Here is a 42,248-nt window from a genome sequence, read left to right as displayed (position 1 = left end):
CAACGTTGATAGGCTACAGATGTAAAGGCAGTAATGTCATAGTCAAGTAGTACTAATAGCCCGTAAGCTTATGTGCTCTAGGAATTGCTTTATAAAGTATAGTATTAAGATTTTAGACTTAAGTATTAAGACTAAAATATCTACAAAAAAAGTATCGAAAATATGTTAACAATATCAGCCCGCCCTTGGCGTGGCGTTTAAAGTTCCAAGTTTAAAGTTTAAGGTTAAAACCTTAAACAAAAAGAACATGAAACCTTAAACAAAAACTTAAGGTGGTTATAGCATCGGGGCTCACCTCTTCCCATTCCGAACAGAGAAGTTAAGCCCGATTGCGCAGATGGTACTGCATCTTAATGTGGGAGAGTATGTCGCCGCCTTTTTTTTGAAACCCTTCATTTTTTAATGAAGGGTTTTTTATTTTACCACAGATGGCACAGATTAGCACAGATTTTAGGCTTACATAGAAACTTTGAACGTTAAACTTTGAACGTTTTTACCACAGATTGTAGCGCTTTTCTTTTGGTATACAATTTTACAATATACATTATACGGTAAAATTTGGCTAAAGCCCACTCTATATTATTCGTTACATCGGGCTAAAGCCCGACGCAATTGATCTTTTGTGTTGTTTCACACTGATTTCTAAACATCCAAAATCAAACATCCAAAATCAAACATCCGGCACCAAACATCTAACATCGAACTTTAAACTTTTTTACCACAGATTGCACAGATTTGCAGGGATTTTAAATCATCCAACATCCATCATCTAACACCCAACATCAAACATTCATCATCAATTATCCACCTTAAGAATTTCAACTTTTATCCGTACCTTTCCTTTTAAAATAAACGGTTTATGAAAGGTTTTTTATTTACAGTCTTTATATTATTACAATCAACTATTCTTTTTGCTAATGATGGCGCTTATTTTATGAGCGGAAATCAATTGGTTCCTATCAAAGAAACAAGTGTTCAGGTTAGAAAGGAGATTTTATCTTTAAAGCGTATACATGATGATTTTTTAGAGGTAACTGTTGATTATACGTTCTTTAATCCTGAAAAGTCAGCGAAAACTATTTTGGTAGGATTTGAAGCTTTTTCTCCGTCAGGTGATGCAGATTTCTTCCCTAAAAACGGTCAACATCCTTACATGAACGATTTCACTGTGAACTTAAATCAAAAGATACTTCCTTACGATATTTCGTATGTATCAACCGAAGATGCAAAAAAAGAACTTTCCTTAAATGATATCGAAAACACTATTAAAGAGTTCGATTATGCTGAATTTTATTATGTGTATCATTTCAATGGAACGTTTCAACCTGGAGAAAATCGTTTGGTGCATACTTACAAGTTCCGCTTGTCTGGTTCGGTAGATTATCTGTACAATTTTGAATACATTTTAACGGCTGCAAACCGTTGGGCGAACAATAAGATTGACGATTTTACGCTTACTATAGATATGGGCGATTATCAGGATTTTTACATAAATCCTACTTTTTTTAAGTTGGTTGATGAATGGACTGTAAATGGTATCGGAGAAAAAGTTGATAGTTTCATGAAAGAATACCGTCATTCTAACGGAGAAAATGCTGCTGCGTTTTTCGTTCAAAATGGAACTGTTCAGTTTAAAAAGAAAAATTTTCATCCAAAAGGAGAACTATTTTTGTTCAATTCGCGTTATCTAACATATCAAGAACCTTTTAGCTTTGATATGTATTTGCCTTTAAGTACAGATTCGGACCCGTATTTTGAAGAAGTAACAGATGAAAATGCTTTAAAAGTGCTTCAGAATTTGCCGTATGCCCGCAGAGGTTATATATTTAGCAATTCGATTTTAAAAAGCTATTATGAAAAAATGCCTTGGTATATACCGAATAAAGATTATGTGCCGAAGCCAGAGGAATTGGAAGAAAATGAAATAAAATGGCTGACAGATCTTAAAAAGATCAAAATAAAAAATAAAAAGTAAAAAGTAAAAAGTAAAAAGTAAAAAGTAAAAAGTAAAAAGTAAAAAGTAAAAAGTAAAAAGTAAAAATGAATTTTATTAAACAAATAATTTTGGTTGTTGCAGTTGCGATGTCGTTCGTTATGAATGGTCAAAATGCGTACAATCAAAAAAAGGAATACGGTTATAATGGTCCGCTTAAAAAGGTAACAACGTATATGGTGAATGTGTCGGCATATCGAATACCTACTGATACACTTGACTATTTCGGGAAAAGCACCATGAATTTTACCAAAAACGGCGATATAACCACCTACCACAGATTTTACGATATGCCGAATTATCTGTATAAAAGCAAGGCGGTTTTTTCAGGATCGGGCAAAAATATTTCATACAAAGAGGCAAGTAAGGTAAACGATGCAGCAGAAGTCAATATGAATTATAAATTTGTTTGGGTGGAGCCGTTAAAATATGAAATTAAGCCTTTAAGCCAGAACGATTCAACTAGCAGATTTATCACTCTTAATCCCGATTTCTCGATTGATAAAGTGGTTTTTAAATCATCTAATTTTGAAAGTGAGGAGAAAGCATCGTATCATTACAACAACGAAAATCAGTTAGAAAAAATCGTTTACAAAGTCACTTCAACAGAGAACAATGTTACAACAGTTAAAGACGATGTGCGTGTAATTAAATCGGTTGATGTTTTTAACAACGCCACCGTTATCTATTTTTATGAAAAAGAACACAGTCGATTTCCAAAATCGGTGGTGTTTAGATATTACGAATATTATTAAATATGAAGAAAGAAGAAAATTATATTGAGATAAATAAAGAATCATGGAACAACAGAACCGATGTTCATGTGAATTCTGAATTTTATGATTTGGATGGATTTATGAAGGGAAAATCATCATTAAATACTATTGAATTAGAATTATTGGGCGATGTTTCCGGAAAGTCGATCTTGCATTTACAATGCCATTTTGGTCAGGATAGTTTGTCGTTAAGCAGAATGGGAGCAAAAGTTACTGGGATTGATTTATCTGACAAAGCCATAAAAGTAGCAAAGGAATTGACCGAAAAGTTAAACGCCGATGCCGAATTTATTTGCTGCGATTTATACGATTTGCCTAACCATTTAAACAAAACCTTCGATATTGTTTTTACAAGTTATGGAACCATTGGCTGGTTACCCGATCTAGACAAATGGGCAGCTGTGGTTTCGCAATTTTTGAAACCTGAAGGAACGTTTGTTTTTGCAGAATTTCATCCGGTAGTTTGGATGTTCGACGACGCTTTTGAAAAGATCGAATACAATTATTTTAAAGAGGAAGCTATTGAAACTTTGGAAGGATCTTACACCGAATCAACAACCGATGCAAAGCAACAATTTATAACGTGGAATCACAGTTTAAGCGAAGTGTTGAGCAGTTTGTTAAAACAAGGATTACAGATTAATTCGTTCAACGAATACGATTATTCGCCTTACAACTGCTTTCAGAATACTATAGAATTTGAACCGAATAAGTTTAGAATTGAGTCTTTGGGAAACAATATTCCCATGGTTTATTCACTAACGGCAACCAAATAAAAAGAGGATCATTTTGATCCTCTTATATTTTTAATGACTTACTTTTTTACCAAACATCTTCTTATAAGCTGTAACTAGTAAAACTACAATTAAGCCGGCAACAATACCGTACAAAAATTGTTTGGGCATTTCGGGTACATTCGGTAAAAAATGATGTAAATAATCTATATTATGATCAAAAATTCCACCAGAAACTAATAATAGAGCTAATGTTCCAACAACCGCTAAACCTTTAATTACCCAAGGCAGTGCTTTAATCAGCAAGTTTCCAACCTTAGCCAGAAACCCTGTTTCGCTTTTCGATTTTTTTATCAGTTTGTAACCCGCATCGTCCATACGAACAATTAACGCTACAATTCCATAAACACCAACTGTTGCAATAATTGCTACTATTGAAACTGTAAAAACTTCAACAAGAAAAGGGTTAAACTGCGATTTTAAAGCTTCATAACCATCTTTTGCGGCAGCAAGTGCAATAATTACAATTTCTAACGATAAGATAAAATCAGTAGTAATTGCCGATTTTACTTTGGCTTTTTCTACCGCTTCCCCATCTTCATTAACTTCTGTAGCTTCTTCAATAACTTCAGCCCCTTTTTTTTCTCTGTGAAATAAAAATTCAACAATTTTCTCTACACCTTCAAAAGCTAAATAAAATCCACCGATAATTAAAATAATTTTGATTGCAGGTGAATACAGCCATTCCAACAAGAAAACAAAAGGAACAATAATTAGTTTGTTAATGAATGATCCTTTCATGATTTTCATTAACACGGGAATTTCTCTCGATGAAAGAAAACCTGTTGCTTTTTCTGCGTTAACAGCTAAATCATCGCCTAAAATTCCTGCTGTTTTTTGTGTCGCAATTTTACTTGTAACCGCCACGTCGTCCATTAAAGCAGCGATATCGTCTAAAATTGCAAAAAAACCTGATGCCATATCTATTTAAAATTTTTCAAATGTAAAAATATAAATTTATCTTTAGGTTTATTTTTTTAATTCGTTATCAAAATAAAAAGGATTTCATACAATCAGCAAAAATAAAACTATGAAAAGTAAATTATCACCAGAAGAACAATCAAGTTTATTAGATACATTAAAGACTCGTTTTGCAAAGAACATGCATCGTCATAAAAATAGCGATTGGAAAGATGTTCTAGCAAAACTGGAAAAAGATCCTTCAAAAATTGATGTGTTGTTTAGGATGGAAGAAACCGGCGGAGAACCGGATGTTGTTGTTTTTGATGAAAAATCAAAAGAACTTATTTTTTGTGATTGCGCTACCGAAAGTCCGAAAGGTCGTCGCAGTTTTTGTTACGATCGCCCGGCTTTAGATGCGAGAAAAGAGCACAAACCTGCAAACAATGCTATTGATGCCGCTCATGAAATTGGAATTAAATTGTTGAACGAAGAGGAATATCGCGCTTTGCAAGCTTTAGAAGCTTTTGATAAGAAAACATCGAGCTGGATTGAAACTCCTAAGAAGATTCGAGATTTAGATGGTGCTTTATTTGGCGATTTTAGATACGATACCGTCTTTTTCTATCATAACGGTGCATCGTCTTACTATGCAGCACGCGGTTTTCGAGGTTTGTTAAAGATTTAATATTATGAAAAATATCACTTTTATTCTAATGCTGATTTTTGGTTTTAGTTTTTCAACATTGGCTCAAAATAAAGTTTCTGATTTCCGAAAAAAATACGGAAAAGAAATTTATTACAATTACAGCGGTGATTTTAATTATACTCAGAAATATTTAGATGAACTTTATATAATTGCCGAATATTATATAGCAAATTCTAAAAATGAATTGCTTAAAAAAATTATTGAGAATAAAGGCAGATTGGAATATTCGGTTGAACAACAACAACGAAACGACAAAGAATATACCGTTTTAGGAATTGGAACGGTAATCGAGGGCAGAATTACCAAAGCGCAATGGCTTTTTTACGATGCTGAAAATAACATTTTATACGAATACGATTTGCCTAATGATGAATTGGTTGTGTTTGAGTAAAGCTATCTTTTAGGTTGCCATAAATCAATAAACCAATTTATAAAGCTTAAACTAAAAACGTCCTGATTTTCTTTTTGATGTTGCATGTGAATTATTTTATCTCTGAACGATTGTTTGTAAATAATATCTGGATTCAATAGATATTTTTCAATAAGCTGAACAAAATCAATAATTCGTTGTTCGTTTACGTGGCTTAAGTATTTTTTGTATCTGTTTTTAAAACTCTGCAAACGGCTAATCGCATAATCAAAATTAGTAAACTGGGCGTGCATTAAAACTTCGATCAAATTTTTACGGATCGTCCACACAACGCCCATTTTCTTTTCGTACCACATATCAGTATGCAGCAGTTTTGCAAAGATTTTTAAAGCCGATCTATCGTTCTGTTTGGTTAAATAAAAAGCCTCGCAAAGTTGTAGATCAATTACATCTTCGGTAGCAAATTTTTTAGGCAAGTTGTTTAATTCGTGGGTTACTTTTTCAAGTGCTTCTTGTGTGTTTCCTGTAAAATGTAGGTTTAAACTTTGCAGTATTAAAAACTTGTGCCAAAACAAATGAAAATATACACCATTCTGTTGCTGCATTTGGGTGTTCATCTGCTTTAAATAGTTTTCAGAATCGGTAAAGTGTCTGTTTCTAAAGCAGAAATTTGCCAGGTAATACACTATGTGAATATGATAGTACAGTTGGTTGTTATTAGACGCTTGTTGACTAATGATTGCCGCTGCCTTATTTACATAAGCTTCAATTAAAGAGAAATTCTGCTGAATATTTGCATATTCATTGGCTAAATGTAAAATTTGATAAATTGATTTATAATTGAAAAAATCAGTTGGTTTTAAATGATATGTTTCAGCAATGTTTGTGATTAAATCGATGAGGTTAATTATATCTCCGTTTGTTTGCGTGTTTTTAAAAGCTTGTCTTAAAACCGCATAAGCCATGTTCAGTCGAGTTTCTTTATTGAAAAGCTCCTGATTTTTAATAATTTTATCGGTTAAATCTTCCAGCTTTTCTTTATCGTTCAAGAAAGTATATTGCAATTTGGTTTGTAAAATTTCATGCAACAAACTATATTGTTCCAATTTTTCTGCGATGTTTTCTGCTTTCTGCAAACATTTAAAAGCGGGTTTGTGTAAATTATTTTCCAATAAAAACTTGCTCACAACCAGTAAACGTAAAGCTTCGTGTGCTTCGGAATTATTTTTCTCAAAGGTTTTATTCGATAGAAAAAGAATCAAACTTTCATACAAACGTTTTCGTAAAGAATGATACGGATCTTTACTTTTATCTGAACCATATAATTTTTTTAATTTATTTATATCGTCAGTTTTTAGAATTGAAAATAGTTCAATGTTCTTTACATCATTTCGTTTGTTTTTCTGTTTTAAATAAATCTTAAATTCTTTTGAATCATTATCATTTAAGATCGATATTAATTCTGAAAGTGTATCCATTATATGTCTTTTTTCGAATCCATAATAAAGATATTAAAATATATTATATCGACGGTATTTTGAAATATTTAGTTTTTTATATCAACGGATATGTCAGAGATTTGCTGTATCAAAATCACTAAAAAAATTAATATTATGGAAACAGTGAAAATAAACAACGAGGAAAATAAAAAACAATTATCGGCAAGAAATCCTTTAAAACCAACACCTGCATTCATTGGCGCTTCGTGGATAGTACTTTTTACAGGAACAATTTCGTATTGTGTAGGTTTGTGGAATGCTGCCATGCAATTAAACGAAAAGGGCTATTATTTTACCATTTTGCTTTTTGGTTTGTTCGCAGTAATATCGGTACAAAAAACGGTGCGTGATAAAGCCGAAGGACTGGAAGTTACGGAACTTTACTACGGTTTGGCTTGGTTTGCAACAATAGCTTCTATCACTTTGCTGGTCATTGGTTTGTTGAACGCAGAGTTACTGTTAAGCGAAAAAGGTTTTTATGGAGTATCGTTTATATTGGCGGTTTATGGTGCAATTGCTGTACAGAAAAACACGCGCGATGCCAAGTTGATCGAAGATCAAAATAAATTATAACAATAAAAACTCGCTTTTATAGTGAGTTTTGTTTTTTAGGGATGCCAATAGTATAAATTACAAATCCCATTTTTGCTTTCTTTTTTTCGATCTGCCAAAGGAAATTCTCATTGTTTTCAACCGATTTTATAAGTTGCTGCATTTCTTCAACAGAATAAGTTCGAAGGCTTGATACAACTCCGTCCCATAAAACTATGATCGGAATAATCGGAATAATGTACGTAAAAAGCAATCGAAACAAACTAAACGGTTTTATAAAAGGCGTTGTAAACAAAACACTGATTGGCGACAGTAACATGGCAATAATGCTTGGAACAGATCGATCTTGAATTTCGAAAATACCAATTGGCTGATTGCTGTTTACCGCATTTTGCAATATTTGTACGCCTTGCTCTGGTTTAAAATGGTGGAACGATAAAAACATGGTTCTAAAACCTTTCAGTGTTTCGGGAACACTTGTTGCATTTACCGGTTGGTTGAGATACGTGAAATAAGGCAACAATTTTGCTGCATTATTAAAAGCGGTTTCGTTAGGATATAAGTCGGTTAAAACAATTTGCAAATCGGCGTTTTCTTTTTTAAGTTCGGTTGCTAACCATAATAATCCGCCACCGCTTCCCGAACCTAAATCAATAATTTTTGTAGAATTGGTCTGCTTTAAAGCCTGATTGATTTCCGGAACAACCGACTGATAAACTTTTGCTTTGTTTGATAAAAACTGAAGAAAATCGGTTACGTAATTTCTTAAAAAAGAAGGAAACCATGTTTGATCTTCAAACTCAAAAAGATGTATTCTTTTCATGATTATTTTTTTTAAAACGGATTAATTTCTAACTTTAGACCAAATGTACTAAAAAATTAGACCAGTTGTGCTAAAAAATAAAAATAGTAAAGAAAAAATTTTACAAAAAGCTTTAGAACTCTTTAATGCTAAAGGTTTCGCTAATGTATCTATCCGATTAATTGCCACAGAATTAAACATAAGTCACAGTAATTTAATTTATCATTATAAAACAAAAAACGATATTGCTACTGCTTTGCACAATGAATTATTGCAAAAGGCAATTGCACTAAATACGCAGGCTGTAACTTATTCCGATTTTATGGAGGGTTTGTTTGTAAGTACCAAGCAAGGATTTGAAATTTTGTACGATTATCGTTTTTTAATGATTGATCTAAATTTTATTTTGAAAGAAAATCAAGCGTTGAAAACGGCATTTTTAGAGGTTGAGAAAGTTCGAGCAAAAATGTATCAAAATGTAATTACAATTGCTGTAGAAAATAAAGATTTACGTAAGGAATTATATCCGAACGAATACGATTTTTTTATCGATCAGATCAAGATTTTCAGCGATTCATGGATTGTTTCATCACAAATCTATCATACAGATCTTACCAAAAAAGAAATTATCGATCTGTATGCCGATTTGTTTATAAAAATGTGGTTTCCTTATTTGACAGATAGCGGAAAAGAGAAATTTTTCAGAATAATTTCCTGATTTATTCTCCTTCCAACAACGCTCTTAAACTTTCTAAAGTCGCTTCAAAACCTTCTTGAAACCCCATGTTAATCAGTGTTTGCAAATCTTCTAACGATATCTGCTTAACAACAATTTTAAGCTGGGTTGAATTTTCGTGTTCAGAAAAATTCAATACCCATTCCGATGTTGGTAAATCACTATTAATCACTCCGTTTTCATCACAAAAAGCATCTGTAAGTCCAAAACTACTGTTCGCTACAATATTTTTATAAGTAGTTATTGTGTAATGTTCTTCGTTTTCCGGCCCAACCATTGCGTACAGCCACTCGCCGCCGTTCGTGAAATTTTGACGTTTGGTTCTGCATTTCCACGGTTTTGGTGCCCACCATTTGTCCAACGTTTCGTGGTTTGTAAAAGCATCCCAAACTTTTTCAAGCGGTGCCTTAAATGTCCTGTTAATTGTGACAGACAAATTTTCTTCGTTAATAATAAATGTGTTCGTTTCCATAGCTCATTCATTTAAAAGTATCTATAAATTTAATAAATTTTTATAATCGATTGGTTTTAAGTATTTTTAATTCTCAAAATTAACGCATGAAAGTTACCGACCTTTATAGTTTATTCGAAGCAAATAATTTGTTTACTAAAGAGCTGCATTTAGATCGAAACGAATATTTATCGACAAGTGGAACAATTGATACCGATATTTATTTTATAAAGGAAGGAAGCCTGAAAATTTATGTAATTAACGATGCCGAAGAGCAGATTATACGGTTTGGATACCACAACAACATCATTGCTTCATTAGATTCATTTTTGTCATCAAAACCTTCTGATTTCTACATTCAGGCAATAAAAAAATCGACAGTGAAAGTGATTTCTAAAGCAGATTTTATAACGTTTTTAAATTCGGAACCTAGTTATTTAAAGTTATGGATCGCTATTTTGGAAGATATGGTTTTACAGCAGATGGAACGTGAAAAGGATTTGTTGATAACATCGCCAAAAGAACGTTACGAACGCGTTTTAAAGAGAAGTCCGCAGCTTTTTCAGGAAATTCCAAACAAACACATTGCGAATTATTTAAGAATGAAACCTGAAACCTTGTCGCGTTTGAAAAAAACTTGATTTCGATCAATTTTTAATGATTTACAAAGTTTGATATTTGCTTAAAATTAGAACAATGACCATTTCTACTGAAAACTTAATAAAAGAATTAATTGAACTTACGCACGAACATTTAACGTTTGCGGAAGCTTTGCTTTTAAAAATCGATGCTGAATTAAACAAAAGATTCACCAATGAAAGCTGGAGCGTTTTAGAATGTTTGGAACATTTGAATTTGTACGGAAATTTTTATCTGCCCGAAATAAAAAATCGTATTGAAACATCAACTACAAAAGCTACAACAGAATTTAAAAGTGGTTGGCTGGGGAATTATTTTGCGCAAAGTATGCTGCCTAAAGAAAAGCTAAACAAAATGAAGGCGTTTAAATCTATGAATCCAATTCACAGCAGTTTGTCTAAAACTACGGTTACCGTTTTTATTGATCAGCAAAATCAATTGTTAGATTTGTTAAATGCTGCAAAAGATGTTGATCTTAATAAAGTTAAAACAAACATCAGTATAACTACACTTATAAAATTGAAGTTGGGCGATACGTTTAGGTTTTTAATTTATCATAACAAAAGACATATTGTTCAGGCGGAAAAAGTGCTTACGAATTAAAACTGCACTACCGGATTTTTTAAATCGTGATAAAATAAAACCTGCCAGTTTTCTGTTTCAGCCTGTTCTTTCCAAATTTTGCGAAATTCCATAGCTTTATGTCCATCATAGTCTGTTTTGTAGGCAATAGAACGTTTTAGATATCCAGTTGTAGGCAAATCATCAGCTCCGTAAAAAATCGTGGACTCATTTTCTTTTATCCAGAAAACCTGATGAAATTTTGAATGTCCAGCCGTTACCTTAAAAGTGATTTCGGCTGAAATTTCTCCTTCATCATCGTGCAACCAGACAATGTTTGATAGATTTTGTAATTCATTTAACAACGGAATATTGTACGACGGATTTTCGGTTTGTTGCAAAGCAAAATCGTATTCGCGTTTTTGAATGTAGATTGTTGCATCTGGGAAATTTGGAACAAATTTGTTATCATTAAAATATCCCAAACCATCGGCATGATCTTTATGCAAATGTGAAAGCAGAATTTTGGTAATGCTACTTGGATTTATATTTTGATCTTTCAATCTTTTTAAAATAACAGATTCGTTATTTTCTAAAAATCCCAAGCCAAGATCAAGCAGAATTAATTCGGAACCAATAGTAATTAAAAAAGGCTGAATGGCAAGTTTAATGTTTGCGCTTTCGTCATTCGGTTTTAGATATTCAAAATTTTTACGTTTATCTACTTTAAAGTCGCCTTGTTTAATTACTGTGAGTTCCATTTGTTTTTTATTGTTTTGAAAGTGCTGTTTTCGTCACTTCGAGTGATTTTCCGTAGAGAAGCGAAGGAAAATTCTATCGAGAAGCAAAATCAAAAAGTTCTCGATACATTTTTTGCTTCATTTCATTACACAAAAAACACTCGAACTGACGAAACTATATTGTTACACTTATTAAGTAAATAATTCGTAAATACTATCGGGTGTATAATTCTTTTCTGGTCCGTAAATTAGCCAGTCTGTTAAATGTTCAATTGGTAAAACCAACGCATCGTTCTGGTTGTATTTTTCGATCTGATATGGCTGATTCAGTAAAATTACATTCATTGTATCATCGTCATTAATATCGGTTACATCAAACCACAAATGTTCATTTCCTTCGCCTTCATCAATAGGTAATCCCAATTTTATAAGAAAACGCCAATTTTCATCACCATTATGCTGCTGAAATACCTTTTTGTAATAGTGATACTGTTCGTAAGCCAATGCAGACATACGTTCGGTTTCTTCGTTCTTAATAAAATATACCGGATTTTCCTTTAAATCTTCAGCCAACACATCGGGCGGATAAAGTTCGTCATTTTCTAATAAATACACGATTCCGCACGGACCATAATTTTCTTGTTCGGGAGAACGTTCCTGCAAACCGCCTGGAATTTCGGCAGGATATTGCCCCACCATTTCTTCCCAGCGAACCCACGAAAAATTTAAATCGTAGCCAATGTATCCAATGTTAAAAGGTTCGTTTTCGTTAGCCGGTTCGTAGATAAATTTAGAAACCATGGCGTCTAACAGTCCATTTAGTTCGTTTACGCCGTTTTTAATATCGATCATTTCCAATTCCACTGACCCGCAACGATGCAATCCATGTGTGTGCAACCAATACACTTTTTCGCCATCAACTTCATCGAAAACGCCGTGAATGGTGTAAATGTAATGTGGCGATGGCGGTGTGATCAATTTTGACGAAAACACAGCCCACTGACCCGATAGTAAACGCGCCGGCATAAAATCGACCAAAACGGTTGGGTTAGGAATTAACGCGGTTAGCACTTTTAGCTGTAAATGAAAACTTTCTAAAATATTTGTGGAAAAATACATAGACGATTCCAAATAAAACGATTCTAATTTTGCCAGCTGCACATCGTTTTCATCGATATAATTAATGCGGGCGTAATTGTCCAAATCTAAAACATTGCTTTCAACCACAAACAAATTAATATCGTACGGCAACTGTTTGTAGATAATGTTTAAAAGGAATTGTTTTTTTAAGGAAGGATTTTCCGTATCAACTCCAACTTCTTCAAAACTCATAACTTCAAAGTCTTTCACTTGTTTTAGCTGGTTCTGAAAATAATTATATGTGAAATCTGTTGAATTATTTCTCCCAAAAACACCCATTTCTGATGCTAAACGCAGTCCTTCTTCTGCAATTTGCTCATATAAACCCATATCAATTTTAATTAGTTATTTTAAAGATACAGATTTTTGTAAAGAAATAAGAAGTTAATTTAAGATGAATTTATTTTACTTATGGATCTAAATCATCATAAGCTTTTTTAAGCATTTCAATGGTATGATTGATTTCATCAATATTCAAATGACCAAATCCCAACCGAATTCCACACATATTTTTGGTTTGATATAACAGGTGTTTTGGCAACGTAACATTGTATTTTGAAATTTGTTCTGATAATTTTACGAGCGAAATAGGTTTATTAAATTGAATAAACAAAGCCAGACCACCATTGGGTTTATTAAAACTGATTAAATCGCCGAAAGTGTTTTTTAAAGCAGAACACATAGCATCGCGCCGAGCTTTGTACAGTAAGATTTTCTTTTTAACCTGGCGGTGCATTTCGCCTTCGTGAATTACTTCTGCCAAAATTTGTTCTTTAATTAAATCGCCCTGCGGATCAATCATTCGGTAATAATTTTTAACTTCGGTAATTAAGTTTACGGGCGCCACAATAAAACCTGTTTCAAAAGCCGGAAACAACGCCTGACCAACTTTCCCAAGATAAATAATCAGTCCGTTGGTATCGGCACTTGCCATGGGCGGCATGGGCGTGGCATCAAACTGAAAATCGAAATCAAAATCGTCTTCAATAATTGCAAAACCATATTCTTTAGCCAACTGCACCAACTGTAATCTGCGTTGGGCACTTAAACTGCTGGTGGTAGGGTAGTGGCGTTGCGGCGTGCAATACACACAGCGAACACTGTTTTTTGTGAAGTTTTTTTTAATGAACGAAACATCCAGTCCGTTTTCATCAACAGGAATGGTTTTTATATTGGCTTTTGCCTGATGAAAAATCATGTTGACGGCAAAATTACTTAAAGTTCCTACCAAAACCACATCGTTGGGTTTTAACAAAAGTTGCGCTACCAAATACAGATTCATTTCGGTACTGCGGGTGGTTAGTAAATTTTTAGGTGCAATATGTAAGTTGCGGGTGGCGTTTAAATAATTGCACAATTGCGTGTTTAAAAACGATGATTGATCAAACAAAAAAGTATTCCATTTTTTAATGATCGATGTACGTTTTAAAGCCGCATTGTACCAGCGATTGTATTGTTTGTCGGTATGCAGGCGAATGTCGGTTTGTCCGTCGTTAAAGGTATAAGTGGTTTCAACTTTTTCATAAGGCGATGCCAAATGCACACTTTCGTAAAAATTAAAACCTGTTTTGGTTGGATATTCTTCGTTTTTCAGTTCATTAAAATTGCCAACAATCGGTTTTTGTCTGATCGGATTTAAAACAAAAGTTCCTTTATTCGGAACAATCTCTACCCAACCTTGCGATGCCAATTCATCGTAAACAGCAACCGCAGTATTTCTGTGGATCTTAAGTAAATTGCTTAAACTTCTAGTTCCGGGTAATAAAGTTCCCACCGAAAAATATCCGCGCTGAACCGCATTAATAATATGTTGCGCAATTTGTACATAAACTGCGGTGGTGTTGTTTTTATCAATCGAGATAATATTCTGCAAAATATCTTCAGCCGGACTATTCATTGTTTTAAAAGTGGACTATTTAAATCGTCCGGCAAGTTACGACTTTTGCACTGTTTTATTAAAAAATCAATTTTAAAATGAAAAACAAATACGTTTTGTTGGCTTTGCTTGTTGTTCCTTTTGTTGGAAAAGCGCAGGTTGTAAATGATTCAATAGCCGAATTAGATGAGCTGATTATTTATGAAAACCGTATGCAGATACCTTTTCAGCAATCAACACGAAATATTCAGGTTATAACAAAAGAAGATATCAAAAAACTACCGGTTTCGTCGATAAACGAAGTGTTGGCTTATGTTAGCGGAGTTGATATTCGTCAGCGAGGTCCGTTTGGTTCGCAGGCAGATATCAGTATCGACGGTGGATCGTTCGAACAAACAATGGTATTGTGGAACGGCGTTAAAATGGGCGATGCACAAACGGCACATCACTCTATGAACCTGCCAATTCCTTTGGAAGCTATTGAACGAATCGAAGTTTTAAAAGGTCCGGCTGCGCGTATTTATGGAATCAATGCTTTAACCGGTGCTATAAATATCGTTACAAAAACGCAGACTAACAACTTTTTACAACTGCATGCGTATGGCGGAAGCTCGTTTAAAAATAAAGACGCGGGTGATGGTAGCGGAATGTATGCAGGCGGCGGTTTACAAGCAACGGCAGGTATCAACACAGGAAAAGTGAATCATTTGGTTAGTATTAGCAAAGAGGAAACCAACGGGCAACGTTATAACACGGCGGCAAAAAACTTGAAAACCATGTATCAGGGAAATGTTCTCTTGAACGATAATAATTCGGTAAATTGGATGGGTGGTTACTTGGATAACGAATTTGGAGCTAACGGATATTATGCAGCTCCGCATGATAAGGAATCGTACGAAATTGTACAGACTTTAATGTTGAGTGTTGGCAGCAATCACCGAATTACTGATAATTTGATCATTAAACCACGTATTAGCAACCGCTACAACGAAGACGATTACCGTTTTTACCGTAACGATTTAAGCAGAGCGCGTTCGTTACATTATTCTAATGCATTTATGTTTGAATTGAACGGTGTTTATACATCAACTATCGGAGATTTCGGTGTAGGATACGAAATGCGTTTGGAAGATATTAACAGCTCTAATCTTGGTGAGCACGACCGTAAAAATCATGGTTGGTTTGCAGAATATAAAAATACTTTTTTCGAAAAATTGCTTGTGAATGTTGGAGCTTACTGGAATTATAATACGGATTACGGTTTTCAGTGGTATCCGGGTGTCGATGTGGCTTATCTTTTGAATAACGATTGGAAAGTTCAGGCAAGTATTGGTAGTAGTCAGCGTATTCCATCGTTTACCGATTTATATGTAAATCAAAGACCCGGGAATATTGGTAACCCCGATTTAAAACCCGAAGCCGCTTGGCAGTACGAAGTTGGAGTGAATTATACCAAACAAAACAAACGATTTGCTGCGAGTGTTTTTGAGCGGAATATTTCTGATTTTATTGATTGGACAAGGGTTTCTACCGATGTTCCATACCAACCGCAAAATTTAGGTAACCAAGTAATGCGAGGGTTGAATGTTCGATACAATCAGGATATTCAAATTGCAGTGAATCAAAAATTAGGCTATTCGTTAAGCTATCAATATTTAAGTCCGAAAAAACAAGATGCTGCAAGCGAAATCATTTCAAAATATACTATTGAAAGTTTGAAACATCAGGCAATTGCAGGAATTAACTACACGATAAATGATTTTGGAATTCAGTTTCAAAACCGATATTTAAAACGTGAATTAAACGATGGTTATTTTGTATCAGATTTACGATTGATGTATCAGTTTCCATCGTTCCAAATTTATACACAAGCAACCAATATATTCAACAGTACGTATAAAGAAGTTGCCGCTGTACCTATGCCAAGTCGCTGGATACAGCTGGGTGTAAACTACCGTTTAAATTTAAAAAAGACTTCCGAATAGGAAGTCTTTTTTGTTATATAGAAGTAATTTTCTTTAAATTCTCTATCGTTGCTATCGGATCTTGTGCAGTAAACACAAAACTGCCGGCAACTAAAACATCGGCACCTGCTTTTACTAAATTGGCAGCGTTTTTATCGGTAACACCACCATCAATTTCAATTAAAGTTGTAGCATTGTTTCTAACAATAATTTCTTTAAGCTGTTGTACTTTTTTATACGTGTTTTCAATGAATGATTGTCCGCCAAAACCAGGATTCACACTCATAATACAAACCAAATCAATATCGTTGATTACATCCTCTAACAAAGCAACATTTGTGTGCGGATTAATGGCAACACCTGCTTTCATTCCCGCAGCTTTAATGGCTTGTAACGAGCGGTGTAAATGTGTGCAAGCTTCGTAATGAACCGTTAAAATATCGGCACCCAAATTCTTAAAAGTTTCAATGTATCGATCAGGATCAACAATCATTAAATGTACATCGATCGTTTTTTTTGCGTGTTTGTTAATGGCAGCCAAAACCGGCATTCCAAAAGAGATGTTTGGGACAAAAACGCCGTCCATAATATCAATATGAAACCAGTCGGCAGCGCTGTTGTTAATCATTTCAACATCGCGTTGTAAGTTTGCAAAATCGGCTGCAAGAACCGAAGGCGCAATTAATGTATTTTTCATTGTTGTGTGTTGTTTGTGCAAAGATACAAAGTTATTTTTACCCGAAAATTGAAGTATTTTATAAAAAAAACTAAAAATAATTACTGATAAACAGCAAATATTAAAATCAATAGTATTAAAAGAAGTCCTAAACTAACGTAATGTAATATAGGAGTTCTTTGTTTTAAACGTAAAATCAATGCAATTATTAAAACAGGCAACACATATAAACTAATCATAAGCAAGAAAGAAGTCATATCGAAAATGGCTCCTGTAAATGCATAACGGTAAACGTTTGTGTTAAACGCAACCAGCCAGTAAATAGTTGTAAATACGCTTATAATGAAAACAATCTGCGAAAGTTTCATTTTAAAAGGCGGATTCTTCATAATTGCTTTATGGATCTTACTTTTTGTGAAGTTCTAATTTTTCGGCAAAATAAGCACAAAAATCGCGCATAGTATCGCTCATTTTTTTATCATCGGTAGCACGTTCAAAGGTATCAGCCATTGCCACTAAAGTCTGGTGAAAAAACACCTTCATTTCGTCAACCGGCATTTCTTTCGTCCATAAATCAATTCGTAGTGTTTCCTGCACTTTACTGTCCCAAATTGATAGCAACATTGCCTTTGCTTGTTCGTTTTCTATACCGCCGTCGGTTGCTGTCCATCTAATATCATCAGGAACTTTATTTTCGTCAACCGATACGTTTATTTTAATTGTAGATGTGTTGTTAGCCATTACTTTTTAGGTTTGTATTTAGATTGCTCAAAAATAGTTTTAGCATCTTTTAATGTTAGTTCCTGCAAAGTTACGTTATTATTTTTCATGTACGAACGCACAATTTGCCAACCTATGTAAACACCAACGCTTCCTGGCGACTCTTGATCCAGTTCCAAATAAAATTTAGAAAACGGCGCACGTTGAATAAAACGCGCAACTAATTTAGGATCATTATCATACAGATATTTGTTTTCAACAAAATTTTTCCAAACCTGTGTTTCGTTAGCTTCAATCCATTTTAACTGGTCTTCGGTATAATTTATTTTTAACGCATCGCTAACTTCCGGCAACAATAGTTCTTTCATATACATAATTTTTCCCCAGTAAATCATTTGGCTTAAAAACTGACGATCTTGCGGTTGCGGAACTTTCTGTAAAGCAAAATTCCCTGCCAAATCAACAACAATTCTGTTTGGTTCAAAATCGCCTAAAGTGTACGAGTCAAAATCTACATAAAATTTATGGTTTTTGCCCAAGTACGTATCCAACGAAATAATCGAAACAGAATCGGTGTAAATAGCACGGCTGGTAATGTCAACTTCAGACAAAACAGTGATTACCTTGCCCGGATTTTCGTTAGGATAGTAATATTTTATATGTTTGAAAAGTAATGTTAGCTCTTCTTTTAAGGCAGATATATCTTTGAACTGCTTTTGCGTTTCGCTGTACAATTCGTTAAATAAGGTATCATTTTTTTTGTTGAACCAAACCGAATCAGGTACATTTTCGCTTAACAACAAAGGATATTTTTGTTTCAACGCACTGAAATTTTCCGGAGATGTTTGCATGAATTCCTGATCAAAACGATCGATTTGTGCTTCAACAGGAATATTTAAAACCTCTTTGTTTACAGCATTTTCTTTTTGGCATGCTACAAAAAATATCGAACAAAGCAGTAAATAAAACGTGTTTTTCATCGTAAAAAGCGATAGATTTTATAATTTTAAATCACAAATATAGTTAATCAAAAATTTGCAATGGAAGATAAAAAGATAAATTCTGAAAAAATAGTAAACCACATTGTTAACTGGCTAAAAACCTATGCCGAAAACGCTAAAGTAAAAGGTTTTGTGGTGGGAATTTCGGGTGGAATTGATTCTGCTTTGGTTTCTGACTTATGTGCAAAAACCGGTTTGCCTACGTTGTGTATTGAAATGCCGATACATCAGGCACCAAGTCAGGTTTCACGTGGTCAGGAACACATTCAGTTTTTAAAAGATACTTACAAAAACGTAACAAATACCGTTGCCGATTTAACCGCTACGTTTGATTTAATGGCAAATGCGTTGCCAAAAGTTGATAATTTACCGGTTTTAAACTTAACATTGGCAAATACGCGCGCACGCTTACGCATGACAACTTTGTATTATTTTGCAGGAATCAACGGTTTTTTGGTAGCAGGAACAGGTAATAAAGTGGAAGATTTCGGGGTTGGATTTTTTACGAAATACGGCGATGGCGGTGTTGATTTAAGTCCGATTGCAGATTTAATGAAGTCTGAAGTTCGAACGTTAGCAGCTTATTTAGGAATTACCCAGAATATTATCAAGGCAAAACCTACCGATGGTTTGTTTGGTGATGACAGATCAGACGAAGATCAATTAGGAGCAAATTATGATGAGTTAGAGTTTGCCATGAAAGCTTTTGATGCAGGCAAAACCGAAGCTGATTTTATGGGGCGAGAATTAGAAGTTTTTAAGATTTATAAACGTTTACATACAATCAATCAACATAAAATGAACCCGATTCCAGTTTGTGAAATTCCTGATGAGGTAAAGTTTTAGGTTGAAGTTTTTTTTAGAAAAAAAATAAAAATCTAATAGAGTTTCAAACTCTGTTTAGAGTTATTTAAGTTAAAATCAACTAAACCTTTACATTAATCTTCCTAATTCGTTACAGGCTGAATACTTTAAAAATAATTAGAGGTTACTCTTCCAAGTAGTTTGTTTAATAAATTTTTTAAGATATTATAATCTCTAATTTCTTCCAAAAGATTAGAGTGAGTAATATTCATATTAGTTAAAGCTTTTTGCTGTATATCTTTAACTAACTGAAAAACTAAAACATTTCTATAAGTTAAAATAGTTTCAGATACTAATTGATCAATTGACATATCTTTTGTTTTTACTATAATATTCTGCTTTTCCCAATTATGTAAGTTATGACGTTCGTCATTCATAATAATTGATGTAACATCTTCCGCATTTTGAGGATTAATAGTTTTAAGATATGTTTCTAAATTCCAATTTTGGTGTTGAATGTAAAATTCTGCAATGCTATTAAAAATTGATTTGAATTTAGGATTACTCATTTCAATTTCATCTTCCTGCAAACTCAAAAACACTTTTTCAAAAACCTTACGCTTTACACGAATCTTTTCTGAGTCAACTTTTTCATTTTCAATTTTGAATTGATACTCTTCAAATAACTCCTCATTATTTCCATAAAGTAATAAGATCTCTATTATTTTATATTCAAGTTCAGAAATTGAATCAACTTTTTCTTTCGTTTCTTCGGGAGTTGCTTTTACAACTTCCATTTTTTTATCTTGAACGAATTTTTTGTTTGCCTCCTGCAGTTCTTTTTTACCGATCTGCGCCAAAGTACTAAACAAAACATCTTCTGAAATATCCATGATAGATGCACATTCCTGCACATAAACTTCGCGCTGGATATGATCGGGCACTTTAGAAATTGAAACTACGATATCGCGAATTACATCGGCTTTTTTAATAGGATCGTTTCCTGCATCCTTCATCAATAAATTCGCTTTAAATCGAATAAAATCGGTAGCGTTTTCTTTTAAATAGTTTTGCAGTTCATCAATTGGAGTTTTTCGTGCAAAACTATCGGGATCATCGCCATCGGGAAACGTACAAACACGCACGTTCATTCCGGCTTCCAAAATCAGATCAATACCACGTAACGATGCACGCATTCCGGCAGCATCGCCATCAAACAAAACCGTAATATTTTTGGTTAATCGGTTAATCAAGCGGATTTGATCGGGCGTTAAAGCCGTTCCAGACGAAGCCACCACGTTTTTAATTCCTGCCTGATACATCTGAATCACATCGGTATAACCTTCTACCAAATAACAGTTGTCTTTAGATGCAATTTCTTGTTTTGCATGGAAAATTCCGTACAAAACCTTGCTTTTATGGTAGATGTCGCTTTCGGGCGAATTCAGATATTTCGCTGCTTTTTTATCGTTGGTTAAAATTCGTCCGCCAAATCCCAACACACGACCACTCATACTTTCAATAGGAAACATGACGCGCCCTTTAAAACGATCGAATTTTTTATCGTCTTTTACAATCGTGAGTCCGGTTTTTTCGAGGAATTCTAATTTATAACCTTTCACTAAAGCTTCGTTTGTAAAAGCATCCCATTGATCGGGCGAATAACCCAGTTGAAACTTTTTAATGGTTTCTTCGGTAAAGCCACGTTCTTTAAAGTACGAATGACCAATTGCCAAACCTTCATCGGTTTTTAGCAACACGTCGTGAAAGTATTTTTTGGCGAATTCTGAAACTACAAACAAACTTTCGCGTTCGTTTAAGGCTTGTTTTTCTAAATCGGTTTGTTCAGTTTCTTCAATTTCGATCTGATACTTATTGGCAAGGTAACGCAACGCTTCGGGGTATGAAAAATGTTCGTGTTCCATAATAAAGCTAATGGCATTACCGCCTTTTCCCGACGAGAAATCTTTCCAGATTTGCTTGGCAGGCGAAACCATAAACGACGGCGATTTTTCGTTCACAAACGGACTTAATCCTTTGTAATTACTGCCCGCTTTTTTAAGCTGCACAAAGTCGCCAATGACTTCTTCCACACGGGTTGCCTCAAAAATTGCGTCTATAGTTTCTTTTTTAATCATACTGCAAATATAAGAGTTTGACAATTTAGTTAAATAAAGTTTTACTAAATTGTAAAACCCCGACAGAGTTCTAAACTCTGTCGGGGTTTATAAGTTATATAAATATTCGTTATTTCGTACTACAACTGCTTTCACATTCTTGAGTTACAATTGGTAAGTTGGTTTCTTTAATTTTGCCGAAACCACCAATTACATCAATCATATTATGAAAACCGCGTGCTTTTAAAATAGATGCTGCGATCATAGATCGGTAACCACCTGCGCAATGCAAGTAGGTTGTTTTCTGCGATGGAAAATCGGCAACATGGTCGTTAATAAAATCTAATGGAAGGTTTGGTACATTAGCAATATGAGCTGAACTGTATTCGCCTGGTTTACGAACATCAATAACCGATTCTTCGCCATTGTTCATTAATGTTTCCAATTCATTTGCTGTAATTCTGCCAATAGAAGCGGTTTCTAAACCGGCATCAATCCAAGATTGCATTCCGCCTGCTAAATATCCCAAGGTATTATCGTAACCAACTCGAGCTAAACGCGTAATGGTTTCCTGCTCACGACCTTCTGGAGTTACCAAAACAATTGGTTGGTTAATATCGGTAATCAACGATCCAACCCAAGGAGCAAATCCACCATCGATCCCAATAAAAATAGCGTTAGGTATATGTGCTTTTCCAAAACTATCGGCATCGCGCACATCTAAAATCAATGCATCGTCTGCAGCCTGTTTAAATTCTGCTGGTGTAAACGCCTTGTTTTTTTCTATAATGGTATCAATAGCTTCATATCCGTTTTTGTTCAATCGAACATTTTCAGGGAAATAAATCGGCGGCGGTAATAATCCATCAGTCACTTCTTTAACAAATTCAGCTTCGGTCATATCAACACGCAATGCGTAATTGGTGCGTTTTTGCTCGCCCAAAGTTCCTACCGTTTCCTTACTTAAATTTTTGCCACAAGCAGATCCTGCACCATGCGCCGGATACACAATCACCTCATCTGCCAACGGCATAATTTTGGTGCGTAAGCTGTGAAATAAGGTTGCAGCCAACTGTTCTTGTGTCATGCTTGCTGCTTTTTGCGCCAAATCGGGTCTGCCCACATCGCCCAAAAACAAGGTATCGCCACTAAAAATAGCATGGTCTTTTCCGTTTTCATCGCGCAACAAATAGGTGGTGCTTTCCATTGTGTGCCCCGGAGTGTGCAACGCAATAATGGTTAGCTTGCCAATTTTAAATGCTTCGCCATCGGTTGCAATGTGTGCATTAAAAGTAGGTTCAGCAGTTGGTCCGTAAATAATTGGTGCACCTGTTTTTTGCGAAAGTGTTACGTGCCCACTTACAAAATCGGCATGAAAATGTGTTTCGAAAATATATTTTATGGTTGCGTTGTTTGCTTGTGCTTTATCAATATATTGTTGAACTTCTCTTAAAGGATCAATAATGGCAACTTCGCCCTCACTTTCAATATAATAAGCCCCTTGAGCCAAACATCCGGTATAAATTTGTTCTATCTTCATAATTTAAATGATAAACATTCTTAATTGCAAAAGTACTAATTTCTTTGTTGTTGAATATGACACTTGTCATACCGTATTAAAACAGTTCTTTAAACATAATATACAGCGACATGATTAGTATAAACCAGCCGAAAATTATGCGTAAATTTCCGTCGATAATTCTTTTTGACAGTCGATTTCCTATAAATAATCCCAATATCGATATAGCCGAAAATGATAATACCAAAACCCAGTCAATGGAATGTTGCGTTAAATCACCCGTAAAACCTATTAAACATTGAATGGCGATAATAGTTAACGATGTTCCTATTGCCTGTTTCATGGGTAAATTGGCAAAAAATACCAAAACCGGAATGATTAAAAATCCGCCGCCTGCACCAACCAATCCGGAAACGGTCCCAATCAGTAAGCCTTGTGTGATTAGTGGCGTTGCCGATGTTACTATTTGATTCGATGCAAGATTTTTCTGCCGTGGTTTTTTGATCATTTTTGATGATGCCGCAAACATTACGATTGCAAAAATAATCATGATCAATTTCGATTTTGAAATACTTACGTTGTTGCTCAGCGTAAAGGCATCGGGCAATAAAGGTAATAATTGCGACCTTGTAAAGAATACTGCCAATAATGATGGAATGCCAAAAAGCAGTACTATTTTAAAGTTTACATTTTTATCAATCGTGTTTTTAACACTGCCGACAGCCGATGTACTGCCCACAATAAAAAGCGAGTAAGCCGTTGCAATTAAAGGATCAATACCTACAACATACACCAAAATAGGCACCGTTAAGATTGATCCGCCACTGCCAATCAACCCCAATGTTACCCCGATAAACAAGGCAAGTATCAACCCGATATAAAAATGTATGTCGTGCATATATAATTTAAGACCTTGCAAATTACGATAATATCATTGCTTAACAAAGCTAAAATTTCAGTGATTTTTCATAAAATATCTTGTTACCTTTGGGTATATTTTGCCGATTATGAAAATTGAAACAAGCGTTTTAAGTGACGTTTTAAAGACTATTACTCCCGTAACGAAAAAAGAACTGAATGTTTTAGATATTTCGATTGATTCCCGATCGTTGCGAAATACCGAAAACACGCTGTTTTTTACTTTAAAAGGAAACAATCACAATGCACATGATTTTTTAAACGATTTATATGCAAAAGGCGTGCGTTACTTTGTGGTTTCGCAAAATGTTTCGTTACCATCGGATGCTATTGTTTTTAAGGTTGATGATACATTACGGGCTTTACAGCGTTTTGTGGCATTTTACAGAAAAAAATATACGTTTCCGGTTATTGGAATTACAGGCAGCAACGGAAAAACCATTGTAAAAGAGTGGTTAAACCAGTTGCTTTTGCCTTTTTACAACATTATTAAAAGTCCGAAAAGTTACAATTCGCAAGTTGGTGTGCCGCTTTCGGTTATTGCGATTAACGACGAACATAATCTGGGAATTTTTGAAGCAGGAATATCGCAACCCAACGAAATGGATTTTTTGGAAGAAGTAATTCAGCCAACTATAGGCATTTTAACCAATATAGGTCCGGCACATAACGAAGGATTTTCTACCAAAGAAGAAAAATTACAAGAAAAAATTAAGCTTTTTAAAAATGCTAATGTTCTAATCAGCGAAAAGACCGATTTAATTGCAGCAAGCAAATCCGAAAAAGTAAAATGGTTCACGTGGAGTTTCAACCAAACTGCCAATGTTCAGTTTAAAAAGATCGATACTGTTTTAAAAGTAAACTTTGAAAATACCGAATTTTCTGTCGATCTGCCTTTTACCGATTTGGCTTCGGTAGAAAACATTGCAACCTGTATTACAACTTTATTGTTTTTAAAAATTGATACAAAATATATAGTAGAAGCAATTCCGCAATTGCAAACCGTACAAATGCGTTTGCAGGTTAAAAAAGGAATGAACGATTGTTTGTTGATTGACGATAGTTACAGCAGCGATTACCAGTCGTTAAAAATTGCGCTGGATTTCCTGGAACAGCAAAAAACGCATCAGCAAAAAACCGTTATTTTATCAGATATTTTTCAAAGCGGCTTTACACCCGAAGTGTTGTATCAAAAAGTGGCTCAACTTCTAAATCAAAATCATGTAACGCGTGTAATTGGCATTGGAAATAAAATCGGAACGCACTTAACAAATGTTCCACAGTTTCAAAGTTATCCTGATACCGAAACTTTTCTGAACGATTTTAATTTGAGATCTTTCCGTAGTGAGACTATTTTAATTAAAGGATCGCGCAGTTTTCAGTTCGAAAAAATTGTTGCCGAATTAGAAGAGAAAACGCATGAAACCGTTCTTGAAATCAATTTAGATGCCATTAGTCACAACCTCAACTTCTATAAATCAAAACTAAAACCAACCACAAAAGTTATGGTCATGGTGAAGGCTTTTGGATACGGAAACGGCAGTTACGAAATTGCAAAATTACTGGCGCATCATCAAGTTTCTTATTTGGGTGTTGCGTTTGCAGATGAAGGCGTGGAACTGCGAAAAGCCGGAATTAAAATTCCTATTGTAGTAATGAACCCTGAAAATTCAGCCTTTTCTACCATGATTGCTTATAATTTAGAGCCCGAAATTTATAATATTGATGAGTTGAATACTTTTTTGCAGATCGCAGAAAATCAGAATTTATACAATTACCCAATCCATTTAAAACTGAACACGGGCATGAACCGTTTGGGTTTTGTTGAAAAAGATTTCGATGGTTTGATAAATCTTTTAAAGCAAACTAATTTGGTTGAAGTTGCAAGTATGTTTTCGCATTTGGCAACAAGCGATATGCCCGAAGAACGAGAATTTACATTGCAACAAATTCAAACATTTCAAAAATGGTCAACTTATATAAAAAGTGAGTTAAATATCAATCCGGTTTTACATATTTTAAATACGTCGGGCATTTATAATTTTTGCGAATATCAAATGGATATGGTTCGCGTGGGAATTGGTTTGTATGGAGTAGGAAACGATACTAATGAAGATGCGCAACTGCAGAATGTAGCAACTTTAAAAACGGTTGTTTTACAGATTAACGATGTTGAAAAAGATGCTACAGTTGGCTACGGACGTAGATTTAAAGCCGAAAAGAAGAGCAAAATCGCAACCATTGCTATTGGTTATGCCGACGGTATTCGTAGAAGTTATGGCAACGGAAAAGGTTATGTTTTGGTAAATAATCAAAAAGCGTTTATCGCCGGAACAATATGTATGGATATGTTAATGATTGATGCTACTAATATTGATGTAAAGATTGGTGATGAGGTAATTGTGTTTGGAAACGATTTACGAATTACCGAAATTGCTAAGATCTGGGAAACCATTCCTTATGAAGTTATGACGTCGATTTCGCAACGCGTGAAACGAATTTTTTATAAAGAGTAAAATTTGTTAACATAAAATTGTATTTTCGTATCAAGTAAAATAAAAAATAAAATTGTTATGGGATTTTTAAAAGAATTTAAAGAATTTGCTGTAAAAGGTAATGTAATGGATCTTGCTGTTGGTGTAATCATTGGTGGCGCTTTTGGTAAAATTGTGGATAGTGTGGTAAAAGACCTTGTGATGCCTGTGATTTCGGCAATCATTGGATCTCCAGACTTCAGCAACATGTACATGGTTTTAAAAGACCCGGCAAGTGGTATTAAAGAAGGTATGGCATTAGCAGATGCACGAGCAGTTGAAAACGCTGTTGTTTTTGCTTACGGTAACTTTATAACTGTGGCTATTAATTTTATTTTGTTAGCTTTTGCAGTATTTTTAATGGTAAAAGGTATTAACCGTTTAAAACGTAAAGAAGAACCCGCGCCTGTTGCACCTGCTGGACCAACACAGGAACAATTACTTGCTGAAATTCGCGATTTATTAAGAAAACAACAATAACAAAAAGAGCTCAATCCTAAAAGATTGAGCTTTTTAAAAGGGCACAATACGTTATTCTGTTTTATAATTTAGAAAAATTAATATCATGAAAAAAATAATCATCCTTTTTTTAAGCCTTTGCAGTTTGTATACAATGGCTCAGGAAAAATACGAAGCATTTCAATACGACGATAAATTTGGTGTAGTAGAGATAAAGACCTTAAATGAATTTATCGAACCAACTTACAGCAGTCGAAATTTTTATTTCGACCCAATAACTTTATTAAATGGTCTTGAATATACTTTTATCGACCGAAATACAGGAAAAGAAGAAAGCTATACAACTACCGAAGAAGAATTACGCTTTAATGGTAATTACTACATGCATTTTTATAAAGAAGGCAAAAGCATTTTTATTCCAAGAGATACCAAAAACAAAATAACTTTTAATAAAGAATACCGCGAAGCAATAGGAAATGGTAGCGATTTAATAGTGAAATATGATGGATTGTATGAGGTATATGTGCAACCTAATTTTAAAACTCCGAAAGTAAAAGACATCAAAGCAAAAAAGGTTTATAAAGATTTTGTTTTCCGTAAAAGGACTCAAAAAGAAGAATACCTGACAATTTTTTACGGAAATGATGCAATTTATGTTTACGATAGAAACTTTAAGCTTTTAAAAGAATATCCATCTGATACGGAATATGAGTCCAGAATGTTTGAAGTAATTTCAGGTGAATTTACAAAAATGGAGAATAAAGATTTAAGTAATTATGCAGTGGCACCAAGTTATTTCACAGAAAGTTTTAAAGACGGCTACACCACATTTACGTCAGATGAATTTAAAAAACCGTTTCAAATAAAAGGGAAGTATCGAAATCATATTATTTACGGCAAAACCGATTGGATTATTATAACTAATAGAGAAACCGATAAAAAATATTCGTTTAGAATAGATTTTGAAAAGAAACGCTTTCTGTTACCAAAAAAATATCAGGAAATTTTAGAATTAAAATTTGTAGAATAAAAAAACCTCATCATTTGATGAGGTTTTTGTTCCCAAGAGCGGAAGACGAGGGTCGAACTCGCGACATTCAGCTTGGAAGGCTGACGCTCTACCAACTGAGCTACTTCCGCATTTTACGATTTTTAAATCTTCGATTGATTTTCCAAGAGCGGAAGACGAGGGTCGAACTCGCGACATTCAGCTTGGAAGGCTGACGCTCTACCAACTGAGCTACTTCCGCATGTACGATTTTTAAATCTTCGATTGATTTTTCCAAGAGCGGAAGACGAGGGTCGAACTCGCGACATTCAGCTTGGAAGGCTGACGCTCTACCAACTGAGCTACTTCCGCATTTACGATTTTTAAATCTCCGTTTGATTTTGTGTTTGCAAATATAGCTATAAAAAAATAGTTCATACAAATTTTTTTTGATGTTTTTTGTGGAATTAATAATGATTTTAGCGTAACGTTAAATCAATCAAATAATTAAGTGTTCAGTGTGATTGCTTAATTTAGATTTAATAAAAAATTAACAAGTTTTAGTTCGGTGATTGCCGAACTAAAGGTAAATTTGCACAAAAAATTAACATGCATAAGGTATTAGAACTCGATTTGTTTAAAGAAACCTCTGCACATTACGAGCGATTTCATAAAATGCAGCCACTAACGGCGCGCCTTTATGCATTGCTTGTATTTAACAATTGCACAGACGGTCTATCGTTTGATGATCTTTTGGAATTACTTCAATCAAGCAAAAGTTCCATTTCACATAGTTTGAATACATTGATCGAAATGAATTTTATCGAGCAATACAAAAAAGAAAACGAGCGTAAAAGGTATTTCAGAATCAACCGTAACCTTTTCTTAAAACGAATGGAAGATGTTAAGGAGCGATTAACTGAAGAGAAAAAAGTGTACACCAAAATTCGCGAATACAAAAAAACAAACGCCACCACACTTTTTAAGCCCGAAGCATTTAATTTTTACATTTTGCATTTAAACGATGCAATAAATTCAATAGAAGAAACAATTAAAAACCTAAAACTCCATATTAAACCAAATGAAGAATAATACGCTAAAAGCCCTTTTTATGGTGCTTATAGGAACAGCCACAATAGGTTGTTCTAAAAAAGAAGAAGCCCCACAAGCAGCTGCCCCTGCTTTAGACGTGGTTGCGGCAACTACTAAAGATGTGGTTGGATACACTTTGTTTCCGGCAACCATTCAAGGAAAAATAAATAACGATGTTCGTGCAAAAATTCAAGGATATATACAAGAAGTTTATGTGCACGAAGGTCAGGTAGTAAGTAAAGGCCAGCCTTTATTTAAGCTGGAAGCTAATAATTTGGCAGAAACGGCAAGTGCGGCAAAATCGGGCATTGCTGTTGCGCAGGCAAATGTAAATGTGGCGCAAGTTGAAGTTGATAAATTGATTCCACTGGTACAGAAAAACATTATAAGCAATGTGCAGTTAGAAACAGCGAAGGCAAACTTGGCATCTGCAAAAAGTATGTTGGCACAGGCAAAAGCTAATTTTGGTAGTGCAAGTGCCAATGTTGACTATTCGGTTGTGCGTGCGCCAATAAGCGGAATTGTTGGTCAGTTACCTTTGAAAAAAGGAAGTTTGGTTGGTCCAGCAGATCAAATGGCATTAACAACCATTGCTGATATCAGTTCGGTTTACGCGTATTTTACAATGAACGAGAAAGACTATTTTCAATTCTTAAACAGTTCACCAGGTACTTCGTTAAACGAAAAAATCAAAAATTTACCACAGGTTGAATTAGAATTGGCAGACGGAAGTATTTATTCTGAAAAAGGAAAAATTGAAACCGTATCAGGTCAGATTGATGCTGCAACCGGAACGGTTCAATTCCGCGTAGCTTTTACAAATCCTAATAAATTGTTGAGCAACGGAAACAGCGGAACCATTCGCTTACCTAAAAAGTATACTAATGTTTTGGTGGTACCAGAAGTTGCATCGTACGAGCAACAAGGTAAAATTAATGTGTACAAAGTGGTTAAAGATACAGCCGTTTCAACAGTTGTAGATGTTACAGCGCGTGTAGACAACATGATTATTGTAAAACAAGGAATTAAAGAAGGCGATGTTATTGTGGTTAGCGGTGTTGGATCTTTAAGAAACAAAACGGCTATTAAGCCTAAGCAAGTAAATTTCGATACCATTGTTAACGCTGTAAAACCTGTTTTTTAATTTAAATTATTATGCTAAAAACGTTTATTGAAAGACCTGTATTATCTACAGTTATTTCTATTTTAATAGTAATTCTGGGTGTTTTGGGGTTAACGGTATTACCCGTAACTCAATACCCGGATATTGCACCGCCAACCGTACAGGTAGCAGCTTCGTACCCCGGAGCAAATGCGCAAACGGTGTTAGAGAGTGTTATTGTACCTATTGAAGAGCAGATCAATGGTGTGGAAGGTATGGATTATATCACATCAACAGCCAGTAACGATGGTTCTGCATCAATTCAGGTAGTTTTTAAACAAGGAATCGATCCCGATATTGCTGCCGTAAACGTTCAAAACCGAGTATCGCGTGCTACGCCTTTGTTACCAACAGAGGTTACGCGTTCTGGTGTAACTACGCAAAAGCAGCAAACGTCGTCGTTAATGTTTTTATCGTTCTATTCAGAAAATAAAAATTACGATGCTACGTATATTCAAAACTATATGAACATTAACGTAATCCCTGAGATTAAAAGGGTGAACGGAGTAGGAGACGCGTCGGTTTTCGGGGCAAGAAATTACTCAATGCGTATATGGTTGAATCCTACAAAAATGGCGGCGCACGGTTTGGTTCCTGCCGATGTTAGTGCAGCAATTAACGAACAATCGTTAGAAGCTGCTGCTGGTCAGTTAGGTGAAAATTCAGGTGAATCGTTCCAATATATTATCAAATACAGCGGTAAATACAAAACCGAAGAGCAGTATGGCGATATCGTTATAAAATCGTTAGACAATGGTCAGGTGCTGCGTTTGCAAGATGTTGCCGAAATTGAATTAGGTTCGCAAACTTATGGTGGATATTCTGAATTAAACGGAAATCCTGCGGTGGCAATGGCAATTTATCAAACACCGGGATCAAATGCGCAAGATATCATCAACAACATTAAAAAAGAATTGAGTGTTATTGAAAAGAACTTGCCCGAAGGAATTAAGTACAGAATTAACTTAGATTCGAACGAGTTCTTAGACGCATCGATAGATAAAGTTGTTACCACTTTAATTGAAGCTTTTATTTTGGTATTTATTGTGGTTTATATCTTTTTACAAGATTTTAGATCAACTTTAGTACCATTAATTGCGGTACCTGTATCGGTTATAGGAACGTTCTTTTTCTTAAATCTATTCGGTTTCTCTTTAAACCTTTTAACACTTTTTGCATTAGTACTCGCCATAGGTATTGTGGTAGATGATGCCATTGTGGTTGTAGAAGCTGTACACGCAAAAATGGAAGAAACCGGGCAAGATTCTACCACGGCAACAAATAATGCCATGAGCGAAATATCGGGTGCTATTGTTTCCATAACGTTGGTAATGTGTGCCGTTTTTATTCCTGTAACATTTATTACCGGACCAACCGGTGTTTTCTATAAACAGTTTGGAGTAACGTTAATTGTTGCAATTGCCATATCGGCACTAAACGCATTAACTTTAAGTCCGGCGCTATGTGCTTTGTTCTTAAAACAACATGATGATGCGCATGGTAAAAAACGCAATTTTGTTCAACGCTTTTTCGATGCGTTTAACAACTCGTTCAACGCCATGACTAATAAATATGGTAAATCGTTCGGCTTTTTATTTAAACACAAATGGGTAACGTTTATTATATTAGTTGCTTGTTTGGGCGGAACTTATTTAGCAAATAAAACAATGCCCGCAGGTTTTGTACCTAATGAAGACCGTGGATTTATCATGGGTAACGTAGAATTACCTGCAGGGGCATCGGTTGACCGTGTGTATAAATTAGAAAAAGAATTTTCTAAACAAGCCGAAAAAATTCCTGGGGTAGAATCGGTAACCGTTATTTCGGGTCGAAGCATTATTTCAGGTTCAGGATCTAACTACGGTTTTATGTTGATAAAAATGCAACCGTTTAAAGATCGTAAAACAGAAGAAAAATCTACCGATGCAGCTATTGGGCAACTTTTTGGTTTAGCCGGTAAAAATTTCCCCGAAGCTAAAATGATTTTCTTTCAACCACCAAGTATTCCAGGTTTTGGTATGTCGGGTGGATTTGAGTTGAAACTGTTAGATAAATCGGGCGGAAACTTAAAAGATTTCGATAAAACCACACAAGAATATATTGCAGCCTTAATGCAACGCCCGGAAATTATGTATGCGCAAACACCGTTTAACACCAATTATGCGCAGTACGAAATTAAGTTAGATATTGTTCGTGCAAAACAATCGGGAGTGTCGGTAAGTAACATTTTTTCTGCATTGCAAGGATACATTGGTGGTAATTACGTGAGTGATTTTACACGTTTTGGTAAACAATACCGCGTAATGTTACAGTCTTTACCGGGCGATCGTAAAAATATTTCAAGCCTAAACGGAATGTTCGTTCGTACAACAACAGGAGCAATGGCACCATTAAGTCAGTTTGTAACGTTAGAAAAAGTGTACGGACCACAATCTGTTAACCGTTTCAACTTATTTACATCGGCAAACGTGTCGGGCGCACCAAAACCGGGCTATTCTTCGGGTGATGCTATTAAAGCCGTTCAAGAAGTTGCCGAACAAAAGTTATCTGCAAATTACGGAGTTGACTTTACCGGTTTAACACGTGAAGAAATCAATGCAGGTTCGCAAACCATTTTAATTTTTGCTTTGTGTATCGTGTTTGTTTATTTCATTTTAGCAGCACAGTATGAAAGTTACATGTTGCCATTCGCGGTAATTTTATCATTACCAACAGGTATTATGGGAGCATTCTTATCGCAAAAAGTAGCCGGGTTAGAAAACAACATCTATTTCCAAATTGCACTGGTCATGCTCGTGGGACTGCTCGCCAAGAATGCCATTTTAATTGTGGAGTTTGCTTTACAGCGAAGAAAACACGGCGAAACCATTGTACAAGCGGCTATTGATGGAGCTAAAGCACGTTTACGCCCAATCTTAATGACATCGTTCGCCTTTATTTTAGGGTTGATGCCATTGGTTTTCGCAGGTGGTGTTGGATATATTGGTAACCGATCAATTGGTACGGGTGCAGCGTTTGGTTTGTTAATTGGAACCATTTTAGGAGTGTTTGTAATTCCTGTATTGTTTGTGATTTTCCAAGCATTGCAAGAAAAAATCAAACCAGTAAAATTCGATCAAAAAGCAATTCAAGAATAATATGAAAACTTTATATAAAACAGCCTTTGTGGCAATTACAGCTGTTTCGTTACAATCATGTATTGCTACAAAAGATTATCAAAAACCAAATGCTTGGGAACATGCATCGTTTAATACAAACGAGGTTGTTAAAGACAGTACCGTACAAAGTGTATTGCCTTGGCAACAGGTTTTTACCGATGCCGCTTTGCAACAACACATTCAAACCGCGTTAGATAATAACCTGGATATTCGTGTGGCGTTAGAAAACATCAATCAGGCGCAATCGTATCTATCACAAGGCAGAATGGGGCATTTGCCAACATTTACAATCGGTACAAACTATACCCATTCGGTAAACTCGATCAATACACAATTTGGTCGAATTTTAGGTCAGCGTCAGCGATTAGATCAGTTTGATATCACCGGAAGTTTAGGTTGGGAAGCCGATATCTGGGGAAAAATCACCAGTAAAAAACTAGCTGCCGAAGCTACTTATTTGCAAACCGTTGCGGCTCATCAGGCGGTAAAAACAGAACTGATTTCAATGGTAGCATCAAACTACTATAATTTATTGGCGTTAGATGCCCAAAAGCAAGTGGCATTAAAAACAATTGAAAACCGCAGTAAAAGTTTAGAAACAAATAAAGCATTGAAAGATGCCGGACGTGTTACCGAAGTTGCCGTTAAGCAAACCGAAGCACAGGTTTTAAGCGCGCAGGCTTTGTTGTTGGATATTGAAAATAACATCAAAATTCAAGAAAATTCGTTAAGTATTTTAGAAGGAATGTTTCCTAAAGAAATTGAGCGATCAACTTTTGCCGATTTACAGTTGAATGTTGATACAGAAGAAGGTGTATCGATTGAAACATTAAATAACAGACCCGATATCCAGGCTGCCGAATTAGGTTTTAGAAACGCTTTTGAATTGACGAATGTAGCCAAAGCAAGTTTTTATCCTACATTAAAATTAACGGCAAGCGGCGGATTACAATCGGTTGAATTTGAAAAATTGTTCGATCCTACTTCGTTTTTTGCAAGTATCGTAGCCGGAATTGCTCAGCCAATTTTAAACGGCAGACAAATTCGTACGCAATATGAAATCAGTTTGTCAAATCAAGAAAAAGCATTCTTAAATTACAAGCAAAGTGTTTTAAATGCAAGCAAAGAAATTTCTGATGCTTTGTATGCAATCGATATCAACAAAAAGAAATTGGTATTAAAGCAGCAAGAAGCCGAAGCTTACACAACGGCGGTTAACTATTCGCAAGAGTTGTTAAACAACGGTATGGCAAATTATCTTGAGGTTTTAACGGCAACAGAAAGCGAATTAAACGCACAGTTGAACATTATTACCACGCAGTATAATTTGTGGAATGCCAACATACAGTTGTACAAAGCTATGGGTGGCGGTGTAGAGTAATTTTTTCTATTTATATAAGTGATTAATGCAGCTAATTTTTAGCTGCATTAGTTTTTTAATTATAAAACCTCACAGGTTTTAAAAACCTGTGACGTTTTCCCGGAAATAAACGAGTTTTTAATTTTTTGTATCTTTGAAAGAAAACAGCATGAGATTTTTTTTGTTTTTGATGCTTTTTCCGTTGATAGGTTTTTCGCAAGAATCGTTCAGTTACAAAACCAATAAACAGCAGTTTTTTAACTTGCGTCCGGGAACCGATAAAACGTTTCATTACTTGAAAATGGATAAACAGGATATTGTATCAAATACTTTATTCGTGATCGATGAAACCACTCAAAAATTGACAATTCCCGAAAACGGCTATTACGAAATAACCGCATCGTTTCATTTTAACCCAAGTACAAGCGTTATAAAATTTAACAGAGGTGGTGTGAATTTTGGCATTGTTCAAATTTTCGATGGAGTAGAAGAATATGTAGCAGCCACGCGGAAATCGTTCGATCAGGATAATCAGGATCAGTTTTCGCAGATTGAAGTGTATCCAACCATCGTCTATCTGCCAAAAGATGCCGTTATAGCACCCGCAATTAGTGCCGGTTTGTTGGGGAATGTGCTGTTGAGTTGCGAAATTGGTTGTAACCGCCGAAACAAAAACTGTACGGCCTTTTCTATGAATATAAAATTAATCAGCGATCAAGATGGGTTTCAAAGATATTATTAAGGTTTTAATTTTTTTGGTTGGATTTAGCACATTTGCTCAGGAAAAATCGTTTTATATTCGAAGCATCCGAAGCATTCATCTGGAAAATACACCATCGGTTATGCAACAGTTAAAGTTTCAGCCGGTTGATGTAGTTTACAATAAAATCACCCAGTTTTTAAACGATAAAATTACGATTTCATCATCGGGAACTTTTGAAGTTTCTGCGTTTGCAAACATTAATCCTGGGGTTATAGGGAGTTCGTCTAAAGATAGTATTCACATGGAATTGTATCTAATAAAAAACCCGCAATCACCAACCGAAGAAATTTTGGGTAAAACCGAATTCCGCTTCAGTTTTGGAAATTTTGATGTTGCTGCCGGACTTTTAATTGCGCCAACCGAAGTACAACTTCAGAAAAACGATGAAATTTCTCTTTGGGTTAAAATTCTTCCTACCTCGAATATCGATATCAATAAAAGTCCGAAATACGATCACGTAACTAAACCAACCGGTATGCAACAGATTGCAGGAATGCGGATTGAAAAACTATTATAACAAAGGCGCCAACAATCTGCAGATTGATGCAAAGGCTTTGTAATACCATTTTTCGTTTTTCCATAAGTCTGCGGTGAAAAATTTGCTTACCAGAGTATCTTTTTCAAACTGATCGGTTAATTGTTGGGCAATGGTTTTATCTAACACAATTGCAGAAAGTTCAAAGTTTATCAAGAAACTTCTCGAATCTAAATTGGTGGTTCCAATGTAGCTCAATAATCCGTCAATGCAGATGGTTTTTGCGTGCATAAATCCTTTTTCGTACAAATAAACCTTCATCCCGCGCTCCATAAAAGGTTTCAAGAATGATAACGATGCTGCCTGAACAACCGAAGAATCTCCTCTTGACGGAAGCATCAGCGAAACATCGACACCTTTTGAAACAGCGATTAACAAAGCTGTTTTAAAAGAATCTGTCGGAATAAAATAAGGCGTACACAACTGAATGCTTTTCTGTGCTGCCGAAATGCTTAAAATCATCGATTCCATAATGTACGGCGGCGTGTTTCCAGGCGATGAAAAAGCAAACGTCATTGGTAATTTCTTTTCAAAAACCGTTTGCATTTCCGGCAGATAGTTGTAATTCAATGTAAACGATTTTCCCGAAATACTTTGCCAATGCAGCCAAAATTGTGCTTGCAACATTTTAGTAGCATCGCCATAAATTCGAATAGCCGTATCGCGCCAATAAAGTTTGAATTTGTTTGGATTGATGTATTTGTCTGATACATTGATTCCGCCAACATAACCGATCAATCCATCAATAACAATAATTTTTCTGTGATTTCGGTAATTGCTATTGGCTAATGATGAAAAACGCACGGGTAGAAAAATTTCAAACTGAATGCCTAAATTTTCATAATATGCTTTGCGTTTTGCAAAAGGCGATGATCCAAAATCATCAATAATCAAACGGACTTCAATTCCTTCTTTTGCTTTATCAACCAAAATTTTTAAAAGCTGCGAACCAATTTCGTCTTCATCAAAAATGTAATATTCAATATGAATGTGGTGTTTTGCATTTTTTAGATCTTCCAGCAACACAGCAAATTTTTCTTCTCCATTAATTAAAAGCTCCACGCTGTTGTTCGATGTTGGAATTGACGTTTGTGTGTGTGCCAGATATTCAAATACATCATTTAAATGATCGTCATACGTTTCGGTAAGCTTAATTTCGTTGCTTATAAAAGGTTTTAAATCGTTCCAACGTTCTTCTAATTTAACTTTGTAGCGGTTGTCTAACTTTTTAAAATATTTTTCTTTTTGAAATTTCTGTCCGAAAAAATAATACAAACCAACTCCGAAAAAAGGCAGGAACACAATAACCATTAACCAGGCAATGGTTTTTTCGGGCTTGCCGTTTTCAACTAAAATGGTAATAAAAGCGGTGGTATTTATCAGCGTTAAAGGAATCCAATACCATTCTTTTATAAATTCCCAAATTATTTGTATGTGATCCATAATTTGCGTTGTTTTGTTCTAAATTACCCATTAGTTAATACATTTGCAATGAATTTTTTAACAAAGTGGTTTTCAAAACCGCACGCGCAAGCAAACACAGACATTATGACTAAATATTTAATTGTTGGATTGGGAAACATTGGAGCCGAATATGTAAACACGCGCCACAATATTGGCTTTAAAGCGGTTGATTTTATGGCGAATGAAGCCGGTGCAACTTTTGAAACAGTAAAATTGGGATCGTTAACCCAAATAAAAATAAAAAACAAGGTATTACTTCTTTTAAAACCAAATACTTACATGAATTTATCGGGTAAGGCAGTACAATATTGGATGGATAAAGAAAAAATTACCAAAGAAAATATTTTAATTATTACAGATGATTTAAATTTACCTTTCGGATCGATAAGAATTAAACCAAAAGGATCAGACGGCGGACATAATGGTTTGAAGAATATCCAGCTGATTTTGAACAGTTCAGAATATCCGCGTTTGCGTTTCGGAATATCAGATGAGTTTAAAAAAGGACAACAGGTTGATTATGTTTTGGGCGATTGGACTGATGAAGAAACAACGGCTTTAAAAGAACGTTTAGACATGGTTTCTAAAGCGGTAAAAGAATTTGCTTTGGCGGGTTTAAACAATGCAATGAATAATTATAACGGTAAATAAGAATATGAAAAAAATGATTGCGCTATTAGCTTTCTCGGCGGTAGCAATAAGCTGTTCAACCACAAAAGGTGTTGAATCTACCAATTGGTTAGGCAAAAAGGTAACAATGGTTTCTGTTGCACCAGAAAACGGAAAAGTAACAGCTACCCGCGAGTCTGAAAAGGCTTTAAACTTAAATGGTTTTGAACAATTGTATCCGCAAACAATCTATAACCCTGAAACGGTTTTGGTACAATACAGCTTCGACAGAAACAAGGCGGAAGGAAATTATGCCGATGATTTTTACAAAGAAGAATTGTTCTTGGAAATTCCTGCAAAAGCATTTAAAAAAGAGTATAAAGATGCCGCTTTGCAAGATGTAAAACTGGTTTACGGAAAACATTGTTATTGTAAAGGCGAAGCAGGTTACTACAAAATAACACAAGGAACGCTGAAGGTAGATCATTCAGACAAACAAACAAAAATAAAATTGTCGTTCAAGGCACCAAAAACTTCACTCATAGAAAATGTGGAGTTTGTTGTAGAATAATTTTTAAAAAGATGTCGGTAAAAAGACATCTTTTTTTTGTATATTTATTTTATGAAAAAAATTGTTACACTTTTTATAATGGGATTTTCCTGGGCAGGATTTTCCCAAAATATTCCTACTCCCTTAGAAAAAGGCGTTGTGGAAGCTCCTGCAGGAAATTCAGTAAACGACACATTAGTTCATACAGATGATCCGTCATTTTACGCAGATGCGACAAGCATTAAAACACTATCAGGCAAATCGGTAACCCAGTTTTTAGGCGAGAACTACAATTTTCCTGACGAAGCACTCGAACTAGAAATCACCGGAACTATTTATATTCAGTTTATAGTAGAGAAAGACGGATCTGTTAGTGACGTAGTGATAGAAAAGGGTTTGTGTAAAGTTTGCGATGCAGAAGCTGTTCGCGTAGTTAAAAAATTACGTGTAAATCCTGTTTTAATTAACGGTAAGCCAGAACGTGTGCGCTACCGTGTACCTATTCGTTTAGCTTTAGAATAAATTTTGTATCTTCGTGCCGATTTTGGTAGAACATTCGTCATGTTCTTTAAAAGGGAATCAAGTAAGATATAATCGAATCTTGAGCTGTACCCGCAACTGTATGCTACCAAACTTATTGTAAATTAAAAACGTCACTGGATTTTTTTTCTGGGAAGACCTACAATAAGATGCAAGCCAGGAGACCTGCCTAAATCATTTTTAACTTTCGGGAATAAAAGTGGTAAAGGAGTTCTTCATTCGAAAAATCTTTTCATAAATATTCCTATAAAGTTTCGGGAAAAAAACTTTAAATTTTTTATATTATGAAAAGAATTACTTTGTTATTCTTACTGTTTTTTACGCAGATTATTTTTGCGCAATTTAATGCCGCAGATGTTAAATTCCATGTTGGAACAGGAACTGAAACCGCTTATTTGGTTGTGGATTTTAAAGACGGAACCGATGACCGATCGTATGCTTGGGGATACCATTATACTCCAGGAACTGGACAAACATTTGCTAGTATGTTAGTTGCAATTGCAGCAGCTGAACCTAATTTTACTATTAATCCAACAACAGGTGGACCCTTCTTAAATCATATCACATTCAATGATCACACAAGTATAGGCGGAAGTGATTGGTGGAGCACTTGGTCAGGTACTTCGGCACAAACATTCGCAATGAACGGAGGTGTTTCTGCAGCCTTAACAGACGGTCATTGGTATGGTGTCTCTTATGGTTTTAGCAACCCTACATCACAAGCTCCAGTTGAACCAATTCCTGCATACAGCTCTCAATGGTATAAAAAATCAGACATTATTACATGGTTGGGAACAGGATCAAACCAAAGTTTAGTGGTTATTGATTTTGGAACTGATACAAATAATTTAGCAGATTCTTATGTTTTCGGAATTCAATATAACGGATCAATTACGGCAGAAGATGCTTTAGATTTGATAAAAACAGAGTTAAATGGCGGATTTGATTTTGTAATGAATGCAAATGTTTTATCGTCTGTAACTATCGGAAATCGTACCGAAACAGCAGGAACTAATTTATGGAAAGCATACAGTGGAACCGATCTTTCTAGCTGGAAAACAGAAAGCGATCTATCTTTAGTTACTTTAGATAATGACGATTGGTTAGGTTTAAGCATTGGTGCAAGAAGACCATTTACTCCGCAAGATATCACTGCTTCATTATCAACCAATAAATATAATACTATCGAAGCAAACATATATCCAAACCCAACATCAGATATATTAAACATTCAAACTGCCGAAAGCATTATAAATGTAACCGCATACAACATTGCAGGTCAAAGAGTGTTACAAGCTAATACACAAACAATTAATGTATCAAACCTAAAAACAGGTGTGTATGTTTTAAAAGTTGAAACAGCAAAAGGGTCGGCTACTTTAAAATTTGTAAAAAAATAAAAATAAATCGAGTTAATTTTTCTAAAAAAGCTATCTTAGATATTCTAAGGTAGTTTTTTGTTTTTAAAGAAGTTAAGTTTTTATTTATGAAGCATTTTTACGTATTGATATGTTGTTTTTTAAGCGTATTTACTAACGCACAAACAATTAAAGGAGTTGTTGTAAGTGCAGATACTGGCAAACCTGTTGAAGCAGCATCGGTTTTTTTAGATAATACTACTATAGCAACCGAAACAGATGCCAAAGGAAATTTTCAGATAAATATTCCGGCAAATAATAAAAATCAGTTAGTTGTAAGTGCTTTTGCGTACGAATATTTTCTTGTATCAGATCCGGGTTCAACTACTGATTTAAAAATCCGACTAAAGCCTGAAGAAACTGTTTTACAAGAGTTAGTGATCGATAAAAATGTCTTTACTCGTAAGCAAATGCTCAAAGCTTTTAAACATTTTTTCATAGGAAACACCAAAAACGCCAAACGAACAAAGATTGTAAACGAAAACGATTTATATTTTTATTTCGATACCAAAACCAATCAGCTTTCTGCTCATTCCGATAAGCCAATCGTTATAAATAATGAAAATCTGGGATATACCATAAAATTTCACTTAGAATCCTTTCAGGTTCAGTTCAATTATCAAACGTTAGATCCTAAAAATTACATGAACAGCAATTATTTTGGATATTCTTTATTCAGTGAAAACGAAAAATCTAACAAGAAGATAGTCGCTAATAGAAATGAAACCTATAACAATTCAAGCGCTGCTTTTTTTAGCGATTTAACTACAGCTAATCTCGAAAATTCTGATTATTTGCTCGCAGTTAATGGTTTGGGAGTTCCTGTTGAAGAATATTTTAAAGTAGAACCAGAAAACGATGGTTATAAACTTTGTATCATTAAAAAACCAACTCGTAAAAGACCCGATTTGTCAGGTGTGGTTATAAAAGGCGGTAATTTAAATTCTAAATTGCAAAAAGATACTGCCGAAATAGAAGTGCCGTTTGTAGTGTTTAACAAAGAAACCAAAGAGCAATCTCAATTATATTTTCAACAAAACTGTGTGCTAATTCAAAAAGGCGGACATTTAGTAAACCCGAATGATGTGTATTTTAGTGGATTTTTTGCCGACTTGAAAACTGCCGATATGTTACCTATTGATTTTATTACGGAGAGAAAAGTTATAGTACCAAAAAAAGCTGAGAATATTTTAGATGATAAAGAATATGTTGCGTTTGAAACTGCTGCTGCAGCTTTTTACGGATCTAACGAATACATGGAATATAGTGTGGTTAAAAGACAATTTACCACTTTATTGAAAGAAGAAAATGAAGCGTTTGCAAATGATAATTTTGAAAGTTGGATTAAAGAAAACCTTA

The 42,248-nt window shown here is 34.9% G+C and carries 40 protein-coding genes, 3 tRNA genes, 1 rRNA gene and 1 riboswitch (1 of these 45 running past the window's edge); of the genes, 26 read left to right on the top strand and 18 right to left on the bottom strand.

Going from position 1 to position 42,248, the window contains the following annotated elements; all coding sequences use genetic code 11:
• Nucleotides 1-268: 268 nt before the first annotated feature.
• The 4 genes from rrf to BM253_RS01695 all read left to right on the top strand — a co-directional run bounded on the left by rrf (nucleotide 269) and on the right by BM253_RS01695 (nucleotide 3,545).
• Nucleotides 269-380: ribosomal RNA gene (gene rrf, locus BM253_RS01710) — 5S ribosomal RNA — on the top strand.
• Between the two features lie 479 nt (nucleotides 381-859).
• Nucleotides 860-1,975: a YARHG domain-containing protein gene (locus BM253_RS01705; RefSeq protein WP_091518033.1), complete on the top strand. Its 1,116-nt coding sequence runs from the start codon at nucleotides 860-862 to the stop codon at nucleotides 1,973-1,975.
• Nucleotides 1,976-2,040: 65 nt separating this feature from the next.
• On the top strand, nucleotides 2,041-2,748 hold the full coding sequence (locus BM253_RS01700; RefSeq protein WP_177205684.1) for a hypothetical protein: 708 nt from the start codon (nucleotides 2,041-2,043) through the stop codon (nucleotides 2,746-2,748).
• 2 nt (nucleotides 2,749-2,750) lie between these two features.
• On the top strand, nucleotides 2,751-3,545 hold the full coding sequence (locus tag BM253_RS01695) for a class I SAM-dependent methyltransferase (RefSeq protein ID WP_091518027.1): 795 nt from the start codon (nucleotides 2,751-2,753) through the stop codon (nucleotides 3,543-3,545).
• Between the two features lie 30 nt (nucleotides 3,546-3,575).
• Here the strand turns inward: BM253_RS01695 and BM253_RS01690 are convergent, their stop codons facing one another.
• On the bottom strand, nucleotides 3,576-4,484 hold the full coding sequence (locus tag BM253_RS01690) for a DUF808 domain-containing protein (RefSeq protein WP_091518024.1): 909 nt from the start codon (nucleotides 4,482-4,484) through the stop codon (nucleotides 3,576-3,578).
• 109 nt (nucleotides 4,485-4,593) lie between these two features.
• Between BM253_RS01690 and BM253_RS01685 the strand changes: the two genes are divergently transcribed.
• Nucleotides 4,594-5,151: a DUF4256 domain-containing protein gene (locus tag BM253_RS01685; RefSeq protein WP_091518020.1), complete on the top strand. Its 558-nt coding sequence runs from the start codon at nucleotides 4,594-4,596 to the stop codon at nucleotides 5,149-5,151.
• 4 nt (nucleotides 5,152-5,155) lie between these two features.
• Entirely contained in the window at nucleotides 5,156-5,563 is a 408-nt protein-coding gene (locus BM253_RS01680; protein WP_091518017.1) for a hypothetical protein, read from the top strand.
• A 2-nt stretch (nucleotides 5,564-5,565) separates the two neighbouring features.
• On the opposite strand, the gene BM253_RS01675 is transcribed toward BM253_RS01680, so the two are convergent.
• Nucleotides 5,566-7,020, bottom strand: coding sequence for a hypothetical protein (locus tag BM253_RS01675; protein WP_091518014.1), 1,455 nt, complete (start codon nucleotides 7,018-7,020; stop codon nucleotides 5,566-5,568).
• Nucleotides 7,021-7,155: 135 nt separating this feature from the next.
• On the opposite strand from BM253_RS01675, the gene yiaA reads away from it, so the two are divergent.
• Entirely contained in the window at nucleotides 7,156-7,614 is a 459-nt protein-coding gene (gene yiaA, locus BM253_RS01670) for an inner membrane protein YiaA (protein WP_091518011.1), read from the top strand.
• Nucleotides 7,615-7,630: 16 nt separating this feature from the next.
• On the opposite strand, the gene BM253_RS01665 is transcribed toward yiaA, so the two are convergent.
• Nucleotides 7,631-8,416, bottom strand: a complete 786-nt coding sequence (locus BM253_RS01665; protein WP_091518008.1) for a hypothetical protein — start codon at nucleotides 8,414-8,416, stop codon at nucleotides 7,631-7,633.
• 67 nt (nucleotides 8,417-8,483) lie between these two features.
• Between BM253_RS01665 and BM253_RS01660 the strand changes: the two genes are divergently transcribed.
• A complete protein-coding gene (locus BM253_RS01660) occupies nucleotides 8,484-9,113 on the top strand; it encodes a TetR/AcrR family transcriptional regulator (RefSeq protein WP_091518005.1) in 630 nt (209 codons plus the stop codon).
• A 1-nt stretch (nucleotide 9,114) separates the two neighbouring features.
• Here BM253_RS01660 and BM253_RS01655 read toward each other — a convergent pair whose 3' ends face one another.
• On the bottom strand, nucleotides 9,115-9,603 hold the full coding sequence (locus BM253_RS01655) for an SRPBCC family protein (protein ID WP_091518001.1): 489 nt from the start codon (nucleotides 9,601-9,603) through the stop codon (nucleotides 9,115-9,117).
• Nucleotides 9,604-9,689: 86 nt separating this feature from the next.
• Between BM253_RS01655 and BM253_RS01650 the strand changes: the two genes are divergently transcribed.
• Nucleotides 9,690-10,223, top strand: a complete 534-nt coding sequence (locus BM253_RS01650; protein WP_091517998.1) for a Crp/Fnr family transcriptional regulator — start codon at nucleotides 9,690-9,692, stop codon at nucleotides 10,221-10,223.
• Between the two features lie 55 nt (nucleotides 10,224-10,278).
• Nucleotides 10,279-10,824, top strand: coding sequence for a DinB family protein (locus BM253_RS01645; protein ID WP_091517994.1), 546 nt, complete (start codon nucleotides 10,279-10,281; stop codon nucleotides 10,822-10,824).
• Here BM253_RS01645 and BM253_RS01640 read toward each other — a convergent pair.
• The 3 genes from BM253_RS01640 to BM253_RS01630 all read right to left on the bottom strand — a co-directional run bounded on the left by BM253_RS01640 (nucleotide 10,821) and on the right by BM253_RS01630 (nucleotide 14,559).
• On the bottom strand, nucleotides 10,821-11,543 hold the full coding sequence (locus tag BM253_RS01640; protein WP_091517991.1) for an MBL fold metallo-hydrolase: 723 nt from the start codon (nucleotides 11,541-11,543) through the stop codon (nucleotides 10,821-10,823). The genes BM253_RS01645 and BM253_RS01640 overlap by 4 nt on opposite strands.
• A gap of 171 nt (nucleotides 11,544-11,714) precedes the next feature.
• Nucleotides 11,715-12,992, bottom strand: a complete 1,278-nt coding sequence (locus BM253_RS01635; protein ID WP_091517987.1) for a DUF4026 domain-containing protein — start codon at nucleotides 12,990-12,992, stop codon at nucleotides 11,715-11,717.
• Between the two features lie 79 nt (nucleotides 12,993-13,071).
• Nucleotides 13,072-14,559, bottom strand: a complete 1,488-nt coding sequence (locus tag BM253_RS01630; protein ID WP_091517984.1) for an aminotransferase-like domain-containing protein — start codon at nucleotides 14,557-14,559, stop codon at nucleotides 13,072-13,074.
• A 77-nt stretch (nucleotides 14,560-14,636) separates the two neighbouring features.
• Here BM253_RS01630 and BM253_RS01625 point away from each other — a divergent pair, with 77 nt between their 5' ends.
• The gene (locus BM253_RS01625; protein ID WP_091517980.1) at nucleotides 14,637-16,523 is read left to right on the top strand and encodes a TonB-dependent receptor plug domain-containing protein; all 1,887 of its coding nucleotides are present in this window, start codon (nucleotides 14,637-14,639) and stop codon (nucleotides 16,521-16,523) included.
• A 13-nt stretch (nucleotides 16,524-16,536) separates the two neighbouring features.
• Here the strand turns inward: BM253_RS01625 and rpe are convergent, their stop codons facing one another.
• The 4 genes from rpe to gldB form a co-directional block, all read right to left on the bottom strand.
• On the bottom strand, nucleotides 16,537-17,199 hold the full coding sequence (gene rpe / locus BM253_RS01620) for a ribulose-phosphate 3-epimerase (RefSeq protein ID WP_091517977.1): 663 nt from the start codon (nucleotides 17,197-17,199) through the stop codon (nucleotides 16,537-16,539).
• 80 nt (nucleotides 17,200-17,279) lie between these two features.
• Nucleotides 17,280-17,567 carry a hypothetical protein gene (locus tag BM253_RS01615; protein ID WP_091517973.1) on the bottom strand — a complete coding sequence of 96 codons (288 nt, stop codon included), beginning with the start codon at nucleotides 17,565-17,567 and terminating at the stop codon, nucleotides 17,280-17,282.
• 16 nt (nucleotides 17,568-17,583) lie between these two features.
• Nucleotides 17,584-17,919, bottom strand: a complete 336-nt coding sequence (gene gldC, locus BM253_RS01610; RefSeq protein WP_091517969.1) for a gliding motility protein GldC — start codon at nucleotides 17,917-17,919, stop codon at nucleotides 17,584-17,586.
• A complete protein-coding gene (gene gldB, locus BM253_RS01605; RefSeq protein ID WP_091517965.1) occupies nucleotides 17,919-18,878 on the bottom strand; it encodes a gliding motility lipoprotein GldB in 960 nt (319 codons plus the stop codon). Before gldB ends, gldC begins: the two co-directional genes overlap by 1 nt.
• Before the next feature lie 60 nt (nucleotides 18,879-18,938).
• On the opposite strand from gldB, the gene nadE reads away from it, so the two are divergent.
• A complete protein-coding gene (nadE, locus tag BM253_RS01600; RefSeq protein ID WP_091517961.1) occupies nucleotides 18,939-19,745 on the top strand; it encodes an NAD(+) synthase in 807 nt (268 codons plus the stop codon).
• Nucleotides 19,746-19,870: 125 nt separating this feature from the next.
• Here nadE and dnaG read toward each other — a convergent pair whose 3' ends face one another.
• From dnaG to BM253_RS01585, 3 genes are all read right to left on the bottom strand, one after another.
• The gene (gene dnaG / locus BM253_RS01595; RefSeq protein WP_091517958.1) at nucleotides 19,871-21,841 is read right to left on the bottom strand and encodes a DNA primase; all 1,971 of its coding nucleotides are present in this window, start codon (nucleotides 21,839-21,841) and stop codon (nucleotides 19,871-19,873) included.
• A 109-nt stretch (nucleotides 21,842-21,950) separates the two neighbouring features.
• Nucleotides 21,951-23,360 (bottom strand): MBL fold metallo-hydrolase, encoded by a 1,410-nt coding sequence (locus tag BM253_RS01590; RefSeq protein ID WP_091517955.1) that lies wholly within the window; start codon nucleotides 23,358-23,360, stop codon nucleotides 21,951-21,953.
• A 76-nt stretch (nucleotides 23,361-23,436) separates the two neighbouring features.
• Nucleotides 23,437-24,237, bottom strand: coding sequence for a sulfite exporter TauE/SafE family protein (locus BM253_RS01585; RefSeq protein WP_091517950.1), 801 nt, complete (start codon nucleotides 24,235-24,237; stop codon nucleotides 23,437-23,439).
• 109 nt (nucleotides 24,238-24,346) lie between these two features.
• On the opposite strand from BM253_RS01585, the gene BM253_RS01580 reads away from it, so the two are divergent.
• From BM253_RS01580 to BM253_RS01570, 3 genes are all read left to right on the top strand, one after another.
• On the top strand, nucleotides 24,347-26,773 hold the full coding sequence (locus tag BM253_RS01580; protein ID WP_091517946.1) for a bifunctional UDP-N-acetylmuramoyl-tripeptide:D-alanyl-D-alanine ligase/alanine racemase: 2,427 nt from the start codon (nucleotides 24,347-24,349) through the stop codon (nucleotides 26,771-26,773).
• Between the two features lie 57 nt (nucleotides 26,774-26,830).
• Nucleotides 26,831-27,271: a large conductance mechanosensitive channel protein MscL gene (gene mscL, locus BM253_RS01575; RefSeq protein WP_091517943.1), complete on the top strand. Its 441-nt coding sequence runs from the start codon at nucleotides 26,831-26,833 to the stop codon at nucleotides 27,269-27,271.
• 85 nt (nucleotides 27,272-27,356) lie between these two features.
• The gene (locus tag BM253_RS01570; protein ID WP_143095563.1) at nucleotides 27,357-28,280 is read left to right on the top strand and encodes a hypothetical protein; all 924 of its coding nucleotides are present in this window, start codon (nucleotides 27,357-27,359) and stop codon (nucleotides 28,278-28,280) included.
• A 37-nt stretch (nucleotides 28,281-28,317) separates the two neighbouring features.
• Here BM253_RS01570 and BM253_RS01565 read toward each other — a convergent pair.
• From BM253_RS01565 to BM253_RS01555, 3 genes are all read right to left on the bottom strand, one after another.
• A tRNA-Gly gene (locus BM253_RS01565) sits at nucleotides 28,318-28,390 on the bottom strand.
• 37 nt (nucleotides 28,391-28,427) lie between these two features.
• Nucleotides 28,428-28,500, bottom strand: a tRNA-Gly gene (locus BM253_RS01560).
• Between the two features lie 37 nt (nucleotides 28,501-28,537).
• Nucleotides 28,538-28,610: transfer RNA gene (locus tag BM253_RS01555), tRNA-Gly, on the bottom strand.
• Between the two features lie 237 nt (nucleotides 28,611-28,847).
• Between BM253_RS01555 and BM253_RS01550 the strand changes: the two genes are divergently transcribed.
• The 6 genes from BM253_RS01550 to BM253_RS01525 all read left to right on the top strand — a co-directional run bounded on the left by BM253_RS01550 (nucleotide 28,848) and on the right by BM253_RS01525 (nucleotide 36,290).
• Complete coding sequence (locus tag BM253_RS01550; protein WP_091517937.1) at nucleotides 28,848-29,330, top strand: hypothetical protein; 483 nt, start codon at nucleotides 28,848-28,850, stop codon at nucleotides 29,328-29,330.
• Entirely contained in the window at nucleotides 29,320-30,474 is a 1,155-nt protein-coding gene (locus BM253_RS01545; protein WP_091517934.1) for an efflux RND transporter periplasmic adaptor subunit, read from the top strand. Before BM253_RS01550 ends, BM253_RS01545 begins: the two co-directional genes overlap by 11 nt.
• Nucleotides 30,475-30,485: 11 nt before the next feature.
• Complete coding sequence (locus BM253_RS01540; protein WP_091517930.1) at nucleotides 30,486-33,629, top strand: efflux RND transporter permease subunit; 3,144 nt, start codon at nucleotides 30,486-30,488, stop codon at nucleotides 33,627-33,629.
• Nucleotide 33,630: 1 nt separating this feature from the next.
• Nucleotides 33,631-35,031 carry an efflux transporter outer membrane subunit gene (locus BM253_RS01535; RefSeq protein WP_091517927.1) on the top strand — a complete coding sequence of 467 codons (1,401 nt, stop codon included), beginning with the start codon at nucleotides 33,631-33,633 and terminating at the stop codon, nucleotides 35,029-35,031.
• Nucleotides 35,032-35,179: 148 nt separating this feature from the next.
• The gene (locus tag BM253_RS01530; protein ID WP_091517923.1) at nucleotides 35,180-35,752 is read left to right on the top strand and encodes a hypothetical protein; all 573 of its coding nucleotides are present in this window, start codon (nucleotides 35,180-35,182) and stop codon (nucleotides 35,750-35,752) included.
• Nucleotides 35,730-36,290, top strand: a complete 561-nt coding sequence (locus BM253_RS01525; protein WP_091517919.1) for a hypothetical protein — start codon at nucleotides 35,730-35,732, stop codon at nucleotides 36,288-36,290. Before BM253_RS01530 ends, BM253_RS01525 begins: the two co-directional genes overlap by 23 nt.
• On the opposite strand, the gene cls is transcribed toward BM253_RS01525, so the two are convergent.
• Entirely contained in the window at nucleotides 36,285-37,751 is a 1,467-nt protein-coding gene (gene cls, locus BM253_RS01520) for a cardiolipin synthase (RefSeq protein WP_091517916.1), read from the bottom strand. The genes BM253_RS01525 and cls overlap by 6 nt on opposite strands.
• A gap of 105 nt (nucleotides 37,752-37,856) precedes the next feature.
• On the opposite strand from cls, the gene pth reads away from it, so the two are divergent.
• The 5 genes from pth to BM253_RS01495 all read left to right on the top strand — a co-directional run.
• Complete coding sequence (gene pth / locus BM253_RS01515) at nucleotides 37,857-38,423, top strand: aminoacyl-tRNA hydrolase (RefSeq protein WP_091518090.1); 567 nt, start codon at nucleotides 37,857-37,859, stop codon at nucleotides 38,421-38,423.
• 13 nt (nucleotides 38,424-38,436) lie between these two features.
• Nucleotides 38,437-38,952 (top strand): hypothetical protein, encoded by a 516-nt coding sequence (locus tag BM253_RS01510; RefSeq protein WP_143095562.1) that lies wholly within the window; start codon nucleotides 38,437-38,439, stop codon nucleotides 38,950-38,952.
• Between the two features lie 51 nt (nucleotides 38,953-39,003).
• Nucleotides 39,004-39,453, top strand: a complete 450-nt coding sequence (locus BM253_RS01505) for an energy transducer TonB (protein WP_091517908.1) — start codon at nucleotides 39,004-39,006, stop codon at nucleotides 39,451-39,453.
• 6 nt (nucleotides 39,454-39,459) lie between these two features.
• Nucleotides 39,460-39,658, top strand: a riboswitch (cobalamin riboswitch).
• A gap of 97 nt (nucleotides 39,659-39,755) precedes the next feature.
• On the top strand, nucleotides 39,756-40,871 hold the full coding sequence (locus BM253_RS01500) for a T9SS type A sorting domain-containing protein (protein WP_091517904.1): 1,116 nt from the start codon (nucleotides 39,756-39,758) through the stop codon (nucleotides 40,869-40,871).
• Between the two features lie 86 nt (nucleotides 40,872-40,957).
• Nucleotides 40,958-42,248, top strand: partial view of a carboxypeptidase-like regulatory domain-containing protein gene (locus tag BM253_RS01495; RefSeq protein WP_091517902.1) — the 5' portion only. Its footprint extends 203 nt past the window's final position; 1,291 of the gene's 1,494 nt are visible here — the first part of the coding sequence; the start codon lies at nucleotides 40,958-40,960; the stop codon falls past the right edge of the window.

It is taken from the genome of Paenimyroides ummariense, from assembly GCF_900115115.1.
GTDB lineage: Bacteria > Bacteroidota > Bacteroidia > Flavobacteriales > Flavobacteriaceae > Flavobacterium > Flavobacterium ummariense.
The sequence above is the reverse complement of the archived record's forward strand: the minus strand, read 5'-3'. Positions and strand labels throughout refer to the sequence as shown.

Bases quoted from the DNA above. Each gene is read 5' to 3' on its own strand.
- BM253_RS01705 (WP_091518033.1), top strand. From the start codon at position 860: ATGAAAGGTTTTTTATTTACAGTCTTTATATTATTACAATCAACTATT.
- BM253_RS01700 (WP_177205684.1), top strand. From the start codon at position 2,041: ATGAATTTTATTAAACAAATAATTTTGGTTGTTGCAGTTGCGATGTCG.
- BM253_RS01695 (WP_091518027.1), top strand. From the start codon at position 2,751: ATGAAGAAAGAAGAAAATTATATTGAGATAAATAAAGAATCATGGAAC.
- BM253_RS01690 (WP_091518024.1), bottom strand. From the start codon at position 4,484: ATGGCATCAGGTTTTTTTGCAATTTTAGACGATATCGCTGCTTTAATG.
- BM253_RS01685 (WP_091518020.1), top strand. From the start codon at position 4,594: ATGAAAAGTAAATTATCACCAGAAGAACAATCAAGTTTATTAGATACA.
- BM253_RS01680 (WP_091518017.1), top strand. From the start codon at position 5,156: ATGAAAAATATCACTTTTATTCTAATGCTGATTTTTGGTTTTAGTTTT.
- BM253_RS01675 (WP_091518014.1), bottom strand. From the start codon at position 7,020: ATGGATACACTTTCAGAATTAATATCGATCTTAAATGATAATGATTCA.
- yiaA (WP_091518011.1), top strand. From the start codon at position 7,156: ATGGAAACAGTGAAAATAAACAACGAGGAAAATAAAAAACAATTATCG.
- BM253_RS01665 (WP_091518008.1), bottom strand. From the start codon at position 8,416: ATGAAAAGAATACATCTTTTTGAGTTTGAAGATCAAACATGGTTTCCT.
- BM253_RS01655 (WP_091518001.1), bottom strand. From the start codon at position 9,603: ATGGAAACGAACACATTTATTATTAACGAAGAAAATTTGTCTGTCACA.
- BM253_RS01650 (WP_091517998.1), top strand. From the start codon at position 9,690: ATGAAAGTTACCGACCTTTATAGTTTATTCGAAGCAAATAATTTGTTT.
- BM253_RS01645 (WP_091517994.1), top strand. From the start codon at position 10,279: ATGACCATTTCTACTGAAAACTTAATAAAAGAATTAATTGAACTTACG.
- BM253_RS01640 (WP_091517991.1), bottom strand. From the start codon at position 11,543: ATGGAACTCACAGTAATTAAACAAGGCGACTTTAAAGTAGATAAACGT.
- BM253_RS01635 (WP_091517987.1), bottom strand. From the start codon at position 12,992: ATGGGTTTATATGAGCAAATTGCAGAAGAAGGACTGCGTTTAGCATCA.
- BM253_RS01630 (WP_091517984.1), bottom strand. From the start codon at position 14,559: ATGAATAGTCCGGCTGAAGATATTTTGCAGAATATTATCTCGATTGAT.
- BM253_RS01625 (WP_091517980.1), top strand. From the start codon at position 14,637: ATGAAAAACAAATACGTTTTGTTGGCTTTGCTTGTTGTTCCTTTTGTT.
- rpe (WP_091517977.1), bottom strand. From the start codon at position 17,199: ATGAAAAATACATTAATTGCGCCTTCGGTTCTTGCAGCCGATTTTGCA.
- BM253_RS01615 (WP_091517973.1), bottom strand. From the start codon at position 17,567: ATGAAGAATCCGCCTTTTAAAATGAAACTTTCGCAGATTGTTTTCATT.
- gldC (WP_091517969.1), bottom strand. From the start codon at position 17,919: ATGGCTAACAACACATCTACAATTAAAATAAACGTATCGGTTGACGAA.
- gldB (WP_091517965.1), bottom strand. From the start codon at position 18,878: ATGAAAAACACGTTTTATTTACTGCTTTGTTCGATATTTTTTGTAGCA.
- nadE (WP_091517961.1), top strand. From the start codon at position 18,939: ATGGAAGATAAAAAGATAAATTCTGAAAAAATAGTAAACCACATTGTT.
- dnaG (WP_091517958.1), bottom strand. From the start codon at position 21,841: ATGATTAAAAAAGAAACTATAGACGCAATTTTTGAGGCAACCCGTGTG.
- BM253_RS01590 (WP_091517955.1), bottom strand. From the start codon at position 23,360: ATGAAGATAGAACAAATTTATACCGGATGTTTGGCTCAAGGGGCTTAT.
- BM253_RS01585 (WP_091517950.1), bottom strand. From the start codon at position 24,237: ATGCACGACATACATTTTTATATCGGGTTGATACTTGCCTTGTTTATC.
- BM253_RS01580 (WP_091517946.1), top strand. From the start codon at position 24,347: ATGAAAATTGAAACAAGCGTTTTAAGTGACGTTTTAAAGACTATTACT.
- mscL (WP_091517943.1), top strand. From the start codon at position 26,831: ATGGGATTTTTAAAAGAATTTAAAGAATTTGCTGTAAAAGGTAATGTA.
- BM253_RS01570 (WP_143095563.1), top strand. From the start codon at position 27,357: ATGAAAAAAATAATCATCCTTTTTTTAAGCCTTTGCAGTTTGTATACA.
- BM253_RS01550 (WP_091517937.1), top strand. From the start codon at position 28,848: ATGCATAAGGTATTAGAACTCGATTTGTTTAAAGAAACCTCTGCACAT.
- BM253_RS01545 (WP_091517934.1), top strand. From the start codon at position 29,320: ATGAAGAATAATACGCTAAAAGCCCTTTTTATGGTGCTTATAGGAACA.
- BM253_RS01540 (WP_091517930.1), top strand. From the start codon at position 30,486: ATGCTAAAAACGTTTATTGAAAGACCTGTATTATCTACAGTTATTTCT.
- BM253_RS01535 (WP_091517927.1), top strand. From the start codon at position 33,631: ATGAAAACTTTATATAAAACAGCCTTTGTGGCAATTACAGCTGTTTCG.
- BM253_RS01530 (WP_091517923.1), top strand. From the start codon at position 35,180: ATGAGATTTTTTTTGTTTTTGATGCTTTTTCCGTTGATAGGTTTTTCG.
- BM253_RS01525 (WP_091517919.1), top strand. From the start codon at position 35,730: ATGGGTTTCAAAGATATTATTAAGGTTTTAATTTTTTTGGTTGGATTT.
- cls (WP_091517916.1), bottom strand. From the start codon at position 37,751: ATGGATCACATACAAATAATTTGGGAATTTATAAAAGAATGGTATTGG.
- pth (WP_091518090.1), top strand. From the start codon at position 37,857: ATGACTAAATATTTAATTGTTGGATTGGGAAACATTGGAGCCGAATAT.
- BM253_RS01510 (WP_143095562.1), top strand. From the start codon at position 38,437: ATGATTGCGCTATTAGCTTTCTCGGCGGTAGCAATAAGCTGTTCAACC.
- BM253_RS01505 (WP_091517908.1), top strand. From the start codon at position 39,004: ATGAAAAAAATTGTTACACTTTTTATAATGGGATTTTCCTGGGCAGGA.
- BM253_RS01500 (WP_091517904.1), top strand. From the start codon at position 39,756: ATGAAAAGAATTACTTTGTTATTCTTACTGTTTTTTACGCAGATTATT.